Source organism: Roseibium sp. (assembly GCF_050301095.1).
GTDB lineage: Bacteria > Pseudomonadota > Alphaproteobacteria > Rhizobiales > Stappiaceae > Roseibium.
Genome location: NZ_JBNKYW010000267.1, coordinates 1 through 54,427, shown reverse-complemented (window position 1 = coordinate 54,427; position 54,427 = coordinate 1). Strand labels below are relative to the sequence as shown.

Annotated in this window: 57 protein-coding genes and 1 riboswitch (1 of these 58 cut by a window edge); of the genes, 30 read left to right on the top strand and 27 right to left on the bottom strand. The window is 59.8% G+C overall.

Annotated elements, in window-relative coordinates:
- Positions 1-131: the 3' end of an outer membrane protein gene (locus ACQY7U_RS23155; RefSeq protein ID WP_428649983.1), read on the top strand. Its footprint begins 625 nt before the window's first position; only the last 131 of its 756 coding nucleotides appear in the window; its start codon lies beyond the left edge, outside the window; the stop codon is at positions 129-131.
- Between the two features lie 97 nt (positions 132-228).
- On the opposite strand, the gene ACQY7U_RS23150 is transcribed toward ACQY7U_RS23155, so the two are convergent.
- The 5 genes from ACQY7U_RS23150 to ACQY7U_RS23130 form a co-directional block, all read right to left on the bottom strand.
- Positions 229-1,584 carry a TRAP transporter large permease gene (locus ACQY7U_RS23150; protein ID WP_428649980.1) on the bottom strand — a complete coding sequence of 452 codons (1,356 nt, stop codon included), beginning with the start codon at positions 1,582-1,584 and terminating at the stop codon, positions 229-231.
- Positions 1,585-1,588: 4 nt separating this feature from the next.
- Positions 1,589-2,911 carry a TRAP transporter small permease subunit gene (locus tag ACQY7U_RS23145; protein ID WP_428649978.1) on the bottom strand — a complete coding sequence of 441 codons (1,323 nt, stop codon included), beginning with the start codon at positions 2,909-2,911 and terminating at the stop codon, positions 1,589-1,591.
- 189 nt (positions 2,912-3,100) lie between these two features.
- Entirely contained in the window at positions 3,101-4,207 is a 1,107-nt protein-coding gene (dctP, locus tag ACQY7U_RS23140) for a TRAP transporter substrate-binding protein DctP (RefSeq protein WP_428649975.1), read from the bottom strand.
- Between the two features lie 367 nt (positions 4,208-4,574).
- Complete coding sequence (locus ACQY7U_RS23135) at positions 4,575-5,237, bottom strand: haloacid dehalogenase type II (protein WP_428649973.1); 663 nt, start codon at positions 5,235-5,237, stop codon at positions 4,575-4,577.
- 232 nt (positions 5,238-5,469) lie between these two features.
- The gene (locus ACQY7U_RS23130; protein ID WP_428649970.1) at positions 5,470-5,904 is read right to left on the bottom strand and encodes a VOC family protein; all 435 of its coding nucleotides are present in this window, start codon (positions 5,902-5,904) and stop codon (positions 5,470-5,472) included.
- Between the two features lie 270 nt (positions 5,905-6,174).
- Between ACQY7U_RS23130 and ACQY7U_RS23125 the strand changes: the two genes are divergently transcribed.
- Positions 6,175-7,032: a branched-chain amino acid aminotransferase gene (locus ACQY7U_RS23125; RefSeq protein ID WP_428649967.1), complete on the top strand. Its 858-nt coding sequence runs from the start codon at positions 6,175-6,177 to the stop codon at positions 7,030-7,032.
- 15 nt (positions 7,033-7,047) lie between these two features.
- Here the strand turns inward: ACQY7U_RS23125 and ACQY7U_RS23120 are convergent, their stop codons facing one another.
- Positions 7,048-8,316, bottom strand: a complete 1,269-nt coding sequence (locus ACQY7U_RS23120; protein WP_428649964.1) for a YbfB/YjiJ family MFS transporter — start codon at positions 8,314-8,316, stop codon at positions 7,048-7,050.
- Positions 8,317-8,418: 102 nt separating this feature from the next.
- A complete protein-coding gene (locus tag ACQY7U_RS23115) occupies positions 8,419-8,754 on the bottom strand; it encodes a hypothetical protein (protein ID WP_428649962.1) in 336 nt (111 codons plus the stop codon).
- 335 nt (positions 8,755-9,089) lie between these two features.
- On the opposite strand from ACQY7U_RS23115, the gene ACQY7U_RS23110 reads away from it, so the two are divergent.
- The 4 genes from ACQY7U_RS23110 (at position 9,090) to ACQY7U_RS23095 (ending at position 11,819) form a co-directional block, all read left to right on the top strand.
- Positions 9,090-9,692, top strand: coding sequence for a superoxide dismutase (locus ACQY7U_RS23110; protein ID WP_428649959.1), 603 nt, complete (start codon positions 9,090-9,092; stop codon positions 9,690-9,692).
- Between the two features lie 190 nt (positions 9,693-9,882).
- Positions 9,883-10,341: a c-type cytochrome gene (locus ACQY7U_RS23105; RefSeq protein WP_428649957.1), complete on the top strand. Its 459-nt coding sequence runs from the start codon at positions 9,883-9,885 to the stop codon at positions 10,339-10,341.
- Positions 10,342-10,372: 31 nt separating this feature from the next.
- Positions 10,373-11,305, top strand: coding sequence for a c-type cytochrome (locus ACQY7U_RS23100; RefSeq protein WP_428649954.1), 933 nt, complete (start codon positions 10,373-10,375; stop codon positions 11,303-11,305).
- Between the two features lie 25 nt (positions 11,306-11,330).
- Positions 11,331-11,819 (top strand): GNAT family N-acetyltransferase, encoded by a 489-nt coding sequence (locus ACQY7U_RS23095; RefSeq protein ID WP_428649951.1) that lies wholly within the window; start codon positions 11,331-11,333, stop codon positions 11,817-11,819.
- Positions 11,820-12,064: 245 nt separating this feature from the next.
- On the opposite strand, the gene ACQY7U_RS23090 is transcribed toward ACQY7U_RS23095, so the two are convergent.
- From ACQY7U_RS23090 to ACQY7U_RS23080, 3 genes are read right to left on the bottom strand one after another with little or no spacing between them, the layout of a single operon-like run.
- Positions 12,065-12,439: a RidA family protein gene (locus ACQY7U_RS23090; protein ID WP_428649948.1), complete on the bottom strand. Its 375-nt coding sequence runs from the start codon at positions 12,437-12,439 to the stop codon at positions 12,065-12,067.
- Positions 12,440-12,457: 18 nt separating this feature from the next.
- Positions 12,458-12,676: a DUF2798 domain-containing protein gene (locus ACQY7U_RS23085; protein ID WP_428649945.1), complete on the bottom strand. Its 219-nt coding sequence runs from the start codon at positions 12,674-12,676 to the stop codon at positions 12,458-12,460.
- Between the two features lie 7 nt (positions 12,677-12,683).
- The gene (locus ACQY7U_RS23080) at positions 12,684-12,995 is read right to left on the bottom strand and encodes a putative quinol monooxygenase (protein ID WP_428649943.1); all 312 of its coding nucleotides are present in this window, start codon (positions 12,993-12,995) and stop codon (positions 12,684-12,686) included.
- Between the two features lie 101 nt (positions 12,996-13,096).
- Here ACQY7U_RS23080 and ACQY7U_RS23075 point away from each other — a divergent pair, with 101 nt between their 5' ends.
- Positions 13,097-14,002: a LysR substrate-binding domain-containing protein gene (locus ACQY7U_RS23075; RefSeq protein ID WP_428649940.1), complete on the top strand. Its 906-nt coding sequence runs from the start codon at positions 13,097-13,099 to the stop codon at positions 14,000-14,002.
- Between the two features lie 6 nt (positions 14,003-14,008).
- On the opposite strand, the gene ACQY7U_RS23070 is transcribed toward ACQY7U_RS23075, so the two are convergent.
- Together ACQY7U_RS23070 and ACQY7U_RS23065 are read right to left on the bottom strand one after the other, a co-directional pair.
- Complete coding sequence (locus ACQY7U_RS23070) at positions 14,009-14,416, bottom strand: hypothetical protein (RefSeq protein ID WP_428649937.1); 408 nt, start codon at positions 14,414-14,416, stop codon at positions 14,009-14,011.
- A gap of 195 nt (positions 14,417-14,611) precedes the next feature.
- On the bottom strand, positions 14,612-16,696 hold the full coding sequence (locus tag ACQY7U_RS23065) for a S9 family peptidase (RefSeq protein ID WP_428649935.1): 2,085 nt from the start codon (positions 16,694-16,696) through the stop codon (positions 14,612-14,614).
- Between the two features lie 127 nt (positions 16,697-16,823).
- Here ACQY7U_RS23065 and ACQY7U_RS23060 point away from each other — a divergent pair, with 127 nt between their 5' ends.
- On the top strand, positions 16,824-17,396 hold the full coding sequence (locus tag ACQY7U_RS23060) for a hypothetical protein (RefSeq protein ID WP_428649933.1): 573 nt from the start codon (positions 16,824-16,826) through the stop codon (positions 17,394-17,396).
- Between the two features lie 34 nt (positions 17,397-17,430).
- On the opposite strand, the gene ACQY7U_RS23055 is transcribed toward ACQY7U_RS23060, so the two are convergent.
- Positions 17,431-18,384 (bottom strand): ABC transporter substrate binding protein, encoded by a 954-nt coding sequence (locus tag ACQY7U_RS23055; RefSeq protein ID WP_428649931.1) that lies wholly within the window; start codon positions 18,382-18,384, stop codon positions 17,431-17,433.
- A 221-nt stretch (positions 18,385-18,605) separates the two neighbouring features.
- Positions 18,606-18,817, top strand: a riboswitch (cobalamin riboswitch).
- Positions 18,818-19,195: 378 nt separating this feature from the next.
- Between ACQY7U_RS23055 and ACQY7U_RS23050 the strand changes: the two genes are divergently transcribed.
- The 4 genes from ACQY7U_RS23050 to ACQY7U_RS23035 all read left to right on the top strand — a co-directional run bounded on the left by ACQY7U_RS23050 (position 19,196) and on the right by ACQY7U_RS23035 (position 22,475).
- Entirely contained in the window at positions 19,196-19,600 is a 405-nt protein-coding gene (locus ACQY7U_RS23050; RefSeq protein WP_428649928.1) for a DUF1636 family protein, read from the top strand.
- Between the two features lie 56 nt (positions 19,601-19,656).
- Positions 19,657-20,370: an ABC transporter ATP-binding protein gene (locus ACQY7U_RS23045; protein ID WP_428649926.1), complete on the top strand. Its 714-nt coding sequence runs from the start codon at positions 19,657-19,659 to the stop codon at positions 20,368-20,370.
- 12 nt (positions 20,371-20,382) lie between these two features.
- The gene (locus ACQY7U_RS23040; protein WP_428649923.1) at positions 20,383-21,321 is read left to right on the top strand and encodes an ABC transporter substrate-binding protein; all 939 of its coding nucleotides are present in this window, start codon (positions 20,383-20,385) and stop codon (positions 21,319-21,321) included.
- A gap of 119 nt (positions 21,322-21,440) precedes the next feature.
- Complete coding sequence (locus ACQY7U_RS23035) at positions 21,441-22,475, top strand: FecCD family ABC transporter permease (protein WP_428649921.1); 1,035 nt, start codon at positions 21,441-21,443, stop codon at positions 22,473-22,475.
- A gap of 114 nt (positions 22,476-22,589) precedes the next feature.
- Here the strand turns inward: ACQY7U_RS23035 and ACQY7U_RS23030 are convergent, their stop codons facing one another.
- The gene (locus ACQY7U_RS23030) at positions 22,590-23,822 is read right to left on the bottom strand and encodes an MFS transporter (protein WP_428649919.1); all 1,233 of its coding nucleotides are present in this window, start codon (positions 23,820-23,822) and stop codon (positions 22,590-22,592) included.
- Positions 23,823-23,965: 143 nt separating this feature from the next.
- A complete protein-coding gene (locus ACQY7U_RS23025) occupies positions 23,966-24,841 on the bottom strand; it encodes an SDR family oxidoreductase (RefSeq protein WP_428649917.1) in 876 nt (291 codons plus the stop codon).
- A 145-nt stretch (positions 24,842-24,986) separates the two neighbouring features.
- Between ACQY7U_RS23025 and ACQY7U_RS23020 the strand changes: the two genes are divergently transcribed.
- Positions 24,987-25,400: a winged helix-turn-helix transcriptional regulator gene (locus ACQY7U_RS23020; protein WP_428649915.1), complete on the top strand. Its 414-nt coding sequence runs from the start codon at positions 24,987-24,989 to the stop codon at positions 25,398-25,400.
- 32 nt (positions 25,401-25,432) lie between these two features.
- On the opposite strand, the gene ACQY7U_RS23015 is transcribed toward ACQY7U_RS23020, so the two are convergent.
- The 3 genes from ACQY7U_RS23015 to ACQY7U_RS23005 form a co-directional block, all read right to left on the bottom strand.
- The gene (locus tag ACQY7U_RS23015; RefSeq protein ID WP_428649912.1) at positions 25,433-26,194 is read right to left on the bottom strand and encodes a substrate-binding periplasmic protein; all 762 of its coding nucleotides are present in this window, start codon (positions 26,192-26,194) and stop codon (positions 25,433-25,435) included.
- Between the two features lie 161 nt (positions 26,195-26,355).
- Positions 26,356-26,817, bottom strand: a complete 462-nt coding sequence (gene msrB / locus ACQY7U_RS23010) for a peptide-methionine (R)-S-oxide reductase MsrB (RefSeq protein WP_428649910.1) — start codon at positions 26,815-26,817, stop codon at positions 26,356-26,358.
- A 78-nt stretch (positions 26,818-26,895) separates the two neighbouring features.
- Entirely contained in the window at positions 26,896-27,873 is a 978-nt protein-coding gene (locus tag ACQY7U_RS23005) for a diguanylate cyclase domain-containing protein (protein WP_428649907.1), read from the bottom strand.
- 404 nt (positions 27,874-28,277) lie between these two features.
- On the opposite strand from ACQY7U_RS23005, the gene ACQY7U_RS23000 reads away from it, so the two are divergent.
- From ACQY7U_RS23000 to ACQY7U_RS22965, 8 genes are all read left to right on the top strand, one after another.
- A complete protein-coding gene (locus ACQY7U_RS23000; protein ID WP_428649905.1) occupies positions 28,278-30,668 on the top strand; it encodes a putative monovalent cation/H+ antiporter subunit A in 2,391 nt (796 codons plus the stop codon).
- Positions 30,668-31,087, top strand: coding sequence for a Na(+)/H(+) antiporter subunit B (locus tag ACQY7U_RS22995; RefSeq protein ID WP_428649902.1), 420 nt, complete (start codon positions 30,668-30,670; stop codon positions 31,085-31,087). Before ACQY7U_RS23000 ends, ACQY7U_RS22995 begins: the two co-directional genes overlap by 1 nt.
- Complete coding sequence (locus tag ACQY7U_RS22990; RefSeq protein WP_428649900.1) at positions 31,087-31,464, top strand: Na+/H+ antiporter subunit C; 378 nt, start codon at positions 31,087-31,089, stop codon at positions 31,462-31,464. The genes ACQY7U_RS22995 and ACQY7U_RS22990 overlap by 1 nt, the downstream gene beginning before the upstream one ends.
- 5 nt (positions 31,465-31,469) lie before the next feature.
- Complete coding sequence (locus ACQY7U_RS22985) at positions 31,470-33,059, top strand: Na+/H+ antiporter subunit D (RefSeq protein ID WP_428649897.1); 1,590 nt, start codon at positions 31,470-31,472, stop codon at positions 33,057-33,059.
- Positions 33,056-33,532 carry a Na+/H+ antiporter subunit E gene (locus ACQY7U_RS22980; RefSeq protein ID WP_428649894.1) on the top strand — a complete coding sequence of 159 codons (477 nt, stop codon included), beginning with the start codon at positions 33,056-33,058 and terminating at the stop codon, positions 33,530-33,532. Before ACQY7U_RS22985 ends, ACQY7U_RS22980 begins: the two co-directional genes overlap by 4 nt.
- Positions 33,529-33,885, top strand: a complete 357-nt coding sequence (locus ACQY7U_RS22975) for a cation:proton antiporter (protein WP_428649892.1) — start codon at positions 33,529-33,531, stop codon at positions 33,883-33,885. Before ACQY7U_RS22980 ends, ACQY7U_RS22975 begins: the two co-directional genes overlap by 4 nt.
- Positions 33,882-34,232, top strand: coding sequence for a monovalent cation/H(+) antiporter subunit G (mnhG, locus tag ACQY7U_RS22970; RefSeq protein WP_428649890.1), 351 nt, complete (start codon positions 33,882-33,884; stop codon positions 34,230-34,232). Before ACQY7U_RS22975 ends, mnhG begins: the two co-directional genes overlap by 4 nt.
- A gap of 313 nt (positions 34,233-34,545) precedes the next feature.
- A complete protein-coding gene (locus ACQY7U_RS22965; RefSeq protein ID WP_428649888.1) occupies positions 34,546-34,962 on the top strand; it encodes a MucR family transcriptional regulator in 417 nt (138 codons plus the stop codon).
- Between the two features lie 104 nt (positions 34,963-35,066).
- On the opposite strand, the gene ACQY7U_RS22960 is transcribed toward ACQY7U_RS22965, so the two are convergent.
- Positions 35,067-35,498 (bottom strand): SufE family protein, encoded by a 432-nt coding sequence (locus tag ACQY7U_RS22960; RefSeq protein WP_428649886.1) that lies wholly within the window; start codon positions 35,496-35,498, stop codon positions 35,067-35,069.
- Positions 35,499-35,792: 294 nt separating this feature from the next.
- Positions 35,793-36,239 carry a DUF5330 domain-containing protein gene (locus ACQY7U_RS22955; protein ID WP_428649883.1) on the bottom strand — a complete coding sequence of 149 codons (447 nt, stop codon included), beginning with the start codon at positions 36,237-36,239 and terminating at the stop codon, positions 35,793-35,795.
- 432 nt (positions 36,240-36,671) lie between these two features.
- On the opposite strand from ACQY7U_RS22955, the gene ACQY7U_RS22950 reads away from it, so the two are divergent.
- From ACQY7U_RS22950 to ACQY7U_RS22940, 3 genes are all read left to right on the top strand, one after another.
- Positions 36,672-38,291 carry a hypothetical protein gene (locus tag ACQY7U_RS22950; RefSeq protein WP_428649881.1) on the top strand — a complete coding sequence of 540 codons (1,620 nt, stop codon included), beginning with the start codon at positions 36,672-36,674 and terminating at the stop codon, positions 38,289-38,291.
- 8 nt (positions 38,292-38,299) lie between these two features.
- Positions 38,300-39,043 (top strand): peptidoglycan-binding domain-containing protein, encoded by a 744-nt coding sequence (locus tag ACQY7U_RS22945; RefSeq protein ID WP_428649878.1) that lies wholly within the window; start codon positions 38,300-38,302, stop codon positions 39,041-39,043.
- An 85-nt stretch (positions 39,044-39,128) separates the two neighbouring features.
- Positions 39,129-39,509 (top strand): DUF1491 family protein, encoded by a 381-nt coding sequence (locus ACQY7U_RS22940; protein WP_428649875.1) that lies wholly within the window; start codon positions 39,129-39,131, stop codon positions 39,507-39,509.
- Positions 39,510-39,523: 14 nt separating this feature from the next.
- Here the strand turns inward: ACQY7U_RS22940 and ACQY7U_RS22935 are convergent, their stop codons facing one another.
- Entirely contained in the window at positions 39,524-40,630 is a 1,107-nt protein-coding gene (locus ACQY7U_RS22935; protein ID WP_428649872.1) for a DUF2336 domain-containing protein, read from the bottom strand.
- 505 nt (positions 40,631-41,135) lie between these two features.
- Between ACQY7U_RS22935 and ACQY7U_RS22930 the strand changes: the two genes are divergently transcribed.
- On the top strand, positions 41,136-41,999 hold the full coding sequence (locus ACQY7U_RS22930; RefSeq protein WP_428649870.1) for a hypothetical protein: 864 nt from the start codon (positions 41,136-41,138) through the stop codon (positions 41,997-41,999).
- A 200-nt stretch (positions 42,000-42,199) separates the two neighbouring features.
- Positions 42,200-43,774 carry a tetratricopeptide repeat-containing sulfotransferase family protein gene (locus ACQY7U_RS22925; RefSeq protein WP_428649867.1) on the top strand — a complete coding sequence of 525 codons (1,575 nt, stop codon included), beginning with the start codon at positions 42,200-42,202 and terminating at the stop codon, positions 43,772-43,774.
- 102 nt (positions 43,775-43,876) lie between these two features.
- Here the strand turns inward: ACQY7U_RS22925 and ACQY7U_RS22920 are convergent, their stop codons facing one another.
- Genes ACQY7U_RS22920 through ACQY7U_RS22910 form a run of 3 tightly spaced genes read right to left on the bottom strand, consistent with a single transcriptional unit; the run spans position 43,877 to position 47,312 of the window.
- A complete protein-coding gene (locus tag ACQY7U_RS22920) occupies positions 43,877-44,437 on the bottom strand; it encodes a DUF1254 domain-containing protein (RefSeq protein ID WP_428649865.1) in 561 nt (186 codons plus the stop codon).
- On the bottom strand, positions 44,434-45,123 hold the full coding sequence (locus ACQY7U_RS22915) for a DUF1214 domain-containing protein (RefSeq protein ID WP_428649863.1): 690 nt from the start codon (positions 45,121-45,123) through the stop codon (positions 44,434-44,436). Before ACQY7U_RS22915 ends, ACQY7U_RS22920 begins: the two co-directional genes overlap by 4 nt.
- A complete protein-coding gene (locus ACQY7U_RS22910; protein ID WP_428649861.1) occupies positions 45,120-47,312 on the bottom strand; it encodes a transglycosylase domain-containing protein in 2,193 nt (730 codons plus the stop codon). Before ACQY7U_RS22910 ends, ACQY7U_RS22915 begins: the two co-directional genes overlap by 4 nt.
- A 234-nt stretch (positions 47,313-47,546) precedes the next feature.
- On the opposite strand from ACQY7U_RS22910, the gene ACQY7U_RS22905 reads away from it, so the two are divergent.
- The gene (locus ACQY7U_RS22905; RefSeq protein WP_428649859.1) at positions 47,547-48,026 is read left to right on the top strand and encodes a YcgN family cysteine cluster protein; all 480 of its coding nucleotides are present in this window, start codon (positions 47,547-47,549) and stop codon (positions 48,024-48,026) included.
- 151 nt (positions 48,027-48,177) lie between these two features.
- Positions 48,178-48,987 (top strand): hypothetical protein, encoded by an 810-nt coding sequence (locus ACQY7U_RS22900; RefSeq protein ID WP_428649856.1) that lies wholly within the window; start codon positions 48,178-48,180, stop codon positions 48,985-48,987.
- 64 nt (positions 48,988-49,051) lie between these two features.
- Here ACQY7U_RS22900 and ACQY7U_RS22895 read toward each other — a convergent pair whose 3' ends face one another.
- Both ACQY7U_RS22895 and ACQY7U_RS22890 read right to left on the bottom strand, forming a co-directional pair.
- Positions 49,052-50,056, bottom strand: coding sequence for a P1 family peptidase (locus ACQY7U_RS22895; protein WP_428649853.1), 1,005 nt, complete (start codon positions 50,054-50,056; stop codon positions 49,052-49,054).
- Positions 50,057-50,104: 48 nt separating this feature from the next.
- Positions 50,105-50,632 (bottom strand): flavin reductase, encoded by a 528-nt coding sequence (locus ACQY7U_RS22890; RefSeq protein WP_428649851.1) that lies wholly within the window; start codon positions 50,630-50,632, stop codon positions 50,105-50,107.
- 348 nt (positions 50,633-50,980) lie between these two features.
- On the opposite strand from ACQY7U_RS22890, the gene ACQY7U_RS22885 reads away from it, so the two are divergent.
- Both ACQY7U_RS22885 and ACQY7U_RS22880 read left to right on the top strand, forming a co-directional pair.
- The gene (locus ACQY7U_RS22885; RefSeq protein WP_428649848.1) at positions 50,981-52,084 is read left to right on the top strand and encodes a branched-chain amino acid ABC transporter substrate-binding protein; all 1,104 of its coding nucleotides are present in this window, start codon (positions 50,981-50,983) and stop codon (positions 52,082-52,084) included.
- 132 nt (positions 52,085-52,216) lie between these two features.
- On the top strand, positions 52,217-52,738 hold the full coding sequence (locus ACQY7U_RS22880; RefSeq protein ID WP_428649845.1) for a L,D-transpeptidase: 522 nt from the start codon (positions 52,217-52,219) through the stop codon (positions 52,736-52,738).
- A gap of 202 nt (positions 52,739-52,940) precedes the next feature.
- Here ACQY7U_RS22880 and ACQY7U_RS22875 read toward each other — a convergent pair whose 3' ends face one another.
- Positions 52,941-54,152: a vWA domain-containing protein gene (locus ACQY7U_RS22875; protein ID WP_428649842.1), complete on the bottom strand. Its 1,212-nt coding sequence runs from the start codon at positions 54,150-54,152 to the stop codon at positions 52,941-52,943.
- Positions 54,153-54,427: the final 275 nt, after the last annotated feature.

Here is a 54,427-nt window from a genome sequence, read left to right as displayed (position 1 = left end):
ATGCCTGGCACGTGCGCGCCGACTATTCACTCCAGGGCATTGTCAACGACAAGGCCAAATACGGTGGTACGAACGCGGAGCGAACGGCCGGAAACCATCGTCTGATGATCGGCCTTTCCCGATCGTTCTGAGCCCATTGCTTCCTGAATGTCACCGGGCCCGTCTGCCCGGGACTGAAAACGGCCGCGCCAGTCCCACTTGGCGCGGCCGTTTTGTCTGCCGGGTTCCCTAGCCGTAAACCAGGTTCGGCAACCAGGTGATCAGTTCCGGGAACAGCATGCACAGCAGCAGCCCGAGGATCTGGAGTGCCAGGAAAGGCAGCGCCGACTTGAAGATATCCGTCATCGGGATATCGGCCGGAGCCACGCCGCGCAGGTAGAACAGCGCATAGCCGAAGGGCGGCGACAGGAAGCTCATCTGCATGTTGACCAGGTAAAGCACTCCGAACCAGAGCACCAGGTCGTCCGGGCTTTCAAGTCCAAAGGCCTGAGCTCCGAGGGCCTTGATGATCGGCACGAAGATCGGCACGCACAAAAGCAGGATGCCCACCCAGTCCAGGAACATGCCGAGGATGATGAGGACGATCTGCATGATGATCAGAATGCCCCAGGGGCCAAGTCCCGTCGCTTCCAGCGCCCCTTGCACGAACTGCTGCCCGCCTTCCAGGACATAGAGACCAACGAAGATCGTTGCGCCGAACATGATCCAGATAACCATGGCGGAGGCTTTCAAAGTGGTCAGAGAAGCCTCCCTCAAGGTCTGCCAGTCGAGGTTCCGGTGAATGGCGGCAACCACAATGGCGCCGAACGTGCCGATACCTGCCGCCTCGACCGGTGTCGCGACGCCGGTGAAGATCACACCGAGCACGATCGCGATAAGTGCGATCGGGGCTGACATGTTCGACATCAGGCGGATCTTTTCTCCGAAGGGAATACGTTCTTCCTCCGGGATGGGCGGGCCCTTCTTGGGGTCGATGGTGCAGCTCACGATCACGTAGACGACATAAAGTCCCGAGAGCAGCAGGCCCGGGATCACCGCGCCGATAAAGAGCTCGCCGACGGATTGTTCGGCCACCACCGCGTAGATGATCGCCAGGATGGAGGGCGGGATCAGGATGCCGAGCGTGCCGCCGGCCATGATGGAGCCCATGGCAATCTTGGGGTCGTAGCCCCGTTTCAGCATGGCAGGCAGGGCGATGATGCCCATGGTGACAACCGCCGCCCCGATCACGCCGACCATGGCCGCGAGGACCGTGGAGGCGATGATCGTTGCCGCCGCAAGGCCGCCCTTGACGCCGCCGAGCACCTTATAGATGACGTCGAACATCTCGTTGATGATGCCCGCCCGTTCCAGCATCGACGCCATGAAGATGAAGAGCGGGATCGCCGAGAGCTGGTAGTTGGTCATCAGCGGAAAGATTCGCGACGGCACGATGTTGAGAGCCCGCTCGTCGCCAAGGACGAACAGGAACACGCATGCAAGACCGCCCGTGACAAAGGCGAGCGGCAGGCCTGCCATGAGCAGGACCAGCAGCGAGCCGAACATGATGAGTGTGAGCCACTCGATTCCGATTTCAAGTCCCATGAGTTCAAGCCCTGCCCATCAATGCGCGAATGTCTTGCGCAAACTTCGAAATGCCCTGAAGCACCAGGAGCAGGCCTCCCAGCACCATGACCCATTTCATCGGCCACAGCGGCACTTCCCATTCGTTGAAGCTGATTTCCCCCCAGCGGATGTTCGGATCGCTCCATTGCGACAGGTTCCAGTTGCCCAGCATCTCGACGAAGCCGATCTCTCCGCGCGCCCAGTCGGACACAAGTGCATTGCCCGAGGGAACGGCGATGGCGTCGAAGGCAAAGACCCAGGAAGTGACCAGCAGGGTTCCGGCAAAGATGAAGAAGAACACCGATGTCAGCAGATCGACGACAGCCTTTCGCCGCCGTGACAGCGGGGCGTAGAAGATATCAACGCGCACATGAGCCTCGGTCAGCATGGCGTAGGAACCTGCGATCAGATACTGCATGCCGAACATGAGATACATGGCCTCATGCGCCCAGTTGGTCGGGCTGCCGAAGACATAACGGCTCATGACCTCGAAGTAGTAGACAATCACCGCGATTACGGCCCAGTAGCTGACGAATTCACCGCACATGAGCGACAACCTGTCGATCCAGCCCGTCCAGCCGGTCGAGACGTGACTTGCATCGTCCTTGCGCTCTGCGTCCTCGATTGCCTTGAGCTTTTTCTCTGCTTCGCTGAGTTCGGGATCCGGCGGGAGGTTCCGGTTGGACTTGCGCACAAGGCCGGGCAGCAGAACCGCATCGATCAGAACGCCGGCCAGCAACAGCCAGAAGGCGTATTTTCCGACGTTGTTCCAGAACCGCAGGTCGTCTAGAGCCTTTTCTTCAGCGGGCCTGGCGGTTTCAAGCGAGGCCTCGGCTTCCTGGATCCGACTGGTGCCCTGTTCGATCCGCTGCTCTGCCCGTTTGACGTCACGCTCGGCACGCCGTTTGGCGAAGCTGCCATCTTCCGCTTCCGTCAGTTTCTGGCGCATGGCCGGCAGCTCTTTTTCTGCGCTGGCGACCCGTTCCGTTTCCCGCTCGAGAGTGCGCTCGGCCTGCCGGACTAGGTTGGACATGTCCGAGACGACCGAACGGGCATCGTGGCCCTGAGAGTTCGCAAACAGAATGCAGATGAAAACGGGGATATAAAGAAGGCCGATCAGGCTTTTCAGGTACAGCCTGTGAAGGCCCAGAATACCGCCGGTTACAAGGATGAAGTAACCGAGTGCCAGGAAATAACGGCGTTCCTTTGGCTTGGGCCGTCTTGCCAGCGTTGCCGCAATGATCGGAAAAACGATCAGACCGAGCCAATAGGCCCAGTGCGGCAGTGTGAAGTCCAACTGAGGCATGCCTCATCCTTCCATGGGGCTACAGGAGCGCGATTTACGTTCCGGCCGGGGCGTGCCAACGGTGCCGGTTTTCCGAAGCGAACCGAACCGTACCGTACTGAAATCGGGTGCATGTTCGTGACCCCGGTTGATATCGAACAGACCCGCGCAACATTTTGCGCGGGTCTGCAGTCCGGTGATGCCGGTCGCTCAAAGGTCGAGATTCAGACCCTCGATTTGTTCCGGCGTGACGTAACCGAGCGAACCGGACATCATGTAGTCGAGCTGAATCTTGAAGATACGTGCACTGTCCTTGTCCCGGTTCGCATATTTGAACCAGATGGGGACGGCCACTTCTGTCATCAGTTCGACGTCGTCCTGGCTGAGGCGTGTGATCTCCGTGCCATCCGCCTCGAATTTGGCCCAGGCATCCTGGTCCGCCTTCTGGATTGCCGCATGATGGGCGTCGGAATAGACATGCGTTTCCATTTCGACGAACTGCCGCATTTGCGGGCTGAGAGCGTTCCAGGCATCCATGCCGACCGTGATGTCCATCAAGTCGACCGGCTGGTACAGGGACATGAAGCCCGGAGGGCCCATGGAGATGTATTTGGTTACCTGGCTGAAGCCGAGGGCATAATTCACCGCTGGACCGACGTAATCGGCAACGTCAATGGTTCCCTTTTCAAGGGCAGGGAAGATTTCCGACCCCGGAAGCACGGTGGTTTCCGCACCGATTTCGGTGAAGACTTCGGCGACCATGCCGCCCGGCAGGCGCATCTTGCGGCCCCGGAAGTCGTCGATTGAGCGGATCGGCACCTTGGAGTGGATAATGTTCGGACCGTGATGAACCGGACCGACGAACATCATGTTCTGTGCCGCATAGAGTTCACGGGTGATTTCAAGACCGCCGAGCGAATAATAGAACACATCCCATTCGTGCGGGTTCCGCATGCCGAGCGGATAGCTGGTCAGGAACGTGGCGGCCGGGATGATGCCCTGCGCATAGATGGTGAAGGGGTTCACCGCGTCGAGCACGCCGTTCTTCACGGCATCGTAGAGCTGGAAATCGCCAACGACATCGTTTGCGCCGAAGGGCTGGAAAGCCAGTTCCCCACCAGTCTTCTCGACAATGGTTGCGCACCAGTCCTTGAAGATCTGCAGACCTGCGCCACCTGGCCATGACGTCTGGATTTTCCAGGTCGTGGTCTGGCCCTGGGCAGAGGCAATATGAGGCGCGGCCAGGGTTGCAGCGCCGGCCGCTCCTACACCCGCAATTTTTCGAAGTGCTTCTCTGCGTGTATTAAGTTTAGACATGTTCTCCTCCCAATAGGTAAGAGAGGAAAAGTTCGGGCCGATATATGGAATTCGATCCTCTGTTTTGCGTTCATAGCAAGCTGTTCATGAGCATAATACTACTTTAGTATAATGCCAAACTCTACGTGATATAAACGAAACGTTTAGCCCGTCTTTCCTCCCAACCTCGATCGAGATTATTATACTTGAAAAATACCGCAAGCTTCCGTTGGGTGTAAAACTGTTTTTCTAATTCAGAAACAATGAAACTAATTGTCAAAAATACGGAAAGAAATGCGAAACCCGCGGCAGGTCGTCCCTGCCGCGGGTTCAAAGTCCTATGAATGTCCACCCGGAACGATGTTCCGGACAACGCTGTTCCGGATTGTCAGGCGAGCGTTGCCAGACCGTTGAGGTCCGCCAGAACCGCCTTGGGAGCAAGGTCGAGATATTCGTCCGGAAGGCCCGTGCGGTTCATCCAGACAGTGCGGAATCCGAAGGCCGTGGCGCCGGCGATGTCCCAACGGTTCGAAGACTGGAAGGAGACTTCTTCCGGATAAATGCGGAAATGGGTGGTCACCATCTCATAAACCTGGGGATCGGTCTTGAAGGTCTTCAACTCGTCCACGGAGAAGATCTCGTCGAAAAGCTCGGTCAGGCCGGACGCCTTCGCGGCGGCCTCCAGCATGGCCGGGGATCCGTTGGAAAGAATGGCGATCTTGGCGCCGCTTGCCTTCAGGTTGGTCAGAACCTGCGGCACTTCCGGATAGCAATCGAGCTCCCAGTATGCGCTCAGAAGATCGTCCCGCAGGGATTTGTCGGCACTCGGGACGAGTGCGAAAGCCGTGTCCAGGCCTTGCTGGGTCAGTTCCCAAAAGTCCTTGTACTGGCCCATCAGGGCCCGAACCCAGGAATACTCGAGCTGCTTTTCCCGCCAGAGCGAGGAGAGGCGCTGTGCGTCCGGCCCCAGTTTGGCTGCGTGCTTGCGGACTGCGGCGTGAACGTCAAACAAGGTGCCATACGCATCGAACACAAAAGCGGCATGCGCCATGTTCAGATCTCCATTCTCTGGTATTGCCAAGCATTCAGGGCTCTTCGAGCATCCGCGCGGGGGCGGCGGGCGGAATGTTGCAACAGGCCGGTGTTGCGGTTCCGTAGCTGATCGGCAAAGCGGTGGCAAGGCCGGTCTTCCTGCGGAAGAGAATAGCGTGGCGGCTTCTGCGTCAAGCGCCGTCAGGGGCAGCAATCGCCTTTTGTGTTGGCCGGCAAGACCCTGAGCGGGGTCAGCCGGGCACCGGCAATGTAACCGAACCGTCGTTTTCCACCGTCCAGAAGGGGTTGTAGGCAATCTCCAGAAGGTGGCCGCCCGGCACTTCCACATAGGATGAGTAACCGCCCCAAAAGGCCTTTTCGGGCTGTTTGACCGCTTTTGCACCGGCCGCCAGGGCTTCGCTAAAGGTCGCGTCGACCTCTTCTTCCGAGCGTGCGTTCCAGGCAAGCGTGACGGCACCGGTGGGGGCCTCCGTTACATCGCGGCCGATTTCCCCGGCAAGCGAGTCGCGCCGGTAGAGGGCAAAGACACCGCCCGGCACCTGATAAAAGGCAACGTCCGGTGAGGGAGCTGCATTGAGCTGCCAGCCCAGTCCGGATTCGAAGAAACGCCTGGCCTCGGCAACATCCGGAACGACGAGAGTGGTCATCGAAATTCGCTGTTCCATTGCTGATCTCCCATATGAAAAGAAAGGAACATATAGGGAACAAATGCTGTGATGTGTCAACCGGTGAGGAGGGGGTATTCGCAGCCGGGTGAGAAATATTTCATTTGAGTTTTGGGGCAAGCAGAAAGATTTGAACTACTCTCTGCGGAAAAACGGGAAGAAAGCAAGCAACTTTCTCGATTACTGCGGTAAGCTATTGACCTTGGGCATTTGCGGGTGTTGTGTCGGGGCAACAAACTGCTGATTGGCGGAACTCAAAAGGGAAGAGACATGAGCGGATGGAGCGACACCTGGACCTGGATTGACGGGAACTGGCATGAGGGCAATCCACCGATCATGGGGCCGCGCACCCACGCATCCTGGCTCGGGTCGAGCGTTTTTGACGGCGGCCGGTTCTTCGATGGCGTAATGCCGGACATCGACCTGCACTGCCAGCGCGTCAACGATTCCGCCGTGGCGCTGGGCATGAAGCCGACGATGCAGGTCGGCGAAATGGTCGAGCTGACGCGGGAAGGCTGCGCCCGGTTCAAGAGTGATCAGCAGATCTACGTGAAGCCGATGTACTGGGTGGAAGGGGATGGTCCCGGCATCATCGTCGGCGATCCGGAAAGCACCCGCTTCTGTCTTTGCCTGTTCGATGCCCCCATGGCGCCGAAGGATGCGGCCATGAGCATCACGCTTTCCCCTTACAGACGTCCGACCATGGAATGCATGCCGGTCAATGCAAAGGCCGGCTGTCTCTATCCGAACAATGCCCGGGCCATGCTGGAAGCCAAGGGACGGGGGTTTGACAATGCGGTTGTCCGCGACATGCTCGGCAACGTTGCGGAGTTGACCTCGGCCAATATCTTCATGGCCAAGGATGGCAAGGTGCATACGCCGGTTCCCAATGGGACCTTCCTGAACGGAATTACCCGCCAGCGCGTCATTCAACTCCTGAAGTCTGCCGGTTACGATGTCTTCGAGCGGGCGATGGAATACGACGAATTCCTCGAAGCCGACGAGATCTTCTCCACCGGCAACTACAACAAGGTCACGCCGGTCAAGCGCATCGAGGACAGGGACCTGCAACCGGGACCGATCGCGGCACGCGCGCGCGACCTCTACTGGGATTTCGCTTACGCATAAGCGGCTTTGGAGCGGCTAGCGCACCACAAGCAGGGCGGCAACAAGCAGTGCCGCCCCCGCGGCAAGAGAAGCAGCCTGAAACGATCCCGTCATGTGATGGAGCTGTCCCGCAAACCAGGGGCCGGCCACCTGGCCGACGCCGAAACTGGCTGTCAGGAACGCGAGAACCTGCCGGGTTGCCGTCGGACCTCCGGCACGCGCCAACAGCCGCGCCTCCGTCAGGCCGAGGGCCGTGATGCCCACGAAGGTTGCCCCCAGAAGGCCCGCGCCCAGGAGGAACAGGGCCGGCGATGTGGTGACGGCGGTCAGGGCGACACCAAAGGCTTCCAGAAGACAGGCCAGGGCGAAGGCCTTCCGCGTGCCTTTCCGCAAGGCGATCCTGTTCCAGAGAACGACGGAGGGGGCGGCGCAAATCCCGACCGTGAGCCAGACAAGTCCTTCGGTTGAACGGATCGCGGGCGTGGTACGCGCGATCGCCGAGACGAAGGTCGCCGTAATCACATAGCCGAAGCCGAACAGACCGTAGGCGACTGTCAGGCGTATCAGGCTGCCATTGAACAGCCTTGGTCCGGGCGGCTGCGATGTGGAAACGGTGGGGGCAGCGGTTACCGTTGCCGGCTGTCCGGGCACCAGCGCGGCGGTCAGCATCAGGAACAGCAGCGTTGCCGCTCCGCTCGCCAGCCAAAGTGTTCTCCAGTCCGTGGACAGGTGGTCCAGACCGGCAACAAGCAGGGCGGAGAAGGCGATGCCGCAGCCGACGCCGGCAAAATGCAGCGCGGACAGGCCGGGGTGGCCGCGCGAAGCCAGTCTTTCCAGGATCAGGGATGTGGAAAAGACCAGCACGAAGGCGCTGGCGAGGCCGCTGATGAAACGGATCAGGAGAAAGGCCGGCACCGACACGGTCAGTGCCATGAATGCACTCGTCAGCGCGCTGACAAGCAGGCCGCCGAGGAACCAGAAACGCGGTGAGCCGGGCAGGGACTTCGAGGCACCGGCAAGCGCCCCGACGAGATAGCCGATGAAATTCGAGGCTGCGATCAGACCGGCCTGTTGTGCCGTCAGGCCGAGCCCCTCGCTCATGAAGGGCAGGATCGGCGTATAGACGAAACGGCCGATGCCCATGGCAGCAGCAAGTGAAAAAAGGCCGCCGATGGCAAGGCGGACCGATGCGCGGTCGGGTGATGGCATCAGGGCCTTTCGGACTGCTGAAGGCGCGGGACCTTCCTGCAAATCGGTTGCGTGCGAAATCGGCACCAGCGTGCCACGCAGGATCGGCAATGTCATTACAGCTCTTCGGTCAGGGGAAACACTCTCACTCCTTGCCGGACAGGCAAAAGCCCCGCGATGCGTCCATCGCAGGGCTTTTTGACTGACGCAGCGCGAGGATCAGTTCGCGCGGCGGAGCGGCTGGACCGTCGGGGTCACCAGTTTGACGTTGGCGCGCTTGGCCTTGCGCAGGGCGCTGGCCCGCATGGATTTGACCTTGAAACCCGGGATCTCGGTCATGCTGGCCTTATGGATGCTGTCGCAATGGTCCATGCTGTCGCCGTAGCAGTTGTTGGGATAGCCACTGGTATGGTCGTTACACCAGGTGATCCAGTTGTTGTAGCAATCTCCAAGATTACTGCCGTTGCTTGGGCCGGCGAACGAAGTCATGGTGGAGGCGAGAAAGATTCCGCCGGAAACAAGAAAAGCGATAGTGTAAGTATTTTTGAGATTCATTTGTAACTCCCAATCAAGTTGCAGCCGTTATTGGCTGTGGAATGAGAGATAAGCTTTCTTCCTCAAAAACAACGTGCTGAACATCACACAAATTGACTTTGATGACAGCGAGATGAAATCCGCGTGATCATCCCGGCACAACGGGCTGCACATTGCCGCACCATACGCATCCGGCCTGGCTGTCCGGGGTGTGGGGCAAAAAAACAAGAAAAAATTATTTTATTTTGTGTTCCCGGCTTGCCGAGTGGGCACGAGACTCTTATTTTCCCGCTCGACGCGGTCTTTCGGACCAAGGGTCCTGGCCGCCGGTCACCGACCATTTTGAGGAGTTTGTCATGTCTTTCGAATTGCCTGATCTGCCGTATGCATATGATGCGCTGGCTCCGTATATGTCTGCCGAGACCCTCGAGTTTCACCACGACAAGCACCACCAGGCCTATGTCACCAAGGGCAACGAACTGCTCGCCGGCAGTGGCCTTGAAGGCAAGTCCCTGGAAGAGATCGTGAAGGAGAGCTATGGCAAGAATGCTGCTCTCTTCAACAATGCCGGTCAGCACTACAACCACATCCATTTCTGGAAGTGGATGAAGAAGGACGGCGGCGGCAACTCCCTGCCGGGCGCGCTTGCCTCTGCCATCGACAGCGATCTCGGCGGTTTCGACAAGTTCCGCGCCGACTTTATCGCCGCCGGTGTCGGCCAGTTCGGCTCCGGCTGGGCCTGGGTTGCCGTTAAGGACGGCAAGCTTGAAATCATGAAGACCCCGAACGGCGAGAACCCGCTGGTTCACGGCGCGACGCCGATCCTCGGCTGTGACGTCTGGGAACACTCCTACTACATCGACTACCGCAATGCGCGTCCGAAGTACCTGGAAGCGTTCATCGACAACATGATCAACTGGGACTACGTCCTGGAGCTCTACGAAGCCGCTGCCAAGTAATTCGCGGCAACGCGAGTGCGACAATCCGGAGCCCCGGTCCGTATGGACCGGGGTTTCTTTTTGCCCGTTTCTGCCGGCAAGGGGGGCCGGAGCTCACGAGAGCTTGATTTCAAACTCGCCTGCTTGATGGGCTGTACTGCTTCTGGTGCCGATTGCGCCGTCATACTCGCGAAACGGGAAGGAGGCGAACATGAGCATTTTCCGGAAGACAGTGGTGCTGGTCCTGACGATGGGGCCGGGGCTTGCCGGGGCCGTAGCCGAGGCGGCGGACGATCCGATTGTAACCCGACAGGCCATCATGGCATCCGCCAACGCTGCTGCGGCCTTGGGCGGCGGCATGATGAAAGGCGAGGTTGCCTATTCGCCGGTCGCGGGAAAATCAGTGATCGCAACCTTGCGGGCCGCGTCGCTGTCCTATGGCTCGTTTTTTCCAGAAGGGTCAGACCAGGGCAATACCTGGGCCAAACCCGCCATATGGGAAGATCCTGACGGGTTTGCCGCCAAACTCACCGCGTTTCAGGCCGCCACAGCCAAGGCGAATGCAGCATCCGGAAAAGAGGGGCCTGCGGACCTGGAAGCGTTCAAAGCCGCCGTCGGTCCGGTATTTGGTATTTGCAAGTCCTGTCACGAGACCTACCGGAAGAACTAGCTGGCGGACCCAAAAGCGTTCTTGAGGTTTCATGAGAAAGGTCCTGATTGTCCTGGTTCTGCTCGCAGGCCTTGCCGGCCTCGTTGCCTGGATTTTGTCCGCGCCAACGCGGATGGGGGCAGGGGAACTTGCCGCGCTGAAACCGGGCGATCCTGTCAGAGGCGAGCAGGTGTTCTGGGCCGGGGGCTGCTCGGCGTGCCATGCCGCCAAGGGGGCGGAAGGGGAGGGGAAGTTCAGGCTCGGCGGCGGCCTTCGGCTCAAGACACCCTTCGGTGTGTTCGTCCCCCCCAATATTTCGACCAGCCAGCGCGACGGTATCGGCGCCTGGTCTCTTGCGGACTTCGCCAATGCCCTGACCCACGGCACGTCGCCGGACGGCCGCAACTACTATCCCGCCTTTCCCTATACGTCCTATGCCCGCATGAGCGGTCAGGATCTCGGAGATCTTTTTGCCTTCCTGAAGACCTTGCCGGCGGTTGAAGGCAAGGCGCCCGGGCATGACCTCGGATTTCCCTTCAATTTCCGTCGCGGTCTCGGCCTCTGGAAACGTCTTTATCTCGATCCGGCCCCGGTTGTCGCCCGGCCGGACGGGCTCGTGGAGGCCGGTCTCGCGCTCTTCGACAGGGGGCGTTACCTGGTGGAGGGGCCTGGTCATTGCGGCGAGTGCCATACGACCCGCGATGCCTTTGGTGGACCGGTTCTGACGGCGTGGCTCGGCGGGGCCGCCGCGCCTGACGGTGAGGGGCGCATTCCGAACATCACCCCGACCGGCAAGGACATTGCCACCTGGAGCGCGGCTGATATTGCTTACTATCTGGAAAGCGGATTCACGCCGGACTACGATACCGTCGGCGGCGACATGGTGCATGTCCAGGAAAACATAGCCAGACTGCCTGCCAGCGACCGTGAGGCGATTGCCGCCTACCTGAAAGCCGTGCCGCCAGTTGCAGACCCCGCCAGATGACATTCAAGATTTCAGACCCGGTATCATGAAACACCCACAGGATTTCTCAATTGCACGGGCAGAAAACCCTGCCGATCTTGACGCAGTCAGAACGCTGTTTCGGGCCAATGTGGACTGGCTCGGTATCGATTTGTCCTATCAAGGGTTTGAAGAGGAACTTGCGGGCCTGCCCGGCAAATATGCGCGGCCCCAAGGGGCCCTGTTCCTGGCTCGGGCTACGGACGGTGCGGTTCTCGGTTGCGCCGGTTTCCGGCCGTTCGGGCCGGGCGGCGCCTGCGAGATGAAGCGGCTTTATGTTCTGCCTGAAGGCCGGGGGCGGGGTGTTGGAGCCGCGCTGGTGGACACTGTTCTCACGGCCGCCGTCGATGCCGGATACCGGGAGATGCTTCTGGACACGCTCCCGTCGATGACCGGAGCGATCCGGCTCTACAAGGCTGCAGGTTTTGACGAAATTCCAGCCTACTACAACACGCCGATCAGGGAGACGCTGTTCTTCCGGAAAACATTCGCATGAATGGTCAGAGAAAGCAGGCAAGTGCCTGAAAAGAAAATAAAACCATCCACGCGCAAAGGAAACCACCCGTAAACAGGTGGTTCAAGTCTTGTTTTGGTTATTGGGTCGTATTGCCCGTGCACAAGGAAGGATTTTTTCAATTCCGTGCTTGTTCAGGTTGTAGGGCGCGTGTACGACCATTCAACTAAGTAAAAACGCGTAGTTTGAATGCGATCCGTCACCCGCAGGAGCATCTGTTCCATCCGTCAAAGGGCGAAGACCGCTTCGATTTCGACCTTCAGGTCCGGTGCAAACAGCTCGGAAATCACCACCAGGGAACTGGCCGGCACGTGACAGCCGTAGCGCGCCGCGAGTGCCTCGCGTATCTCCGGAATATCCGCAGGATTAGTCACGAAGACCGTGACTTTCAAAAGGGCGTCCAGATCCTTGCCGTGCTGCTGCGCGATAAAGGCAAGCTGGTTCAGGACCGCTCGGGTCTGATCTCCGGCGCCCGAGGCGGCAGCAGGGGTGCCGAAGGCCGTGAAGCCTGACGTGTAAAGCGTTTCTGCGTGGGTGACCGCATGGGTATAGGGGCCGGCGGGAAGGCCGAGCTGTTCGAAGTTCTGTCTGGTAACGGGCATAAAGTTCCTCATGGATATTCAGGGCAGGCGCGCTGCCAGGAAGACAGTTGCCTTCTGGACCGGCGGGCCGAGAACGAAAGCGATAACAGCAGCCGGTGGCCAGGCCAGGCGAAAGGCTGCCATCCATTGACCGAAGAAAGCGTCGCTCCAGCCCAGGTTGAGAAAGGTCACCCAGCAGGACATCAGAAGCGACAACCCCAGCGACATCAGGGCCGTGGTGATCAACCTGTGTTTCATGGTGCGCTCACGCTGCTTCGGTCGTCGCGGGCTGGCCGATCTCGCCCAGTTCCTCGATGTATCGAACCTGTGTCAGGTTGCGTGCGAGAAATGCTCTTGTGTGCGGCATCTCGAAGTGGTCCGCGAGGGCCTGCCGGTCTTTCCAGCATTCCCAGAGAATGAACTTGCCCGGCTCCTTCAGGTTCTGCCTGATTTCGAAGAGGAGGCACCCAGGCTCGCGGCGTGTCTGCTCGGCAAGCTGTTTCAGGCCGAGTTCGGTCTGCTTCAGGTCGGCGCCTTGCTGCAACTCGATGCCGGCGCTGATGAAATACTCTGACATGTGGATCTCCGTTGTCTTTGTGGCGGACAAGTCAGAGATATTGATTTCAAAATAGAGAATCTATACCGAAAGTCGGTAGATTAAATTTCAAAAATGAAATCATGCTCGACGATATCGCTCTCTTCATTCATGTTGCCCAGCACCGTAGCCTGTCGGCGGCGGCAATACGTCTGAAGCTGCCGGCGGCGACCGTGACGCGCAGGCTGCGCAAGCTGGAAGAGGAGATCGGGGCGCAACTGGTTCACCGATCGGCCAGAAAATTCGCCCTGACCTCGGAGGGGGAAGCCTACTACGAGGCCTTCGCGGATCTGGTTCAGCAGGCGGAGCACAAGCTCCGGGGGCTCAGCACCGAATTGAACCAGTTGAGCGGCCGCTTGCGGGTGGCTGCGCCGACCAACATTTCCATCGGTATTCTGGAGCCGATGTGGTCGTCTTTTCTGAAGTCCTATCCGGAGATCCAGCTCACACTTGCGCTCAGCAACGATTCCAAGGACCTTGAGGAAAACCGGTTCGACCTGGCTTTGAGGATCGGACCCCAGACGGATGTGCGGCTTTACCAGAAGCGCATTGGAACGGTCGCAACAGTTCTTGTTGCTTCTGACGGGTATCTGGCTGGAGCCGCTGCACTTGAGGAACCGCAGGATCTGCGCCGGCACAGGCTGATCTGGATATCCTCTCTGCCGCACTGGCGGCTGACCAACCTTGAAACGGGTGCGCAGGAGTTGCTGCACCTGAACGCCGATATTGCGGTTGACGATATCAGTCTCGCCCGGCAACTGGCGGCCGACGGACACGGCATCGTGCTTTTGCCCGTCAGCGAGCTGTTCAGCGATCTTGAGACAGGCGCGCTTCGGGTGCTTCTGCCGAGCTGGCAAGGCCAGCGGAGGGATGTCTATGCGGTCTGGCCGACAGGCCGGCTCCTGAGCGCGCGAGCGAAACTCCTGCGCGATTTCATGGAAGACTATCTGTCAGACCGTCCGGTCTTCCAGGGTGGCCTGCCGTTCTGAAGCGGTTCAGGCAGAGTAGGGATTGCAGCGAATGAAATACGGTATGTCGATATATCCGCGCATGACGGCGAGATAAGCCTGACACTCCTGCTGCGTCCTGAAACAGCCGGCCTGCGAGAGCTGGTACTTCTGGCCGAAATTGTGCACGACGCCGCTGGCGATGCCCTTCCATCCCGATCCCGTGAAGCTGCGGCAGTCATAGGGCGTGTTGTACGTATAGGGAATGTCCTGGCGGTTTTTGGTGAAGGTCGGCGAAAACAGCAGGTCCTCGACAAGACGGCCCGACGACTGTGTGGGCTGACAGGCGGCAAGCCCGGCAGCGGCGACCAGCGCCGGGGTCAGCCTCAGAGCGGTTATCAGGCCGGTCTTCAGGCCACGGACCGCCGGAAACGGAGTGCGGATGAGGCGGAACATGGCAAACTCCAGTGATGTTCGGGACGGGGAAAACCTGCGTCCTGGCAGTCCAAAGAATTGATTTTCAACGTGTTCAGTTGACCTGAAGAGTCGGGCGAAATCAAGTCGCATTCCCCTTCCATGCCCGGCTGCGAGAACGCCGGAGGGACCGGAAGGCGACCGCTTCAAGCCGCCGTCCGATCGCGTTCACATGCCTCAGGCCTTGCCTGTGACCATCAGGGCAAAGGCCTGATTGAGTGCGACTTCCTTCAGGCGGTCGAACCGTCCGGAGGCACCGCCGTGACCGGCTTCCATGTTGGTCTTCAGCATGAGCAGGCTGTCGCCGGTCTTGGTGGCGCGCAATCTGGCCACCCACTTGGCGGGTTCCCAATAGGTCACGCGGGGATCCGTCAATCCCGCAACAGCAAGGATTGCCGGATACTCCCTGGCCTCGACGTTGTCGTAGGGCGAATAGGAGGCGATGTACTCGTAGGCTGCCTTGTCGGCGACCGGATTGCCCCACTCCGGCCATTCCGGCGGCGTCAGCGGGAGCGTGTCGTCGAGCATGGTGGCCAGAACGTCGACGAAGGGCACTTCGGCAATGATGCCGCCGAATTTTTCCGGCGCCATGTTGGCGATGGCCCCCATCAGCATGCCTCCGGCGGAACCGCCGTGGGCGACGATCCTGTCGTGGCTGGTGAACTTCTCGGCCACGAGATGGTCGGCAGCCGCGATGAAGTCGGTGAAGGTATTCTTCTTCTTCTCCCGGCGGCCATCCTTGTACCAGCGGAAGCCCTTGTCCTTGCCGCCCCGGATGTGGGCGATGGCGTAGACAAAGCCCCGGGCGACCAGCGACAGGGAATTGGTGTTGAAGCTGGCCGGGATCGTGATGCCGTAGGAACCGTAGCCGTAAAGGAGAAGCGGCGCCGAGCCGTCGAGCTTCGTGTCCTTGTGATAGAGCACGGAAACCGGCACCGTTTCCCCGTCGGCGGCAGGCGCCATCAGGCGGCGCGTGACGTAGTCGGCGGCCGTATGACCGGACGGCACCTCCTGTTCTTTCCTCAGAACGCGTTCGCGAGTCTCGACATTGTAGTCGAACGTCTGCGAGGGCGTCGTCATGGACGAATAGGAAAAGCGGATGGTGTCGGTGTCGAATTCATACCCGTCCCCGAGACCCAGGGAATAGGCTTCTTCATCGAAGGCGATGGAATGTTCGCCGCCGCCTGCGAGGTCATGTATGACGATACGTGGCAGGCCTTCTTCCCGTTCCAGCCGGGTCATGAACGTCTTGTAGAGACAATGGGACAGGATCAGGCAGCCCGGCTTGTGGGCAACAAGATCCGACCAGTTGCCGCGACCCGGATTGTCCTTCGGCACGGTGACGATCTTGAAGTCTTCCGCGTCGCCCGCGTTGGTGAGGATATAGAGCAGGTCCCCATGGTCCTCGACGGAATATTCGATGCCGGTCTCGCGCGGTGCGATCAGGACCGGATCGGCGGTCGGATCGTTCGCCGGGATCATCCAGACTTCGGATGTCTCGTGGTCGTGAATGTCGATCAGGATCGTCGCGCCGGACTGGGTTTTGCCGACGCCCATGAAGAAGCCGGCATCCTTTTCCTCATAGACAAGCACATCCGCTGCCGGATCCGTTCCGACTTCATGGCGGAACAGCCTGGACGGCCGGTGGTTGGCGTCGAGGCGGATGTAGAAGACGTATCTGCTGTCGGCGGAGAAGACGCCGCCGCCGCCGGTATCCTCGATCCTGTCGGCGAGATCCTTGCCGGTCGCAAGATCGCGGAGCTGAAGCGTGTAATACTCGGAGCCCTTGTCGTCATAGGCCCAGGCCAGAAGCTTGTGGTCGGTGGACTGGCTGGCGCCACCGATCTTGAAGTAGGCCTTGCCATCCGCCTCGCTGTCGCCGTGAAGCAGAGTTTCCTCTTCTCCACCGTCGCGCGGAGTGCGGAAGAAGACGGGTTGCTGTCCGCCGGTTTCGTATTTCAGGCCGTAGGCGTAGGGGCCGTCGGGCGAGGGGACCGAACTGTCGTCTTCCTTGATGCGGCCGCGCATTTCGGCAAAGAGCTTTTCCTGCAACTCCCTGGTCGGCTCAAGCTGTTGTTCCTGATAGGCGTTTTCGGCCTCCAGATAGGCGCGTATGTCCGCATCGAGAACGGACGGGTCACGCATGACTTCCTGCCAGTTGCCGGCGCGCAGCCAGCCGTAATCGTCCTGGCGGGACAGTCCGTGGGTTTCGTGGGTGACGGGGCGCGCTTCGGCGCGCGGGGGGAGGGCATCCTGTTTCATGGTTTTGGAGGTAGGATTTTTGGATTTCAAAGGCAAGGGACTTTAGTTCATCGAAATTGCAGGACGGGTTCCACCGTTTATTAAAAGTTGTGCTCCATCGTTGTGTTCGACTGCGGAGTATTGCGTTTTGAAGACCGTTTTTGATTTTATCCTGATTTCCGTCGTTGGTTTTGTTGTTGGGGGCTGGATCATGATCGGGGCCGGTTTTTTCGGCATGACCCAGCTTGTGTCCATCGGACCGGTGTCTCCTTCGGAAGGCATCCCGTCCTTTGAGGATGTTGAAAATCAGATTGCGAAGCCGACAAAACCGCTGGAGGAGCGCAAGATAGACCCGGGCGCTACGCATGCCTGGCTTCAGGATGGCGCCATCTTTGTCGACGAGATCAAGTATCTTGAGGAGGAGAACTGCTCGGATCACGCCATGAGGCTTTATGCGCAGTTCATAGAGGATCTTGATACCAGCGGTTTCGACCGGAAGACCGGCAGGCTCATCGACGGGGAAGGCAAGGTTTCGCATCCGTTTGCCTGGAAACTTGTCTACAGGGGCCAGTTCTTCATGCTGCATCCGCTGCAATACATGAAAGACGATATGGTTCCTGCGAACTTCAAGCACGTGATGAAGGCTATTCCGCGCAAGCGAAACTGGGAAACCTGTAAATTCAAAATCCCGTTTTCAGCCGTCGTCAGGACCTTCAACTGAGTTCGGATTATCCAGGAGATCCAGAAACGCTGGTCTACTTGTAGACAATCGGATTGTCGGCGTTCTGCAGATTCAGCTTCGAAACGGCCTTGTTGTTCCTGTTCACGAAGAGCGTGGCGTTGGCCGCCGTGACTTCCGCAATTGCAAGATCGTTGGGTATGGCATGGTCCACCAGGATCTTTGCGGCAAGCTTCGCGACCGCCTCTCCACGCTCCCAATACTCTGTCCCGAAGACCAGCGTCACCCCTTCCTTCAGGAAAACCGTGGTTGATCCGATGCTGACAATGTCGTCGGGAAGAATGTCCCTGATCAGGCCGGCATGGGCCACGAAGGAGGAGGTTGCGGCCACGAAAATGACATCCGCAGAAAGGAGTTGAGGTTTCAGGGAGGCGACCTGAACTTCCCTCTTCTTGGCGTCCGGGGAAAGCCTGAGGCGAATGGCCTGTTTTCCGTTAGCTTCGGCGACAGCGCTCAGACGCTCGACTTCCGAGACGGAGTTGGGCTCTCGCGGGTCAAACAGGATTCCGATCTTCGCAAACGGATAAATGTGTTCCAGCATCTCAAAGGCGACTTCCGGCGCCAGCGAAACCTTTGCCCCGGTCGCGCCAAGTGAGGGCGCGGCGAGTGAGCGTGCAATCCCGACCTCTACCGGATTGGCAACGATGTTGAAGACGAGCGGAACTCCCGCAGTGCCGATATTCTGTGCCGTCAGGGTCGTCGTTGTGCCAAAGGTGTAGATCAGGTCCTTGGATTTCAGTTTTTCCTGATTGTCACGCAGGAAACCCGCCAGCCGGTCCTGGTCCCGGCCGGCATCGAAGATTTCGTAATCGGCCTCGATTCCAAGTTCTTCCAGCTTGTGCATGAAGCCTTGCTCAGCCTGGGTGATTCCGCGCCAGGTTATGACGAGAATGGACTTAACTTCGGCGGCCACATCGCTCGTGTAACAGCCGCTGAAAAGCAGGAACATAAGTGCCAGACGGAGAAGCAAGCGGCGGTCTCTCAGTTTACGGAAGTGCGATTGTTATTTCGAGAGCGGAATGCACAGTTTTTTCAACTTACTATCAATTCCAACCGGAGGGTATCCTGTCATTAGTATTGAGTGCGCCGGAGTGAAGACCGGGTTCATTCAAGATCCGGGCAACGATGGGACGTGTTTGCTCAAGTGTCCGGGAACCAATGGCGGAGGCCATTGACAGCTGTGTGGATATTCGTCACACAGGCAGAGATGGTTCCCGACTCCGCACTCCGGATCGGGATGAAAAGGGAACACGGTGAGGCTTTGCCGAAAGGCTCCAACTCCGTGACTGCCCCCGCAACTGTGAGCGGCGAGCGAACCTGAAAGCGCCACTGGGATGCCCCGGGAAGGATCAGGAAAGCCGTGACCCGCAAGTCAGGAGACCTGCCATCGCATCTTCAACCTCAACCCGGGCGGGGTGTTCCGGAGGAGCGAGTGATATGGCTATTCGGCGCAAGCTGACACAGATCGACATTCGGTTCCTGGCACTCCCGCGCAATCGCGGAGGGCGATATGAACCGGACACGGCACGACTCCAATTCCCAGATACCCGGCTCCCTGGCGAAGGCCAGCAGCCTTAGCGAACGTGCAGCGCGCGCGATGTGCGCGAACGGCAGCAACTATCCACTTGCAAGACTTCAGGCCAGTAATGTAATAACATTACGAAATCAAACTTCCCTGTTCCCCGGCGGTAGCCGGGCCGGCGAAGGCGCGTGTGGCACCGGGAAGGCCCTTGTGGACGAACAAAATGGCGTTGACCGCAAGATCGACGGGGAGATCGACAATGCGTGCTGACAGGCACAAGATCCGCATATGCACCTCCTGCCGCCACAAGGGGGAGACCTGCCGGCAGGGGTTCGATCTTCTTCAAAACCTGCAACTGGCGGTGAAACTTGCAGCTCCCGTTACCGGAGACGATTTTGAGGTTTCCGGCACGGTGCGTTTGGAGGGATGTCCGCAGCCCTGCTTCGCGGTGTATAGGGCATCGGAAAAAGAGGCCTGCTTTTTCGGCGGTGTGGAACCGGATGCCGATATCGATCATCTCGTGTCCATCGCACAGACCTTCAAGACTTTGGAGCAAAGCGGGTATGTTTCCGCCTGGCTTCCAGGCCAGCCGCAAGCGGAAGGCCTTGCCAAGGTTCCCGCGGCCATGATTGTAACCGTTGCGGACGGGACGGCTTTCTCGTGAAGGGCGTCCGTTTGTCCGTTCAAAACGTTTGCTGGGGGCCTGCACGGGGAAGTCCCGTGCTTTCCCCGGTGAGTTTCGAGCTCGGAGCCGGTCAGGTTCTGGGCATTGCCGGCGCCAATGGTGCCGGCAAATCCACACTCCTGCGGCTGATCTACCGGTTCCACAAGCCGTCCGCCGGATCCGTCAGGCTCGACGGCCGTGACATCTGGCGGATGTCCGCACGGCAAACCGCACGGACGGTCGCGGCGGTGCTGCAGGAGCAGCCGACGGATTTTGCCCTGACGGTGCGCGAAATCGTTGCTCTTGGCCGTTTGCCCCACGGCACCGGTTTCTCCGGCGCGGATCTGCGCGATGAGCAGGCGATCGAGACAGCTCTGGCCCGTATGGAGCTGTCAGCCTTTTCCGGCAGGCTTTTCGGAACCTTGTCGGGTGGCGAGCGTCAGCGGGTGATGGTTGCACGCGCGCTGGCCCAGGAACCGCGGCTGCTCGTGCTGGACGAGCCGACCAACCACCTGGACATCCGCCACCAGCTCGAAGTCGCCGAACTGATCGCAAATCTGGACATCACGGTGGTAACCAGTCTGCATGATCTCAATCTGGCAGGCCGGGTGTGCGACCGGATCCTGCTGTTGCACCGGGGCGAAGCCGTCGCTTTTGGCCCGCCCGAAGCCGTGTTGACACAGGCGCCGCTCGAAAAGGCCTTTTCGGTCCGCGCGCGACTGGAGCAACTTTCTCACAGCGATGCCCCTCATCTCACCTTTCACCTTTGATCGGAGCTTTTCATGAAACACCTGGCTTTCAGCCTGGCCGCGTTCCTGTGCGCGGGGACCGCCGCCGCCCAGACCACCGTTGCAAGCTGCGACCGACAGGTCACCTTCGATGCGCCTCCCAAAGCGGCGGTATCCAATGATGTCAACCTGACCGAGATGATGCTTGTGCTCGGCTTGAGTGATCGCATGGTCGGTTACACCGGCATTTCCGGCTGGAAAACCCTGGACTCGGAAATGCGCGAAGGTATCGAGGAATTGCCTGAACTTTCCGCGAAATATCCATCCAAGGAGGTGCTCATCGGTGCCGATGCCGACTTCTATTTCGCCGGCTGGAACTATGGCCTGAAGGTCGGCGGCGAGGTGACGCCGGAAACTCTGGCCCCCTTCGGCATTGAGGTCTACGAATTGACGGAATCATGCATTCACATCGGCGCCAAGCCGAAAGCGTCGATGGAGGACATGTACAACGACCTTCTCAATCTCGGCCGGATCTTCGGTGTCGAGGATACCGCCTATGACCTTGTCGGGGCCTACAAGCTCGAGCTGGAGCGGATCAAATCCGGTCTGGAACCCGGCGGGAAGCCGCTCAAGGCATTTGTTTATGACAGCGGCGAGGACAGGCCCTTCACGGCAGGGGGCTACGCCATGCCGACGGCGCTGATCGAGGCGGCCGGTGGTGTCAATGTCCTGGAGGATTTCAAGAAAAGCTGGGCAAAGGTTGACTGGGAAACCGTGGTCGAAAAGAACCCGGAGGTTATCGTGATCGTCAACTACGGCGATGTGACTGCCGAACAGAAACGGGACTTCATGAGGAGCAACCCTGCGCTGGCCGGGATCGATGCGGTCAGGAACAACAGGTTCGTGACGCTGGACTATGTCGAAGCGACGCCGGGGCCGCGGAACATTCGCGCCATCCGGAAACTGGCGGAAGCCTTTTGGGGCGCCGAATAAATACGGCTGAAGCTTGCCGCGTAACGAAGGCCGAAGATGGCAGGTGCAGGGGTGTCCAGCCGATATCCCTGCCCGCAGATCTTTCCATCTGGCCGTAATTCGAGAAGACGGAAACATCCATGAACAGCCATTCCCGGCCGTTCGGCTTGCTGCTGCTGGCCGGCTTGCTGGTGCTTTTGTTGTCGATCCTTGCCGCCATTGCAGCCGGTGCGGTCGCCATTCCCGTCGGGACCGTCTTCCGGATCCTTGGAGACGCGATTGTGCCCGGCGTCTTCGAAGCGGACTGGTCGAAAGGCAGGGAGGCCATCGTCTGGGACATCCGCTTTCCGCGGGTTCTTCTGGCCGGCATGGTCGGGGCGGGACTTGCCGTGGTCGGCGCGACCCTGCAGTCGGTCACCCGGAACCCGCTCGCGGACCCGCATTTGCTCGGCATTTCCTCCGGCGGGGCTGCCGGTGCCATCCTCGCCCTGCTGCACACGGGGCTCTTTCTGGGTCTCCTGACAGTTCCACTCATGGCCTTTGCCGGCGCTTTGTCTGCAACCTTGCTGGTTCTGGCCGTCTCCCGTCTTGCCTCGGCGCAAAGTGCCGACAGGCTGGTTCTGGCCGGAGTGGCTGTGTCCTTCATCATCATGTCCTGTGCAAATGTCCTGATCTTCCTGGGGGACCCAAGGGCAACGCACACGGTGGTGTTCTGGATGCTGGGCGGGCTGGGTCTGGCACAATGGTCACACCTCGTGTTTCCGCTTGCCGTCCTGGCCGTCACCGTTCCCTATTTCCTGCTCCGGGCCGAAGACCTCAACGCCATGACCATCGGCGACGAGACGGCGACGACTCTCGGCATCCCGGTCGTCCGCTTCCGGCTGACCGTCTTCGTGCTGGGGGCCGTCATCACCGGCGTGATGGTCGCCTTTTCCGGCATCATCGGATTTGTGGGATTGATGGTCCCGCACATAGCCCGGTTTCTGGCGGGCGGGAGTTATCGCCGGATCGTCCCGGCATCGCTTCTGCTCGGAGCGATCTTTCTTATCTGGGCTGATGTTCTGGCGCGCACCCTGATGGCGCCGGAGGACATGCCCATCGGTGTCGTGACGGGCCTGACGGGTGGCCTGTTCTTTATTTTCCTGCTGCGTTCAAAAGCGGGAAACGGCAGGTGAAGGGACTGGTTGGGCGAAGACTGTAAATCTTTTCAAACGGTTGCGGGGAATGGCGCATTTTCTGATTCAAGGCGTTGCCCCGACTGGTTCAAGGGGGCTCCGTGAAGATGGGGGTCAGGCCGCCACGGTTCCGTCCTGCCGCCGTCCCCGCATCAGGATGAACACTGCAATCGTCATGTTGAGCAGGTTCCAGGCGATGCCGTTGAGGAAGGCCGCCTGATAGGAGCCGGTCATGTCGTAGATCAGGCCCGAAAGCCAGCCGCCGAGCGCCATGCCGAGGATCGTTGCCATGATGACGAGGCCGACGCGCTGTCCGGCTTCTCGGGCAGGAAGATACTCGCGCACGATGACGGCGTAGCTCGGCACGATGCCGCCCTGCGACAGGCCGAAAATCAGCGAAACGAGATAGAGCGACGTCAGGCCGTTGAAGGGGATATAGAGAAACAGGGCGGCGCACTGGAGTACGGAGCCGATCAGGAGGGTGCGGACCCCGCCGATCCTGTCGGCAAGGAAACCGGTCGCGAGCCGGCTGACGACGCCGGCGCCGGTCATCAGGGCAATCATGTCCGCACCGGGCGCGACACCATATCCGAGGTCCACGCAATAGGCGACGATGTGAACCTGCGGCATCGACATGGCGACGCAGCAAGCGAGCCCCGCCAAGACCAGCAGCCATTGCAAGGCGGAAGGCGACAGTCTGACGGATCTGTGGCCGGCACCGCCAGACCCGGCGGCGCCGCTGAACGCGGTCTCCGGTGGCGGGCGGCGCAGGATCAGCGCCAGAGGGATCATGGTCACCAGACAGATGACGGCGATTTGCAAATACGCGCCGCGCCAGTCCGTGGTGGTCAGGCTCCACTGGATGAAACTCGGCCAGAGAACCCCGGCAAAATAGTTGCCGCAGGCCGCGCAGGCGACGGCAAGTCCTCGGCGCTTCACGAACCAGTGGGAGATGTCGGCAACGAGCGGGCCGAAAGTGGCCGAGGTGCCGAGGCCAATCAGCACGCCTTGCAGAAGCGTGAACATCCAGATGTTCGGGGCGAGGGCGGCCAGGGCAAAACCGGCGCTCAGTGAAAAGGCCGACGCGATTACCGGCAGCACGATGCCGTATCGGTCGACAAACCTGCCGAGGAGGTAGTTGCCGGCGGCAAAGCCGATCATGGTCGCCGTATAGGGCAGGGAGGCACCGGCACGGTCGATGCCGAAATCCTGTTGCACCGCCGGCAGCACGATGACCACCGCCCACATGCCCGCGCCACCGAGGGTGCTGAGCAGAATGGAGATGGCCAGCCGGAACCAGGCATAGGGCCCGTCCTGGACATAAGGATCGACGGTAGCAAGGGACATTTGATGCCTACGGAAATTGATTCATTCCTTCGGTAACAGGTTCCCGAAACCAGGACCAACAAATTTCCTTGAAGGCATCGAACAGTTTTTGAGATGGATGGCCAGAGGCTGCTTCCGAAGCCTCTGAGCCGGGTTGCCCGTATCTAGGCGGGCACTGTTTCAATGGAAGCCAGGGTTTCACGAACCATGTCCGCAAGTGTTTTGACCGGATGACCGATCAGCTCTTCAAGGGCGGTTGACGGGTTGAAGAGCTCTTCTGCCGCAGCGCCGCGGTCCGAATCGGCAAGAGCCTTGGCGAAACCTTCCGGAAGTCCGGCCTGAACGAGAACTCCGGCGTAGGCCTCCTCGGAAAGGTTGTTGCAGGCAATGGGGCGTCCGGTCTGCCGGGCTATTTCGGCGGCCAGATCCTCAAGACTGAAGGCCGGATGTCCGGCCAGCTCGATGGTGCGGGGCGTCAGGTCGTCGCCGGCAACGATGCGCGCTGCGGCTTCCGCATAGTCTTCCCGGCCTGCTGCAGCAAACTTTCCGTCGCCGCTGGCACCGGCCACCATGCCGTGTTCGAGGGCGAGCGGAACCTTTCCGGCAAAATTCTCAACATACCAGCCGTTGCGAAGCGCGGCGTAGGCGATACCGCTTGCCTTCAGGAGGGGCTCCGTTTCAGCATGTTCCTGTGCCAGGATCAGGCTGGAGCTGTCCGCGTTCAGCAGGCTGGTATAGGCAATGAAAGAGACACCGGCTGCCTTGGCAGCGCCGATGACGGCAGCGTGTTGCGGCACCCGTTTTCCGACTTCGGAACCGGATATGAGCAGCAACCGGTCAACCCCTGCGAGGGCGCCCTGCAAAGTGGCGGGATCGTCATAGTCCGCTTTGACGACGCTCACCCGGTCCGAGGCGAGGTCAGACGCCTTTTCAGGAGAGCGGACAAGGGCCCGTATGGGGGCGTCGGTCAGATTGATAAGATGTTTCAGGACAAGACGGCCAAGCTGGCCGTTGGCACCCGTCACTGCGATCATGGTCATGTTCCTCTCGTTTGATCGCCGGCATTCACCGGATGCAACCCATATAGATCCATAACTTTCTTTTTGTTAGTACATACAAAAAGGTTAGTTTTAGGATTATATTTATGGGAAGAAATCGAGGCGCATCGCAAAATTGGAAAAACGCATGAGCACACAAGACTTGACTTCAGACGGCAGTCCCTTGTCCGACCTGGTGCGCCGGGGGGAACTCTTCAGCGTGGATTGTCCGTCCCGCGAGGTGCTGAAGCACCTCACCAGCCGCTGGGGCGTGCTGGTTCTGATGGCCCTGCTGGAAAAGGACCACCGCTTTTCCGATCTCAGGCGCAAGGTCGGCGGTGTCAGCGAAAAGATGCTGGCGCAGACGCTTCAGACGCTGGAGGCCGACGGTTTCGTCAATCGCTTCTCACATCCGGTCGTGCCGCCTCATGTGGATTACAGCCTGACGCCGATCGGACGGGAAGCGGCCCTGAAGGTGCGAGACTTCGCAGACTGGATAGAAGTCAATATCGGCCGGATATTGGCTGCAAGGAGCAGCGAAACGGAAAAAGAAATCGCCTGAAAAACCGTTCATCTGCAAGATGCGCGCAGGTCTCAGCGGCCATACCGGTCAACGATTTTCCAGTAGTTCGGATGCCGCCAGACATTCGACACAGCTGCCGCGAGACGGGCCCTGAGAGCCGGGGCGAGGTCTTTGTTGGAGGCGAGCCACTGAATGCCGTGGGAGACTGGGGCACCGATGACAAGGCGCTCCGGGTCGTAGCCCTGTTGCCGGAACATGTATTGTGCCCTCAGCGACGTGGTGTACCAGGCATCGATCCGGCCGGTCTGGAGCATGGTGCTCATCTGTTCGGCCGATGTGATCTCCGTCAGGTTGGTTACGCCTGCGCGCTTCAGGATGAGGCTGCGCTGGCTGCCCAGATGCACTGCGACGAGCTTGCCTTCCTCGATAGCGCTTTCAAAGGTGTCGACGGGCTGGTCCAGTGTTACGAAAGCGCTCTCCGTGTAGAGCAGAGGGGCAATGTACTGGAATTTTTTGCTTCGCTCCGTTGAATAGGCGACGGTGAAAAGCAGAGAGCCGGGCGTGTTTTCCGCCAGCAGCTGCGCCCGTTTCCAGGGAGCGTAGCGAAATTCGAGCTCGATCCCGGCTTCCCGGGCGACCATTTCCATCAGCTCGACTGCAATCCCCTTGTGATCGCGATCGATCGAGAAGGGGGGAAGATATCCGGTAAAGGCAATGAGTTTCTCCGGCGATGCCAAAGCCGAAGCGGAAATCGACAGGCTCATCATGAGCGCCGCGGCTCCGCACATCAGTGCGCGGCCGGCCAGGGCCAGCGCGTTCCGGAAACAGGACAAATCCCAACCTCCCCAGGTCTTTGGTGTTGTTACTGTTATTTTTAACAGGGGGTGGGTAACGGAACCCTAAATGAGACTGACAGGACTCGGAACTTCTCCGGGGGCAGAAGCCCTGCGCCCGGAGGAAATGGATCTTGCGGGAAACTGGGGGCTGGATCTGGTCACGTCTTTTCGTCGCCGGACGCGGCTGGAGTCTGGCCGCCATGCGCGAAAGTCATCGCGTGACCGTTCAGACAATAGCGCAGGCCGGTGGGCGGCGGGCCGTCCGGAAAAACATGCCCGAGGTGCGCGTCACAGCCGGAACAGCGGATTTCGGTCCGGATCATGCCATGGGAATGATCTTCAAGTTCACGGATGGCGTCCGGGTGGACGGACTTGAAGAAACTCGGCCAGCCGCATCCGGAATCGAACTTGGTGTCGGACATGAAGAGCGGAGCGCCGCAGCAGACGCAATCATAGCGGCCGACGAGCTTGTTGTCCCAGTATGGACCCGTAAACGGGCGTTCCGTGCCGGATTGCCGGGTTACGTAGAACTGCTCCGGCGTCAGCTGCTCCATCCATTCGGCAGTGGTTTTTCTGACCTTGAGAGGGGGGGCGTCATGACGGGGGGTGTCGTCGCTCATCGCTGTTTCCTGTTCTGAATGCCCGGAAAATAGGAAGCCGGAAGCACACAAGCAAGTCACGGTTTTTACAGGAAGTTGTTACCTGCCGAGGACGTTCATGACCGTCTTCACGCGGTTGCCTCCCTGCCGCCGGGCCTCGGTGACGCAGTTTTCAGCGGCGGCAAGGATGAAGTCGAAACCTTCCGAGACGCCAGTCTGTTCGGCCACGGTGCAGGCCGCCCCGACAGAGGCCGTCACGATGCCGTTGCCGGCGGCATTATCCGGGTTCGGAATGCCGAGATCCTGAATGGCAACCTGAATATAGGCACTGATGGTTTCCGCCCCCATCTCGTGGGTGCGTGGCAAGAGCAGTGAGAATTCGGAGGTGCCGGTGCGGGCGGTGACGTCCGCCGGACGCCGGGCGGTTTCCTTCAGGGTCGCCGCAATCTTGCTGATGCATTCGTCCGCAGCAGTTTTTCCGAATTTTTCCGCCAGTTGATCAAACCGGTCCAGCGAGACCTTGATCAGGCTGGTGTGTGTTTTTTCGCGCAGGGCGACCGCCCATTCCCGCTTCAGGTTGTCTTCAAAGGCGCGCCGGTTGAAAAGCCCGGTCAGCGAATCCGTCTGCGTGGCGGCGTCAAGCTGGTTTTCCAGCTCCTTGCTTCTGGAAATGTCCCGGAGATAGACCGCAAAGCCGTATGGGGACCTGGAACCATCGCGGAGGATGTGGGTTGTCACGTCCGCCCAGACCAGACGGCCGGGCACCGATTTCAATTGCAGTTCCGCGTGCGGCAAGGGCCGGGACGGATCACCTTTGCCGGACAGGATCTGATGCAGCAGCTCGGCATCCGGGTTCGTTTCGTCGAGGTTTACAAGATCGTTCAACCGGCCCTTCAGGTCGTCGATACTGCAGCCCAACAGCTGTTCCGTTGCCGGGGAGATGAAGGCTGGAGTGCCGTCGATGCCTATCACAATGATGGCCTCTCCACTCAATTTGACGAGCGTTTCGAAGTCGATGCTGGACGGTTTGAGCAGGTCTGCCCCGGAAACCGTGTCCTTTTTGCTGTCCAGCGCCATTCTTGCCTCGTTCGGTATGCGGGGGGCGACGTTTTCGAAACTGAACGGTATTCAAGCCTCCAAATCAAGAGGCCCGCTCTTTACTGGAATGTGGAAACGGAAAACGAATTGACAAGCAAAAGACCGGCAAGGGCGGAAATGGGCCAACAAACTCAATTGCCTTGCGGCAGGAAGTTCACTTGCGAAGTCCGTGGAAATTTGTCCAACAAGTGTGTGGTGCAGGAAGAAACATCCAATTCAGGCCGGTGAATCTGTAAAAACAGGAAAACGGGTCCTTGAACCGGCAAATACAACTGCCTAAGACATGTCATGCCATTTCCGGACCGCTATTATCCTGCGGAATGGATTCGATTCGACCTGAATTGATACCTGACGTTTCTTGCAAATCGTGACGAAAGTTCAGAATGACGCCAGCAGTGATCGACGATACCACTCTCTATGCGGTTCTGGCGCCCTTCGCGGCAGCCGTGGTTGCGCCTCTTCTGACACGCTGGTTCAAGCATAACGCCGCCTGGTTTCTTGCCATCGTGCCCGCGCTGATCTTTCTACATTTCAGCGGTTTTGTCGTGCCGGTCTCTCACGGTGAGACCTTTGTCGCCGCCAAGGCCTGGGCACCGAGCTACGGCGTGAATTTTTCCGTCTATGTCGACGGACTGTCTACCCTGTTCGCGCTTCTGATCTCAGGGATCGGCACCTTCATCATCCTCTATTCGGGCGGGTATCTGAAAGGGCATCCGCAGCAGGGGCGTTTCTTTTCGTTCATGTTCCTGTTCATGGGATCCATGCTCGGGCTGGTGCTGGGCAATAACCTGATTTCACTGTTCGTCTTCTGGGAACTGACTTCGATCACGTCTTTCCTTCTGATCGGCTTCGATCATCTGCGCACGGCGTCTCGCCGGGCGGCGCTTCAGGCGCTGGTGGTGACGGGTGGTGGTGGACTGATCCTTCTGGCGGGTTTCATCACGATCATTACCGCGACCGGCGAAATCGAAATGTCCGCGTTGCTTGCTTCCCCGGACATCATCAAGAATACCGGACTTTATGTCCCGATCTTCTTCCTGATCCTGGGCGGTGCTTTCACCAAATCGGCACAGTTTCCCTTCCACTTCTGGCTGCCCAACGCCATGGAGGCGCCGACCCCGGTGTCCGCGTTTCTGCATTCCGCCACCATGGTCAAGGCCGGTGTCTATCTTCTGATGCGCATGCAGCCGCTTCTGGGGGAGACGGAACTCTGGACGACTGTCCTGCCGGTTTTCGGCGGGCTGACGCTGCTGGTTGGTACCCTGCTCGCCATCCGCCAGACGGATCTGAAGCTGATGCTGGCCTATACGACGGTGGCCTCGCTCGGCCTTCTGGTGATGCTGACGGGAACCAGCCATGAAAAGGCGCTGGAAGGGGCGGTGCTCTATTTGCTGGCGCACTCCCTGTTCAAGGGGTGTCTCTTCATGGTCGCGGGGACGATCGATCACGAGACCGGTACGCGGGACATCACCAAATTGGGAGGTTTGCGCGCCGCGATGCCGATCTCCTTCGTAGCGGCCTGCCTGGCGGCCCTTTCCATGTCGGGAATGCCGCCCTTTATCGGCTTCATCGCCAAGGAAGTCCTTTATTACGGCACCTGGGGCTGGCTCGATATCGGGCTGGGGCTGCCGGTGACTATCGCCGCGGTTGTGGGTAATGCACTGATGCTGGTGACCGCAGCGGCGGTTGCCATCAAACCCTTCTTTGGAGCCAAGGTCGAGACACCCAAACATGCTCATGAAGGACCGGTGCTGCTGATCGCCGGGCCTGTCGTCCTCTCGGTACTTGGTCTGGTTCTGGCCTTTACCGCCCATACGACCGGCGAACTTCTGATCGCCCCGACCCTGTCCTCGCTGCTGGGTAAAACCGCGCAGGTGGAACTTCATCTGCTGCCGACTTCGTTCAACATGCCGTTGATCTTGTCACTGATCACCATTGGTGCCGGTGTCCTGCTCTTCACCCAGCTCAACAGACTGCGCAACCTGATGGCCGCGGTTCTGAAAGCTATCGGCTGGGGGCCGGACAAGGGCTTTGACCAGTTCGTATGCGTGATTGTCGCCTTTTCCGGCCGGCTGACCCGGCTGCTGCAGAACGGCAAGATGCAGACATACATGATGTTCACCTTCGGCTTCACTGCGGTGGCCGTGCTGCTGCCGGGATATCTGACCGGAAGTTACCCGGCCATGCCGAAGCTGCCGGAGTACCGTTTCTATGAATGGGGAATCTTCTTCATCGCGGTGCTCGGCCTGGTCGCGGTGCTGATCGCCAAGACGCGTTTGACGGCGATTGTTTCTCTCGGGATCCAGGGCTTTGCGGTTGCGCTCATCTTCATGATGTTCGGCGCGCCGGACCTGTCGTTCACCCAGTTCATGGTGGAAACGCTGTCCGTCGTCATCCTGGCCCTGGTCATGACCCGTCTCAACCTGATGCCCAGCGATCACCGTCCGGCTCCTGCCGCATTCGGCACCGGCATCATCGCGGGGGCGGTCGGTCTCGGCCTGACCCTGACAATGCTTGCCATCACGCAGCAGCCCTTCGACAGCCGGCTGTCCGATTTCTTTGCCCAGTTCAGCCGGACGATCGCTCATGGCCGGAACATCGTGAACGTGATCATCGTCGATTTCCGCGGCTTCGATACGCTGGGTGAAATCGCCGTGGTGGTTCTGGCCGGGCTCTGCGTCCTGGCGCTGATCCGCGTGCGGACGAAACCTGAAAAAACCTGCGAACCTGAAGCCGCTGGTTCCGACAAACCTCAAGCCGTGGAGGCCCGCTGATGCGCACGATCATCTTCCGCACCATCGCGCCCTACCTGACCGCGCTGATGGTTCTCTTTTCCATCTTCGTGCTGTTGCGCGGACATAATGAGCCGGGCGGCGGCTTCATCGGCGGCCTGATCGCTGCCTCGGCCCTTGCGATCTTCGGTATTGCCTGCGGAGTTGCCTCCGTGCGCCGAGCCATCGTGTTTCATCCGATGGGCGTTTCAGGCTTCGGTCTGTTCATGGCTGCATCAGCAGGAATCCTGTCGATTTTCCGCGAGCAGGCCTTCATGACCAGTCAATGGCTGATCTTCGATCTCTTCGGGGCGGAAATCGCCTTGTCGACACCGCTGGTCTTCGATATCGGCGTCTATCTCGTCGTGGTCGGTGCCATCGGTTCGATTGCTTTGGCTCTGGAAGAAAGGGAGGCTGACTGATGGAAACCGGTGTCGTTATCCTGATCGGCCTGTTCTTCACCGTGGCCGTCTATCTGATGCTCTCCAAACAGCTTGTGCGCATGTTGCTCGGCATCGCCATTCTGGGCAACGCGGTGAACATGCTCATTTTCACCAACGGCCGTCTGACCCGTGAGGTGCCGCCGCTCATTCCGGAACATCTCTATTCGCCTGAGGTCGCAACGGCGAACCCGTTACCTCAGGCGCTTGTTCTGACCGCCATCGTGATTTCCTTTTCGTTTTTCGCCTTTCTGCTGGTGCTGGCCTTCCGTGCCTATCAGGAGCTGGGGACGGACGGTGTAAACGAGATGCGCCTCGCCGAACCTGAAAACGACCAAACTCCGCCGCAAGGGTACTAAGCTTCATGGCCGGCTCTTCCGTCTCCGCCGATCTGTCCGCAGCAATGATCACCAGCCCGGTTGCCACCGGGGACTGGCTTGTTGTTGCACCGTCTCTGATTACCATTCTGGGTGGCTCGCTCTGCCTGATGCTGCGCAAGAATACCGATCTGCAGCCCAAGGCCGGCATCGGTTTTCTGGTTCTTCTGGTGATCGCCAATCTGGCTCTGCTGGTCCGGGTGCTGGATCATGGTGTCATCACCATGGTGATGGGCAACTGGCTGCCGCCCTTCGGCATCGCCTTTACTGTCGACGCGCTCGGGGCGACCTTGTCGCTCATCGGGTCAGTTGTCGCGCTCTGCGCCGGGATTTATGGCGTTGCTTCCGTCGACAATACCGGCAGGCGCTACGGCTTCTATCCGTTCCTGCTGTTGCTCATGACCGGCGTATGCGGTGCCTTCCTGACGGGCGACATCTTCAACCTTTATGTCTGGTTCGAGGTGCTGCTGATTTCGTCCTATGGTCTGCTGGTTCTGGGCAATGACCGGATCCAGCTCGACGGTGCGGTGAAATACGGCGTGCTCAACCTGATCGGGACGAACCTGTTCCTGATCGCAACAGGTTTGCTCTACGGCATCTTCGGAACACTCAACATGGCCGATCTCGCCATGAAGGTGAAGCTGCTGGAAGACCCGGCATCGGGCACGCTGGCAACGGTCGCCGCGCTCTATTTCTTGGCCTTTGCCATGAAAGCTGCGGCATTCCCGGTCAATTTCTGGCTACCCGCGTCCTATCACACGCCCAATGTGGTGGTGTCCGCCGTCTTTGCCGGCTTGCTGACCAAGGTTGGCGTTTATGCCCTGATCCGCGTCTTCCTTCTGATCCTTCCCGAATCCCGCAACTACATGTCCGATCTGATTGCCGGGGTCGCCATCGCAACGCTCCTGACCGGCGCCATCGGCGCTCTGGCGCAAAGCGAGATCCGCCGCCTGCTCGGCTATGTCGTCATTGCAGGTATCGGATCGATGCTTGCAGGTGTCGCCGTGGGAACGACGCTGGCGGTTTCAGGCGCGATCTTCTATGCCGTTCACTCGATTATCGTCATGACAGCGCTTTATATGGCGTCCGGCGTGATCAACCTGATGGGCGGCTCCTACGACTTGCGCAAACTTGGCGGGCTCTACCAGAAGAACGCCGCCTTTGCTGCGGTGTTTCTGGTGCTGGCCTTTGCGGTGTCGGGCCTGCCGCCCTTTTCCGGCTTCTGGCCAAAGGTCATGCTGGTGGACGCTTCCCTGGACAATGGCCGGACGTTCCTTGGTGCCGCCATCCTCTTGAGTGGCTTCTTGACCACCCTCGCCATGGGCCGGGTCTGGATCTACGCCTTCTGGCGGGGCGGTCCGGAGGGAACCCCGGACGGGCAGGCGGTCGAAATCACGCCAGGCGGAGCTGCCCAACTGTCGGGCGGGGCGCTGTGGCTTCCCCTGGGCATCCTGACCGCCCTTGTGGTCTATTTCGGCTTGCAGCCGGAATGGATGATGGAACTTGCAACGCGGGGAGCTAGCGGCATTGCCGAGCCGCTCGGCTATCTGCGGTCGGTCTTTGGAGGGCAGGTATGACCAGCCTCTTTCTCATCAACATTCTGCTGGCACTCGCCTGGGGTGCCGTGACGGGCAGCTTCTCGGAAGTCAACCTGGCCTTCGGTTTCGTGCTCGGCTTCGGTGGGCTTTATCTGATCCGAGAACAGGTCGGGACAGCGGCCTATTTCCACCGCTTCAGCAAGGCATTCGGCCTTGCGGTCCTGTTCGTCTACGAGCTGGTGCTGTCCGCCTGGCGGGTGGCGATGATCGTCCTGCGGCCGCAGATAAAGCTGCAACCCGGGATCATTGCCTTTCCGCTCACCGTGGACCGGGACTTCGAGATCACCATGCTCGCCAACCTGATCACCCTGACGCCCGGAACGCTCTCGGTCGATGTGTCGGAAGACAGGAAAACCCTTTATGTCCACTGCATCGACGTTCCCGATCCGCAGGCGACGATCGACGACATCAAGAACGGCTTCGAAAGAAAGATCCTGGAGGTGTTCAGATGACGTCGTTTGAAATCTTCGCGGCAAGCTATCTGGAAATCGCGGTCAGGATATCGCTGGCGCTCCTGACGGTTTCTTTCATCATCATCGTGATCCGCACAGTCAAGGGGCCAAGCCTGCCGGACCGTGTGGTTGCGCTCGACATGCTTGTCGCCGTCGGGATCGGCTTCATCGCCGCCATCGGCGTCCTGACCGAGTACTACCTCTATATCGACATCGCCATCACCCTTGGCCTTGTCGGCTTCCTTGCCACGGTCGCCTTCGCACGCTTCGTGCTCAATCGGGGAATGGCCGGCGACCAGACCGTCATGGCGGAAGTCGAGGACAGCATCAAACGCAGGGAGGCCGGACAATGACTGCGGTTCTGGAGATCATTACCGGTACCATGCTGGTCATCGGAGCGTTGTTTGCCCTGGTCGCTTCCATCGGCATCATGCGCCTGAAGGATGTCTACATGCGCATGCATGCAGCCTCCAAGGCGGGAACGCTCGGGTCGGGCGTGATGCTGCTTGCGCTTGCCGTCCATGCGGAAGACCTTGGCGTCGTCACGCGCGCGGTTGCCGGTGTCGTCTTCTTTCTGCTGACAGCCCCGATTTCGGCGCATCTTCTGGCCAAGGCCGCCTATGCAGCCGGATATCGCCCCTGCGCGGATACCAAACACGATGCCCTGGCAGGCAGTGTCCGGCCCAAGGCGGGAAAGTGACCGGCTTGTAGCTTGGTGGAGCTGCAAGTCCGGGTAAGGGACAATACTATTGAACCATTGAAGATATGGGTTTCCTGAAAAGGTCAATATTTATATTTTTTGATTTTTATTGCTTCTTTGTAGGTTTTATTTGATTTCTGGGGTTGTCGGATCTGGAAAGCGGCGATATAAGGCTGAGACAGTCACCTGCGAAGTAGAATCGTTTGGATTTCTAGGTCTGCAAGTATCAGATTTTTCGGTAAACGTTTCGGCTTTTGTTTTTTGCAGGTTAACAACACAGCCAATTATAAATTCAGTAGAGAACGGGTGAAATATGACTGATAGTCCGGTGGATGCAAACCTGATTGACCTTACGGCGGATATTGTCTCCGCGTATGTGAGCAACAACACTGTTGCGTCAACAGATCTGCCAAGCCTGATCAACGAGGTTTACGGCGCGCTGCAGAAGACCGCGACGGCCTCCAGCGATCCTGAGCCGGAGCCGCTGAAGCCCGCAGTGCCGGTCAAGAAATCTGTGATGCCCGACTACATCATCTGTCTGGAAGACGGCAAGAAGTTCAAGTCCCTGAAGCGTCATCTGCGCACACACTACAACATGACTCCGGAAGAATACCGGGAGAAGTGGGACCTGGGTGCGGACTATCCGATGGTTGCGCCGAACTATGCCGCTGCCCGTTCGGAGCTGGCCAAGAAAATGGGGCTCGGCCAGCAGCGCAAGCGCTCCAAGTAAGTTCATCTCTGCTTGAGACCGAAATGAAAAGCTGCCCTCGCGGGCAGCTTTTTTTATTTTGAAATACGGGTTTTGTATTACCGGCACAATCGCCGGAAAGGCGGTTAAGCTGCTTCCAGGGCGCTTTGCGCGTCGGTGCGGATCCGTCCCACCATCGACCTGAGGCCGTTGGAACGTTGCGGTGTCAGGTGATCCTGCAAACCGAGCTGGGAAAAGATGGCCTCGACATCCGTGTTCAGGATTTCCTTGGCCGTCTTGCCGTTGAAGAGCGCGGTCACAATTGCAACCAGCCCCTGAACGATCAGCGCGTCGCTGTCTCCCCGGAAGGTGAGGACCGGCGTGCCGTCCTTGCCCTTCTCGACGGTGGTGATCAGCCAGACCTGGGAAACGCAGCCACGGACCTTGTTGACGTCGTTGTGTTCGTCATCGGAAAGCTCCGGCAATTCCCTGCCCAGGTCGATCAGATATTTGTAACGGTCTTCCCAATCGTCCAGGAATTCGAAGGTTTCAAGAATTTCGCTGATGCTTGTCGTCATGGCGCCGGTCTTTGTGGGTCTTTCCGCCTTCATATAGCCTGCGTGAGGCAAAGTGCAAACCTTGGCGCGCCCTTGGGCGTCTTCCGGTAGCGGCCGGACCTTGAAAGCACCGATATTTGTGAAGGCAAGAAAGTTACGCCGCAGATGAAATGGGCAGCTATTCATCTGCGGCGCAGCGGAACGGGCCGCTGAAGTAAAGGCTGTCTTTGCGGCGACGCTTAGCATCGCCGCTCCAGCGGGGGCGCAATCAACCGCTCTTGAAACCGGGATCCGGTTTCTGAACGGCTTGTTTGCTCAGGTCCCGTGACCTGAGCGGGGCTTGGGCCGTGGCAGGGGCCCAAGGTCCGTCCCGGGGACCGAGACGGTTTTGAAGACCGGTTGCCTTATGAGCGAGCCGGTGGAAACAGAATGCGCAGGCGAATTTGCCTGCAAGGCCGTCGACCCTGTCACAAGAGTGTCGCCTTCCGGACGGTCGGTCATCTGGGTGCCGATAAACTCGTACACGATCCTGGCACCGTCGCGGGCGCGGCTACCGATTGCCGTCAGAGCGTCGCCCCCGGTGTTGCAGGCCTGCGGATTGCGCTGGCAAAAGCCGGTGATGTCGGAAACGGTCGCCTGCGCCGCAAGGAACGCTGAGACAGGATCCACCGTCTCGACAGGCGTGCTTTCCTTGCTCGATCCGAGCGGAATCACCGCCAGCACCAATGTGAGCCAAAAAGCCGTCCTCAAAAGAAAGAACATGTCGCTACCCAAAGTCTGTTTGGTCGTGCGTGTCTTTTCTTGCCGGTGACACGCTTCCTATGAAGGCACCATAGCAAGGACTTGAGAATGGCCGGTTGAACTGAAAAGGCGGATTTTCATAAAATAAAACAGGTATTTAAGGCAAATTTTCTGAGAAATTGATTCAAATTTTAGCTACCTGCCGCCAAGTGACTGACAGTGCGCGGCTTTTTGCGAATTTCCGGTTCTTTCGATTCATCCTTTATCGTTCCTTAAGTGCTCCGTCACACAATGGCGCCATGGGAGTTGCGAGCGGGGAATCCCGCCGCCGTGGTTTGGTAGTGTAGAGTGCGTAACCTTTTGAGTTTTGTTGGCGTTTTTTGGGGGCAATGGGTTGCCCGGGTCGACGGGATGATTCATCCGCGGGCCGCGGCTGACGCTTTTTTGGCGCCGTTGCACAGATCCTTTCTGATCAGCGGGATCGTTTGCGGGGCTGCCGCGCTCATCGTCCTGCCGCTGCATCTGGCGCTTGCCGGACCACCGCGCGCCGCCACTATCCTTGTGCTTGCCTGGATGCTCAGCCAATGGCCGCTGGCACTCTATCTGTCACAGTCGGGGAATCTGGACAGGGCCATCGCTTTGTCTTCGGGAATATTTGCCTGTTTTGTCTCAGCGATCTGCGCGCTGACGGGCGGAACCGGCTCTTTCGCTGTGGTCTGGCTGCTGATCCCTCCGCTGGAAGCAGCGTTTTCGACCAGCCGCAAGACAGCCATCGGCGTGTCGGCTCTGACCGGCGCATTGTTGTGTCTGGTTGCGCTAAACCCGTTTGTTCTGCCGGAAATGGGGAGCTTGCCGGGGGAATTGCGATTTGTCGCGACATTGGCGGCTCTTCTCTATGTGGGGATGCTGTCCTTGCGGATTTCCGCGGACAGACGGCGGGCCCAGACCGCTGTCCAGTCGTCGGAGGCCAAGCGGCAGATGATGAGCAAGAGCGTTTCCGACGTATTCTGCGAAATCGAACCGGGTGGCCAAATGCGAGTCATGGGCGGGCCGGTGAAGCAGGTCTTCGGCGGATTTCCCGCTGAAGAAGACGGCGACTGGTTCTTTCAGCGGCTGCATGTTGCCGACCGGCCTCTTTTTCTGACCAAGTTGTCAGAAGTACGTCACGGAGGCTCTCAGGCCAGCTTCGAAGCCAGGCTCCGGGTCGGGAGTTCCTTGCCCGGCGAAGCGGGGCACCCGGAATATCATTCCTTGAAGCTGACCATTCGCCAGTTTGAACGGCCGGAAACGACGCTGGAGGACGGGGGGCGCCTTTTGATGTCGATCCGTCCGCTCGACGAAACGGGACGTGCAAACCGAGAGCCGGCCGGATCTGCCGGCGCAGAGCTATGGGAAAACGCCGGTCGGCAGGCACGGGCGGCTCTTTGCGAGATTGTTGCTCAGGCGGAATTGCTGGAAGCAGGCAGCACAGCCTTCGACAGCGCTCGGGTCCAGAAGACCGCCGAAGAAGTCGGGGCGAGGGGACGTGCCGGGCTTGAAAGCCTTGAGGCTGTCCTGATTACCGGTTCAAACGCCGCCGACGTTCTCGAAACGGCTACGGCCAGCATCGACATTTTCGCCTGTCTTGATCGGTACGGCAATACCGCGGCGGCGCTTGCGCGGGAAAACGGTGTCGACATCGAGGTCGAAGCCGGGACCGGATTGCCGGTTGTGATCGCCAATGAAAAACTGCTTCGGCAGGCCTTTTGCTTTCTACTTGCCGACATGGCCAAGACCTCCGGTCAGGGCGCTCGGATTGCTGTCTCGGCGGCGGAGGAAGACGGTGGACTGACTGTCGTGCTCTCGGTCAGAAACAGGCACTCCAGCCTGCGCTGGAATGCGGAATCGTCCAGGACCGTGCTCGAATTTGCCAGTGAACTGCTTGAACGGACGGGGGCACGCCTCTGTGTTCAGACGGTTCTGGGTCATGGCGAGAATGTCATTGTGCGGCTGCCATTGAAAGGGCGCCAGTCCGGTCATTCGCGGCAGACTGATGCCGAGCCGATTTTCCGGCCGCTGGCGAAAACGGCATAGGCGGCGGTATGGCAAGATCACCGAAAAAGTCCAAACAACCGAAGGCCGGTGAGACCTTCGTGTCAAGGGCCAGCCATGTTGCGCTGGATAATCCCGTTGCTGCCGGTGGCGCGGTCGTGATGGGCCTGACAGCCTGTCTCATTGTCGCGAATGCGGTCGGACTGCAGCCGGGGCGTCATCCGGCGCCGCTGTTCACGACACGGGACCGGCCGGATGCCTTGCAGTTGCCGGAACCGGGCGACCGCCGGGGCGGATTGAAGCTTCAGGAGATCTCGACGCTCGTTCTGGATCTTCAGATGTCCTTGCGCAAGATGGGGCTCTACGAAGGGCCGCTGGATGGCTTGAACGGTCCTGCCACGGAGCGGGCAATCCGTGCGTTCGAACGCCAGGCCGGCTACGCCGAAACCGGTCAGCCCACGGAGGCGTTGCTTGCGCTTGTCACGATGCAGGGAGAGACGCCGCTTCAGGCCGGATCGCCCGTGCCGCGCGCCAAACCCGGGTTTTCCGGTACCGCGGATATTCAAAGCCGGCCGGACTCGGAAATCGACGCCGATCCCCGGTTGAAGCGCATACAGAAGGCGCTTTCAGAGCTTGGCTACGGTCCCTTGAAGGCGGACGGCCTGATCGGAGCCAACACGACCGCGGCCATCAAGCGGTTCGAACTCGATCGCGGACTTCCCTTGACGGGAGAACCAGGCCCGAAGGTGATCGAACGGCTGGAAAAGATCAGCGGCCGCTCGCTTTCCGGCTGATTTCTGCTAATACAGCGCGACGATGCGGCGGCAGTCGGGTGCAGTGCGCTGCCATCCGGCACGGTCATGTTCAAGCAGGGGCGATATGCGGGTAACTTCCGATTTTTTTGTCAGCGCACTTGTCCGAAGGATCTTCGGCGAAGGCGGTTTTGCGGCGGTGACGAAACGGGGGGCTGCAGAAGCCGGGGCGGTGTTCATCTGCGTCGACCGCCTCGACGGCTCGTTTGACCTTTACGGCCCGGCCCCTCAGGCAATGTTCAGCGACCTGCCGCAAGGGCGCCTGTTCGAACAGGTTTTCTCGCGTGTCGACCATGAAGCGGTCAGGGAGCGCCTTGTAAGGGAAGCCCGGATGGATCCCGACTACTGGCTTGTCGATATAGAAGCCCGGGACGGCCGGATCGAATTGCCCCTTGCGAGTGACGACGAACCGAAGGAAGACCCCGGAGCAGGGATCTTCCGCTTTTAGGCGAAATTTTTGTGCTAGGCGCGCCGGGCGGTTCCTGTATCCGGCTCCTGGCTCTTTTCCTGCCAACGAACAGACGGCTCTTGCCGGGCACTTCGTTCCTGGTACTGCGGGGTGTGACGCGGCCGGGAAGTGGCCGTTTCCTGATCCTGCAGCATCCACTGTCCGACGAGCACTTCGGCAGCGCCGGCGCTCAGGGTTCTGTACATGCGCATCAGATTGCGCAGATCGGCCAGCGACATTTGTTCTCCGAACAGCCGTATGAGTATGGTGGTGGCTGTGCCGGGCTGAAAACCGAGGGCTTTCAGCGCGATCGTCAGGCCATCGCCCTGACTTGCTTGAAGCAGAAGGTCGCAGGTGGCCTCGGGCAGGCTCAAGCCCTGACCGAGCAGCTCCGCAAAACCTGACCTGTTCTGGGCAAGGGCTTCACGCAACAACCCCTCCTGCAGCTTGCGCCCCGCTGCGCTGGAAGTGCGTTCCACCGCGCCGCCGGGTACCTGAGCCTGTTTGACCAGGCTGGTCATTTCGGCTGCCGCAATGGCTTTTGCCTTCAGCGGTGCCGGTAAATGCAGATACTGTCCCATCTGACCATCCGGATTGAGTGCATTCTGACCGGCCAATACTAAACCTAAAGTAGCAACGATGTCACTACGGCAACTCAATTTGGACTGCTGCGTCGCCGACAGGATGATGTCGTCCCTGTCGAGCAGGATACGGATCACATCCGCCCCGGCATGTTCACACAGCGCGCTGATGATCGATTCGCGCAGCGACGGGCGGTTGGCAATGGCCTTCCTCAAGGTGTCCGGACCTGCGACGGCGGTGCGCAACAGGAGATCCACAGAAAGCCTTGGACTGTAACGAAACGCCGGATAGGCGGTCAGATCGTCTTCGTCGCGGGCGAGAGTTTCCAGCAAATCGTCCGGAACTTCCGGATGAGACGCCAGAAGGCTGGCGATACGGCGCCTGTCCACCGTCGCCGTTGAAGGCAGCAGGTTTCGCGCCAGTTCCAGAAAAATCCTTTTGTCTTCAGGGGGATGCCTGTCCCGGGCTGCAAACAGTTCGGTTGCTGCAAGCAGGATGCCCCCATCGCCGGAGGCCGAGGAAGAACGTTTTGGAAGCAAATTTGAAGGCTGCACTGTCTGATTGAAGCGTTGGTTTTGGCGCATGACACCCGTCTGAAAAAATACAAAAGGCCGGACGACTGGCGAAACTTGTTTCCTTCAAATTGGCCGAAAAGCGTTAGCATTCCATTAACCCTGACAGCTTCTAAATGAACTTGCAGGAAGTAATGCGTCGCCCGTTTGACCGTTCCCCACCGGTAATACGCCGTTCCGGGGAGGCCGGAACCGAAGGAGGAGACGATGGGCACTTTGTTGGACTTTGCATCCGCTCCACGGCCCGCTGCACGCGTGGGCCATCGTTCAGATTGCCAGCGCTCAACGCGCGCCGAGACCTTTGGGGAAGTTATCCTCTTTCCAGGTGTCCGCTATGAGCGTCACGACCTTGATCTTGCCGCACGAATCAACACCATCGGTAAGGCAGCTGGACCTTCTGGTTCCGACAAGGACTGACGGTCCGGGCCTCCAGCCGCACACCTTGGCAAAATGCGGTCTGGAGACGCGCCTCATGGGCACAGAAGTAGCGGAAAAACCAGGTTCCGCGTCCCGGAGGGGCGGGGAGCGCAGTTTCGGAAGAAGGGCGGCGCTTGTCGCCGCGCTGCTGGCAGCAGGCACCGTATCGGCTTGCGTGCGTCCGACAGGCGACTTTGACCGCGCTAGACCGTCGGTCATTCATGACGACCTCATGCCGAAGGCCGGAAACCAGGCCGCGCGCCTGAGAGGCGACCCGGTTTCGAAATTCAACTACACCAACGACGAAAAGCTGCTGCGCGATCGTGGCTGGACGCTGATCCGCCCGCCCTGGACCAAGGACTGGATCGGCGGGACGATGGTGGAGCTTTCGCGCACACGTGTTCTGCCCGAAACGGAAGGGCGGGTCCCGCCGGATCTTTATTACATCTATCTGCGGTCGGACAAATTCCGGTCCTCCGATGCCCGGTACGACAAGATTGCCGCGGATGCGTCGGGCGACGCGGAACTCGTCATGCCCTTCTGCGAGGTCGCGGTCAGGGTACGCAAGGCGGATAACGAACGGCTGCGGGTGCTGAATAACAAACCCATCACCACCGAAGAAACCTATGACGGTGCCAAGGCGCGGGTCTGGGAAAACCGGGTCATGATCAAATGGGTCGGCCAGGCGCTCAGGTACCGGATCGTCGCCTACCGGCGGGCCCTCGCCGGACTGGAGGTGGAAACCCCCAGCAAGAACAGGCTCTGGAAGGTCAATACGGCGATCCGGGAACTGGAGGGGCAGGTCAAGCTTGCCGAGGCGAGCTGCGAGACGCCCAATCGCTACGGCCCCGACCAGCCCGTCAGGAAATCGCGGATCTACACCGGCTGGGGAACCGAGCGCAAACCTGTGACCAAGTAGGGGACGAACTGGCGATCGGGACCGTTTTCAGGTCTCAGGGGCGATTTCTTCACACGAAAGCCAGCAAAACATTGATCGGCCGATCCTTCCTCGGCTATCTATGCAACCATGTCGGACACGCGGTTTGCAGGGACGGGTAATCGCTGCCGGGCCTGCGTGTCCGTTTTCAGCACCTGTGTCACCCGGTTGTAGGAAATTCCATGAATTCGACAGTCGCGCGCCTCGTTCAGGAAGCGCTTTCTCATCAGCATGCCGGCCGACTCGGTGTGGCCCTGCCCATGTTCGAGGACGTCCTTGCCATGGATCCCCAGAACCCGCAGGCGAATTTCTCTCTGGGTATTGCCGCCTATCAGAGCGGGCAGATCGGCGCGGCCATCCGGTTTCTGTCGACCGCCACGAAAAAGGCAGGAAAGCACCCGCAGGTACATCAGCTCCTGGGGCTCGCCCTGATGAACGCCGGTGATCTTCCAGGCGCGCAGAAGGCGCTGCGCAAGGCGGTGAGCCTTGCTCCCAAGGAAGCCGATTTTCATGCCCAGCTTGGCGACGTCTACAGGATGGAGCGGCGGGCCGTCATGGCGCGGCAGAGTTTCCAGCGTGCTCTGCAGCTCGATCCGGAAAACGGTTACGCCCTGCTTGGCATGGGCCAGCTCGAGGTTTCCGTCGGCAATCTCGAAGAAGCCGAAGCCTGGTTTGAAAAGGCGAAGGCGGCCGGCAAGGAATTGCCGTCGGTTCTGCACGCGCTGACGCTTGCCCGGAAATTTGAGGAAAAGCCGGCCGAACTCGACGAGATCGAAACCCTCATCTCGGATGGCACTCCGCGCGCGCCTCTCGACCAGTCCAAACTGCATTGGGCGGCCGGCAAGGTCTATTTCGATCTCGGCGAAGTTGAAAAAGCGGATGAGCACTACGCCTCGGCCCGCAAGATCGGGTATCCGCCTTTCGACGAGAAGGCTCATGACGAGCGGATCGCCTTCATGAAGGAGGTCTTCAACAAGGAATTCTTCGAAGAGCGGAAAGACGTTGGAGACCAGTCCCGGCGGCCGGTGTTCATTTTCGGCATGCCACGGTCGGGAACAACGCTGGTTGAGCAGATCGTCAGCCGGCATTCACAGGCCGTCAGCGGTGGGGAAATAGCGTTTTTCCGGCACCTGCAGGAAGACATGGGCCTAAAGGGGCAGCCAAGTGCCGCGCTGGAGCAGCGGCTGAGGAATATGGAGCTCAAGGACTACAGGAAGATCGCGCGAAAATATCTGGCGGAGCTCGAGGCGATCGACCGGAAGGCAGCGCGGGTCACCGACAAGATGCCGCATAATTTCGAAATGCTGTGGCTGATGAGCTTGCTGTTTCCGAACGCGGCTTATGTTCACTGTGTTCGCGAACCTGCCGACACCTGCGTTTCGCTGCTCTCGCACGCACTGTCTCCCGCCCACAACTACTGTGTGACCCAGGAAACGCTTGGACACTATTTCCAGGCTTATGCCGGATTGATGGACCACTGGTCCGATGTCCTGCCGGTGCAGCTTTACAATCTTTCCTACGAGAAACTCGTTGGCGACCAGGAGGGCGAAAGCCGCTCCCTGGTGGCGCAAACCGGGCTGGACTGGGAGGACGCCTGTCTGGAGTTCCACAAGGGCGACAGTCCGGTCACGACCTTCTCCAACATGCAGGTCCGCCGCCCCATGTTCAGCTCCTCCATCGGGCGCTGGAAAAAGCACGGGCAAACGCTGCAACCGCTGCTCAAGGCCCTCGGTCCTCTGGCGCCGGCTGCCGACTGACGCGGGTTCGGCTGACATTGGATGCAAGAAAGCGCCGGGTTTCCGGCGCTTTCTTTCGGATCCAGGTCTTGTCAAATGAGTCCTGATCAATTCGCTTTGGTATCAGATGGTTCCGCAACTCGCCCGCTTGAGCGCGGCATCGACTTCTTCCGCCTTGGACGGGTGCGGGACATAGGCCCGCAACAAGGCAAAGCCGCTGATCGGTTTTTCCGTCTCGATGACGATAAGGTCTTCCAGGTTCTCAGGCGGGTTTTCACGCAGGATGGATAGCTGCTCGGTGGTCAGAACCAGCATGGAAAGCCGCTCCGCGCCTGCCGTGCGGTTGTTGAGGCTATAGACCGCTTCTCCGGCCGAATTGAACAGGCCGATGGACCAGAAGGATACCGGGATACTGGCGTCGAACAGCACCGGCCCGTCGTCCAGACGGAACCGGCAGGCCGCATGTTTCATTGCCGGATCCAGATCCGGAAGCGGCTCCTGGCCCGGTTTGACGTCCGCCAGCAGGTTAAACTCCCGGTCTTCGCCATACTTGGCGATATTGTCATAGGCACTGTGCCGGACATTGTGGGGAATGCTGAGCACCACCAGAATGTGGATGATCGCAGCCAGGCAAAGCGTGGCCAGAGCGCCGACGGTCAGCGTGAAGCGGGGCGACAGGGTCATGGGCAGGCCACCCTTTCGATCACCGGAATGCTGACGCCGTCAAGGGCCGCGCCGGTTGTGACCGGCGCATCGTAGATTCTCAGCACAAAACGCAAGCCTTCGCTCGCGCTGGCGTTGGCGGCCAGCGGCAGCCAGTTGCCGGAATGCGGGCTGCGGGCAGCCGTGATTTCGAAGGTGCCGTCCGGATTGCGCAAGATGTCCTGGCTGACAAGGTGAACCCGGCCGGGCAGGGTTTCGACCAGATTGCCGTGACCGTTGACGGCTGTCAGGGTCCAGAGCCGTGCCGACGGGGTCTGACCGGCAATCCTGTAATTGCATGTGGGATCGAGCTTATGGCCCGCGTTGTCCTCACGAGCCACAAGGGCCATGCCTTCGCCGGAGGCCAGCGGAATGACGGCGCCGCGGGTGTAGATCGCGACGGAATAGGGGTCGGCGTCCGAGGTGCCGGCTTTCGGATAGGCCTGCCAGGAGCCAATGGTCACGGCATCGAGCGGTTGCTCGCGTTCGATGACCAGATAGGCGGAACTTATACCGATAAGACTGGCCAGGATGAGAACCAGGGCAACCGCCGTCAGGGTCCGGAGCGGATGGCTGCGATAGGGCCGGATGGCTCTGGGCGGCTGTTCGTCATACCAGTCGGCTTCGCCGTGGGCCTGAGGTGCGGGCGGGGTTGCTGAGGTCGTCATTGGGCAGCCGCATAGTCCGTCGGGGCAGGTCCGGTCTCCGCCTTCGCATTGGTCTGCTCCAGCAGCAGGCGCAGATCCTTCCCGATCCGGAGCAAAAGATCCTGGGTGCGGCGCTTCAGAACGCGTGGCTGAGGGGCTTCCGCGTCTTTTGCTACAAGTTTGGCAGGAGCGGAACTGGCCAGACGCGGCAGGTTTTCGGCTTCGACACCCGGCAACCTGGCGAGCTCGATGCCGTTGTGGGCATAGGCCATATATTTCTGCCAGGTCATGGCCGGCAGGCTGCCGCCGGTCACGCGCCGCGTAGAAGTGAAATCGTCGTTGCCGAACCAAACCGCGGTAGTGAAGTTGCCCGTATAGCCGATGAACCAGGCATCCCTGTAGGCATTGGTGGTCCCGGTCTTGCCGGCTGCCACCACGCCGTCGAGGCGTGCGCGCCGTGCGGTTCCCGCTTCGACCACATTCACGAGGATATCGTTGATTTCGAACACCTTGTCCTCCGGCAAGACCCGTTTGGCTTCCGGTTCGTCATGTTCCCTACGGTAAAGCACCTCACCGGCGCTGTTGGTGATTTCCAGGATGCCGTAGGCTGTCGCCTTGTAACCGCCATTGGCGAAGACGGAATAGCACGAGGCCATGTCGATGACGGTCACTTCGGAAGAGCCGATGGGCAGGGAAACGGAATTTTCCAGTTCGTGGGTAACGCCCATTTTGTAGGCGGTCTCGATGATCTTCTCCCGGCCGAAATCGAGCGACAGGCGAACAGGAATGGTGTTGATCGACTTGGTCAGTGCCGTTCGAAGAGTGACCGGGCCGCGGTAGCTTCTGCCGTAGTTTCTCGGCGACCAGTTGCCGATGTGGAGCGGCCTGTCCGGCACGATGCTTGTCTGGTTGTAACCGTTCATGAACGCGGTCATATAGACAAACGGCTTGAAGGAGGAACCTGGCTGGCGCAGGGCGTTGACCGCTCGGTTGAACTGGCTTTCGCCATAGGAACTGCCGCCGACCATGGCAACGACAGCTCCGTCCGGGACCATGGAAACCAGGGCCGCCTCGCGCGCATCACGCAACTTGCCGTTTTCCCGGAGGACGGTTTCCACCGCCAGGTCCGCCTGATGCTGGAGCGCCGGGTCCAATGTGGTTCGAACCGTGACAATCCGGTCCCTGGCGAGGGCCGGGAACCGGCGGGCAAGTTTCTTGACCTCTTCGAGCGCCCAGTCGAGGAAATATTCCGGCAGCTGTTCCTGGGAGCGATCGACGGCGAGCGCCGGATTGCGCCTTGCCCCAATCACCTGACCCTCCGTCAGGAAACTGGCCTGCACCATGTTGGTCAGCACCTCGTTGGCGCGGGCACGGGCGGCGGGCAGGTTGATATGCGGGGCATATTTGGTCGGCGCCTTGTAGAGACCGGCCAGCATCGCGCTTTCTGCCAGGGTCAGTTCGCGCACATTCTTGTTGAAATAGAATTTGGCTGCCGCCGTCACGCCGAAGACACCTCCGCCCATGTAGGCGCGGTCGAGATAGAGTTTCAGGATTTCCTGCTTGGTGAGGTTTGCCTCCAGCCACAGCGCCAGGTAAGCCTCCTTGATCTTGCGGCTGAGGCTGCGTTCATTGGTCAGGAACAGGTTCTTGGCAAGCTGCTGGGTGAGGGTGGAACCGCCCTGGACAACACCGCCCGCCCGGGCGTTTTCCACCATCGCGCGGAATGTTCCAAGAAAATCGATGCCGAAATGCAGGAAAAAGCGGCGGTCCTCGGTGGCAAGCGTTGCCTTTACCAGGGAGTCCGGGATCTCTTCAAGCGGCACGCTGTCGTTCAGAACGATGCCCCGGCGGCCGATTTCATTGCCGAACCTGTCCAGGAAGGTTACCGCGAAATCGTCCGTGGTTTTCCAGTCGGCATATCGGGTTGCCTCGAAAGCGGGCTGAGCGAAGGCGAGCACGACGATAAAACCCGCCAGTCCGTAAGTCAGCCCGTCGGAGGAAAGTTCCGTCAGAACACGCCAGATGCCCTTGGCGCGGAACCGGCGCAGAAACGCGTCATAGCCCTCCAGCACCCGGCGCAGCACCGAACCGCTTTTCCAGAGCGCGGTATCGACAAAGGCGTCGATGCCCAGGAAAAACCGGCGGATTCGATGGCGCTTGCGCGGCGGAGCGGTGCCGGGCACGTCTGTTGATTGCGGGTCGTCTGCCAAGCGAAATAACACTCCGGATCAAGATCGATTCAAATTACCGGTTTTTTCCCGACGTGAAAACAGGGGGCAGCCTGTAGTTTGTTCTCATCCCAATTTATTGATCTATTTCGAATTTCCAGCGATGTCCCGCAGGTCAGAACTGGGGCGCCCGCTGGCAATCCTGTCACTTGCGGCCCGGACGGGGGCATGATAGGCGCTTGCGCCTGTTCACGTCTTCCAGCCAGGCAAACAAAAATGACAGCAGAAGAAACGCAAGCCGATTTGCCGTTTTGGAAAACCAAGACACTTGAGGAAATGAGCCCTTCGGAATGGGAGTCGCTCTGCGACGGCTGTGCCAGATGCTGTCTCAACAAGCTGGAAGACTGGGACACCGGGGACATCGTCTGGACCAATGTCGCCTGCACTCTTCTGGATGGCGGATCCTGCCGCTGCAAGGACTATGTCAACCGGGCGGCGACGGTGCCTGATTGCATACAGCTGACACCGGAAGAGGTGCGCACGCTCACCTGGCTGCCGCCCACCTGCGCCTATCGTCTCGTGCGGGAAGGGGAAGACCTATACTGGTGGCATCCGCTTGTTTCCGGCGACCCGGAGACAGTGCACCAGGCCGGTGTCTCTGTCAGGGACCGGACCGTCCCGGAAGACGGCATGGCACTGGAGGATTACGAACATCACGTCGTGACCTGGCCCGCAGATCTGCCCAGCGGCTGCTGATCGGCAATTCTGGCGCCTGGCGGACGGAGCGCCAGTAGGCAGGACCTGCCCGAAATCAAGATTCTTATCCGGTTGCAATCGCCAAAGCGGGTGTTTTTGGCGTATTTTAAGCCATGACGATCCATGCGGCTAATGATTGACGTGGTGATCTATGCTTAGGGTTGCAGGTGCGATTGTTTACATTGCGGCGGTCCTTCTCTGGCTGCAGCCTTTGAAGGCCGAGCCCCTGAAGTTGCGCGTTCCGGATGTCAGCACGACCGACTACATGATTAGGCTGCTGACCGAATCCCTCCAGAAAATTGGAGAAACGGTCGAGTTCCAAAGGATCGATCCGGACTTCAATATGGCCCGGCAGATGCTCCTTTTCGAAACAGGCGATGGTCTGGACCTGATCTGGCGCGGGGAAGACGCCAACCTCAAGGAGGCGTTTCTGGAGGTCGATGTCGACCTGACGGAAGGGCTGAAGGGCTACCGGGTCGTGTTCGTCAATCCCGAGGATGTGGATCTTTTCCGCAATGTCAGGACGCTTGAAGAGTTTCTGGCGCTCGGCAAGGTCGCGGCGCTCGGGGCGGGTTGGAACGACGTGGATGTCTGGCAGGCCAACGGAATGCGATATCTGGAATTTACGGGGACGTGGGATCCGGAGATATATCAGTTACTCGCGCTCGGAGGCCGTGGCATCGACTATTTTCCGCGTGGAATAACGGAAATCACAGGGGAAGCACAGCGGCATCCCGAGCTTGCCGTCGATCCTTATCTCGGGCTGGTCTACCCCAACGACTTTCGTTTTTATGTCACAAAATCCAACGTCGACCTTCACCGCAAATTGTCCAAGGCACTGAAGCTGGCGGAGCAGGACGGAACCTTGTCCCGGTTGTTGAGAGAGACCAACCCTCTGGTCTTCGACAAGAGCGGCCTTAATATCGGCGGACGGACAGTGATTGAGCTGGCAATGCCTTAGGGTACGGACCCATAAACAGGAGTTGCCGGCGGACGACCGTCGGCAACGTCAATGGTGCCGCCGGTTATCGGCCGAACCGCTCCCTCCAGGTGGGGACGGGATCTCCGGCTGCCGGAGTTGCGTGATAGATGCCCCTGGCAATGGCGCGCGCCAGACAGGAAGCTGCTGCGGCACCGAGCTGGACCATGTCTTCCAGGCCGTTTTCCAGCTTGCGCTGCCCGGTGGAGAGCGCAAAGACAAGATCGCCGTCCAGTGGCGTATGCGCCGGCCAGAGTGCGCGGGCAAGTCCGTCATGGGCCATGACGGCAAGACGCTTGGCTTCGCCCTTGCTGAGGACGGCATCCGTGGCAACGGCGGCAATCGTCGTGTTGGCGCCTGCTTTCAGGCCGTCGAGCTTGGTGCGGACAAGCGTGCTGTCCTTCGGCATCGGATGTGCCATGCCCAGACCGCCGAACTCGTCGCCGATCTCGAAAGGCGCGGCCCAGAAATGGGGGCTCTCCCCGATGGTTGCCCGGCCAAGTGCGTTGACCCCGACAATTGCGCCCACGGTGACGCCGTTTTCAAGCTTCACCGAGGCCGATCCGAGGCCGCCCTTCAGGTTGGCCGTGGTCGCTCCGGTTCCCGCCCCGACCGATCCGAGGCTGAAGTCGTGGCCGATGGCATCGAGTGCGGAGCGGCCAAGGTCCCGATAGGGGGCGGATTGGCCCCAGCTCTTGTCGCCACCGTTCAGAAGGTCGAAGAGAATGGCCGTCGGCACGATCGGTACCCGCACCGGGCCGACCTGAAAGCCGTAGCCGAGTTCGGCCAGACGGCCCTGGACACCGGCTCCCGCATCAAGCCCAAAGGCGGAGCCGCCCGCAAGAACGATCGCGTCGATCTTCTCAACCGTCTGCTCCGGTTCCAGAAGGGCGATTTCGCGTGTCCCCGGAGCTCCGCCGTGGATGGCCACGGAGGTCACCGCCGGCTCGTCCGGCACGAGGACGGTTGCCCCGGATTTGAGGTCGTGGTCCGAGGCATTGCCGACCTTGAGGCCGGGAACATCGGTAATGAGATTGCGCAAGGCGGCCATGAAAATCCGTCCGATAAAGGGATAACAATCAGTTTGGTGGGAGAGGGATTACGTGTCGAGGCTTTTGTAGCCCCGACGGACGTAAAGAAGCGATTTGCCGGGATCGGTCATGCGCAGATCGGCAACCGTTCCGACAATGATGGAATGTGTGCCCATTTCGGTTACGGAAAACACTTCGCAGTCGACACTCAGGCGCGCGCTGTCGAGGGCCGGGCAGCCGGTCGCCAGCCTGGTCCAGTCGCCCTTGGCGAAGCGGTCGTCCATTTCCAGCTGGTCGCGGCCCGCGAAGGCCTCGGAAATCTCTTCGTGGTCGTCGCTCAAGGTGTTGAGGCAGAACCGGCGGTTTTTAAGGACGGCACCGTGAATGCGTGTGTTCCGGTTCAGGCAGATCAGGATACTGGCGGGCTCGTCACTGACCGAACAGGCAGCGGAAACGGTTGCTCCCATGCGCCCGCCCGGGCCGTCCGTGGTAACCACATGTACGGCGGCGGCAATGCGGCTCATCGCTTCCCGGAAGCTTTGCTTGTCCAGCGGAAGCTTGCCGTCATCGGTCTGTTCGGATGAGGATGAAGACATTCTGTCGGCTCCTTGGACCGGCATGGGAATCGGAGGGCGTCGGAGATGTTGCACGATTTTATTCATCCTGGCCCGATGTGCCTAGGTCTCGATGTTTTTCCGCGCCATTAATGTCGTGTGAAGCAGAAGCGAATACCGCCCGTTTCTTATTCGCCCATGTATGAATAACCGGTTGACCAGCTCGGTTTTCATGGTCCGCCCGATGGCGAACCGGGTCGTGCCGCATTGAGCTCCTTGCCAGCTCAAGGTAGGGATAAGAGCCCCCGGTCACAAGCAAGGGGTCACCTGTCGGGTCCATGGCCCTGGCCGTGGTATTGAGAACTGAGGCTCGGAATATCGGGGAGTGTGATGTCCTTTCAGCAATATGCAGCAGGGGCCGCCATTTGGGCCTTAAGCCTTCTGTCCGGTTCGGCACAGGCGGAAATCACAGTCGCGATCGCCGGCCCCATGAAAGGGCAGTTCGCCGATTTCGGAGCCCAGATGCGAGCTGGGGGTGAACGGGCGGTTGCCGACCTCAATGCCAACGGCGGTGTCAATGGCGAAACGCTGGTGCTGGTGGTCGCGGACGACGCCTGCGACGCGGATACAGCCGTTGCGGTGGCCAACCAGCTCATCGGCAAGGGTGTCAGTCTCGTCGTCGGCCATTTCTGTTTCAGCGCCTCCATAGCGGCGAGCGAGGTCTATGCCGAAGCGGGGATCATTCAGATCTCCCCAGCAACAACCTTGCCCAAGTTTACTGACGAGCGTCCAGGTGAGGGGATCTTTCGCCTGGCGCCCCGCGACGACCAGCAGGGAAAGCTGGCCGGACAGCTTCTCGCAAAAACGTTCGGCAACGAGCGGATCGCGATCCTGAACGACAAGACCGCCTACGGCAAAGGATTGGCGGACGCCACCAAGGAAGCGATGAACAGTCAGGGCAAGGCAGAGAGCATTTCCCTGGGTTTCGACGCCGGGGAAGATGATTACCGGGGGCTGGTATCGCAGCTGATCCTGGAGAACATCGGTGTTGTCTATCTCGGCGGGTTTCACCCGGAAGCAGGACTGATCCGGCTTGAGATGGCGCGACAGGGCATGAACGCCGTGCTTGTGTCTGGCGATGCACTGATAACGGAAGAGTTCTGGTCGGTGACGGGAGCAGCCGGAAACGGCACACTTTTGAGCTATCCGCAGGATCCGCGTGAAGTTCCCGAAGCCCAGGCACTGGTCGCAGCCCTGGAGGAAGACGGGAAACCCGCGGAACGTTATGCGCTGACGACCTATGCCGCCATTCAGGCCTGGGCACAGGCGGCGAATGCAGTAAAGACTTCGGCGTTTGCGGATGTTGCCGCCGCACTGTCGGAAGGGACCCTTGAAACGGCGCTTGGTTCCCTTTCGTTTGACGGCAAGGGTGACAGCAACGTGCCGGCCTACACCTGGTATGAATGGCGCGATGGTGCTCCCCGGCCGAGGTGACGGGTGGCCGGAAGCCGGAAATTCGGGCATTTCTCGGCCTGCGCATTAACCCTTTGGTAAGAAAGTCGGCTTTGTCCCGTTCTTCTGGTGGGGTCGGCAGGGTATTCTCCCCGGCAGAAACCGGGGATTGTCATGCGTCCAACCTTCCTGTTCCACCTTGCCCTGTGCACGCTGGTACTTGTACTTGCAAGCGCCGTTTATCCGACCGCTCATGCCGCCGAACTGGTGGGCTTTTCCGATGCAAGGTTCCGGCCCGGAACGATTGTCATCCGGAATTCGGAAAAGAGACTCTATCTCGTACTGCGGGGAAAACGGGCGATCCGCTACAGGATTGCCGTCGGCAAACGGCAGAAGTCCTGGACGGGTGAGGCGTTCATAACCGCAAAATACGTGAAGCCGGACTGGGCACCGTCCGAAGAAGTGCGCCGGGACTTTCCGCATCTGCCGGCGGTGATCCGGGGAGGGGCACCGAACAACCCGATGGGCGTTGCCGCCATGACCCTATCCAACGGCAACTATGCCATTCACGGAACCAACCGGCCGAAGTCCATCGGACGGGCGGTGTCCTACGGCTGCATCCGCATGGCCAACAACGATATCCAGGACCTGTTTCAGCGGGTGAACGTCAGGACGCCGGTGGTGGCCCTGCCGTAGGAAGCCGTCGCCGGGACAGCTTGCCGCATTTAGTTTCAGTTTTGTGAATGTATCATGGCTTCGGGTCCCCACAGACCCCCTCGAAAGACCCCGCCGGTGCGATTGCCCCAACATGGCGCCGGTGGGGTTTTGTCGTTCTTGCAATTCCTCCGATCAGATCGCTTCGTTTTACAGGCAGCGCTTCCTGTTGTTCGTTTGCCGGTTAAGCCTGGAGCCAATGCCGCGGATCGGATCCATGTCCCCTGCCGGTTCCCGAAAGCGCTTCCACGAGATCGGCGACGGCATCCAGGGAATGGACCGCGCGAAACTCGTCCACGTGTGGCAGCATGGCGCGGATGCCCTTGGCCTTGGCTTCAAAGCCGTCAAAGCGGAGCAGGGGGTTGAGCCAGATCAGGCGGCGGCAGGACCGGTGCAGCCGGTCCATTTCGCGTTCCAGGTCTTCGTCCGTGTCCCTTTCCAGCCCGTCGGTGATCAGCAGTACGGTCGGCTTGCCGCCCAGCACCCGGCGGGACCAGTGCCGGTTGAAGTCGTGCAGGGCCGAGGCGATCCTTGTGCCGCCCGACCAGTCCTCGACGCCGTCCGAGCAGGCCTCCAGCGCTTCGTCCGGGTCCTTCATGCGAAGCTGCCGTGTGACATTTGTCAGGCGCGTGCCGAAAAGAAACGTGTGCACGTCTCGCCGCTCGGCGGTCAGGCCGTGCAGAAAGTGCAGGAGAAGGCGGGAATACTGGCTCATGGAGCCGGAAATATCGCAGATCGCCACCAGTGGCGGGCGTTTCTCCGCGGGCCTTCGGAATTTCAGGTCGATGATGTCGCCTCCCGCGCGCATCGACGCGCGCAAGGTCCGGCGCGGGTCGATACGGCCCTTGCCCGACGGCGTCAGCCGGCGCAGCCGGATCTTGTCCATCGGCAGGGACATGGCGTGCATGACACGCTTGGCCTCAGTCACTTCCTCCGCCGTCATCTGGGCGAAGTCCTTCTTTTGCAGTAGCTCCTTCCCAGACACGGTGAATTTGGCATCCACTTCGACTTCCGGAACGGATTTTTCGACAACCCGCTCCTTGGCTGCCTGAAAGGCCTGCGATACCCGTGTCTGGCCCGCCTTCGGTTTTTCGGGCTGGCCGCGCGGCGGGGCGACGGGGGACAGGATTGCCAGCATCTTCTCGATCAGGCCGCGGCTTTGCCAGTAGATCCGGAAGGCTTCGTCGAAGAGAACCCGATGCTCACGCTTGCGCACGAAAACCGCGTGCAGGGTCCAGTAGAGATCGTCCCTGTTTTCGATGCCCGACACTTCCACCGCATTGACAGCGTCCACGACGGATGCGGGCCCTACAGGCACGCCTGCCTTGCGCAGGGTGCGGGCGAAATAGACGATGTTGTCGGTGATGCGCGAGCGCAGGTCAGGGGAGGAGGGCATGGGGGCCTCCCGAAACGGATGCCGCAGTTACCCCCACCCCCGACCCCCCCCCACAAGGGGGAGGGGAAAGGAGTCTGCGGAGATGTCCCCCATAATTCCCTCCCCCCTTGTGGGTGAGGGTTAGGGAGGGGGGGATTTTCGCCTTATGCATTGCTTGCCTAAACCGCCGGTACGGACTGCGGATGCGGGGCTTCCTTGCGGATTTCGTCGATCATGTGGCGCACCTTCGAGCCGCGGACACGTTCGATATCGTCCTGATATTTCAAGAGAACGCC

Coding starts and splice junctions, on each gene's coding strand:
- ACQY7U_RS23150 (WP_428649980.1), bottom strand. CDS start 1,584: ATGGGACTTGAAATCGGAATCGAGTGGCTCACACTCATCATGTTCGGC.
- ACQY7U_RS23145 (WP_428649978.1), bottom strand. CDS start 2,911: ATGCCTCAGTTGGACTTCACACTGCCGCACTGGGCCTATTGGCTCGGT.
- dctP (WP_428649975.1), bottom strand. CDS start 4,207: ATGTCTAAACTTAATACACGCAGAGAAGCACTTCGAAAAATTGCGGGT.
- ACQY7U_RS23135 (WP_428649973.1), bottom strand. CDS start 5,237: ATGGCGCATGCCGCTTTTGTGTTCGATGCGTATGGCACCTTGTTTGAC.
- ACQY7U_RS23130 (WP_428649970.1), bottom strand. CDS start 5,904: ATGGAACAGCGAATTTCGATGACCACTCTCGTCGTTCCGGATGTTGCC.
- ACQY7U_RS23125 (WP_428649967.1), top strand. CDS start 6,175: ATGAGCGGATGGAGCGACACCTGGACCTGGATTGACGGGAACTGGCAT.
- ACQY7U_RS23120 (WP_428649964.1), bottom strand. CDS start 8,316: ATGACATTGCCGATCCTGCGTGGCACGCTGGTGCCGATTTCGCACGCA.
- ACQY7U_RS23115 (WP_428649962.1), bottom strand. CDS start 8,754: ATGAATCTCAAAAATACTTACACTATCGCTTTTCTTGTTTCCGGCGGA.
- ACQY7U_RS23110 (WP_428649959.1), top strand. CDS start 9,090: ATGTCTTTCGAATTGCCTGATCTGCCGTATGCATATGATGCGCTGGCT.
- ACQY7U_RS23105 (WP_428649957.1), top strand. CDS start 9,883: ATGAGCATTTTCCGGAAGACAGTGGTGCTGGTCCTGACGATGGGGCCG.
- ACQY7U_RS23100 (WP_428649954.1), top strand. CDS start 10,373: ATGAGAAAGGTCCTGATTGTCCTGGTTCTGCTCGCAGGCCTTGCCGGC.
- ACQY7U_RS23095 (WP_428649951.1), top strand. CDS start 11,331: ATGAAACACCCACAGGATTTCTCAATTGCACGGGCAGAAAACCCTGCC.
- ACQY7U_RS23090 (WP_428649948.1), bottom strand. CDS start 12,439: ATGCCCGTTACCAGACAGAACTTCGAACAGCTCGGCCTTCCCGCCGGC.
- ACQY7U_RS23085 (WP_428649945.1), bottom strand. CDS start 12,676: ATGAAACACAGGTTGATCACCACGGCCCTGATGTCGCTGGGGTTGTCG.
- ACQY7U_RS23080 (WP_428649943.1), bottom strand. CDS start 12,995: ATGTCAGAGTATTTCATCAGCGCCGGCATCGAGTTGCAGCAAGGCGCC.
- ACQY7U_RS23075 (WP_428649940.1), top strand. CDS start 13,097: ATGCTCGACGATATCGCTCTCTTCATTCATGTTGCCCAGCACCGTAGC.
- ACQY7U_RS23070 (WP_428649937.1), bottom strand. CDS start 14,416: ATGTTCCGCCTCATCCGCACTCCGTTTCCGGCGGTCCGTGGCCTGAAG.
- ACQY7U_RS23065 (WP_428649935.1), bottom strand. CDS start 16,696: ATGAAACAGGATGCCCTCCCCCCGCGCGCCGAAGCGCGCCCCGTCACC.
- ACQY7U_RS23050 (WP_428649928.1), top strand. CDS start 19,196: ATGCGTGCTGACAGGCACAAGATCCGCATATGCACCTCCTGCCGCCAC.
- ACQY7U_RS23040 (WP_428649923.1), top strand. CDS start 20,383: ATGAAACACCTGGCTTTCAGCCTGGCCGCGTTCCTGTGCGCGGGGACC.
- ACQY7U_RS23035 (WP_428649921.1), top strand. CDS start 21,441: ATGAACAGCCATTCCCGGCCGTTCGGCTTGCTGCTGCTGGCCGGCTTG.
- ACQY7U_RS23030 (WP_428649919.1), bottom strand. CDS start 23,822: ATGTCCCTTGCTACCGTCGATCCTTATGTCCAGGACGGGCCCTATGCC.
- ACQY7U_RS23025 (WP_428649917.1), bottom strand. CDS start 24,841: ATGACCATGATCGCAGTGACGGGTGCCAACGGCCAGCTTGGCCGTCTT.
- ACQY7U_RS23020 (WP_428649915.1), top strand. CDS start 24,987: ATGAGCACACAAGACTTGACTTCAGACGGCAGTCCCTTGTCCGACCTG.
- msrB (WP_428649910.1), bottom strand. CDS start 26,817: ATGAGCGACGACACCCCCCGTCATGACGCCCCCCCTCTCAAGGTCAGA.
- ACQY7U_RS23005 (WP_428649907.1), bottom strand. CDS start 27,873: ATGGCGCTGGACAGCAAAAAGGACACGGTTTCCGGGGCAGACCTGCTC.
- ACQY7U_RS23000 (WP_428649905.1), top strand. CDS start 28,278: ATGACGCCAGCAGTGATCGACGATACCACTCTCTATGCGGTTCTGGCG.
- ACQY7U_RS22995 (WP_428649902.1), top strand. CDS start 30,668: ATGCGCACGATCATCTTCCGCACCATCGCGCCCTACCTGACCGCGCTG.
- ACQY7U_RS22990 (WP_428649900.1), top strand. CDS start 31,087: ATGGAAACCGGTGTCGTTATCCTGATCGGCCTGTTCTTCACCGTGGCC.
- ACQY7U_RS22985 (WP_428649897.1), top strand. CDS start 31,470: ATGGCCGGCTCTTCCGTCTCCGCCGATCTGTCCGCAGCAATGATCACC.
- ACQY7U_RS22980 (WP_428649894.1), top strand. CDS start 33,056: ATGACCAGCCTCTTTCTCATCAACATTCTGCTGGCACTCGCCTGGGGT.
- ACQY7U_RS22975 (WP_428649892.1), top strand. CDS start 33,529: ATGACGTCGTTTGAAATCTTCGCGGCAAGCTATCTGGAAATCGCGGTC.
- mnhG (WP_428649890.1), top strand. CDS start 33,882: ATGACTGCGGTTCTGGAGATCATTACCGGTACCATGCTGGTCATCGGA.
- ACQY7U_RS22965 (WP_428649888.1), top strand. CDS start 34,546: ATGACTGATAGTCCGGTGGATGCAAACCTGATTGACCTTACGGCGGAT.
- ACQY7U_RS22960 (WP_428649886.1), bottom strand. CDS start 35,498: ATGACGACAAGCATCAGCGAAATTCTTGAAACCTTCGAATTCCTGGAC.
- ACQY7U_RS22955 (WP_428649883.1), bottom strand. CDS start 36,239: ATGTTCTTTCTTTTGAGGACGGCTTTTTGGCTCACATTGGTGCTGGCG.
- ACQY7U_RS22945 (WP_428649878.1), top strand. CDS start 38,300: ATGGCAAGATCACCGAAAAAGTCCAAACAACCGAAGGCCGGTGAGACC.
- ACQY7U_RS22940 (WP_428649875.1), top strand. CDS start 39,129: ATGCGGGTAACTTCCGATTTTTTTGTCAGCGCACTTGTCCGAAGGATC.
- ACQY7U_RS22930 (WP_428649870.1), top strand. CDS start 41,136: ATGGGCACAGAAGTAGCGGAAAAACCAGGTTCCGCGTCCCGGAGGGGC.
- ACQY7U_RS22925 (WP_428649867.1), top strand. CDS start 42,200: ATGAATTCGACAGTCGCGCGCCTCGTTCAGGAAGCGCTTTCTCATCAG.
- ACQY7U_RS22920 (WP_428649865.1), bottom strand. CDS start 44,437: ATGACCCTGTCGCCCCGCTTCACGCTGACCGTCGGCGCTCTGGCCACG.
- ACQY7U_RS22915 (WP_428649863.1), bottom strand. CDS start 45,123: ATGACGACCTCAGCAACCCCGCCCGCACCTCAGGCCCACGGCGAAGCC.
- ACQY7U_RS22905 (WP_428649859.1), top strand. CDS start 47,547: ATGACAGCAGAAGAAACGCAAGCCGATTTGCCGTTTTGGAAAACCAAG.
- ACQY7U_RS22900 (WP_428649856.1), top strand. CDS start 48,178: ATGCTTAGGGTTGCAGGTGCGATTGTTTACATTGCGGCGGTCCTTCTC.
- ACQY7U_RS22895 (WP_428649853.1), bottom strand. CDS start 50,056: ATGGCCGCCTTGCGCAATCTCATTACCGATGTTCCCGGCCTCAAGGTC.
- ACQY7U_RS22890 (WP_428649851.1), bottom strand. CDS start 50,632: ATGTCTTCATCCTCATCCGAACAGACCGATGACGGCAAGCTTCCGCTG.
- ACQY7U_RS22885 (WP_428649848.1), top strand. CDS start 50,981: ATGTCCTTTCAGCAATATGCAGCAGGGGCCGCCATTTGGGCCTTAAGC.
- ACQY7U_RS22880 (WP_428649845.1), top strand. CDS start 52,217: ATGCGTCCAACCTTCCTGTTCCACCTTGCCCTGTGCACGCTGGTACTT.
- ACQY7U_RS22875 (WP_428649842.1), bottom strand. CDS start 54,152: ATGCCCTCCTCCCCTGACCTGCGCTCGCGCATCACCGACAACATCGTC.